At 74.5% G+C, this 57,671-nt stretch carries 43 protein-coding genes, 1 tRNA gene and 2 pseudogenes (1 of these 46 running past the window's edge); 28 read left to right on the forward strand and 18 right to left on the reverse strand.

Annotation, left to right across the window (positions count from 1 at the left end):
- Nucleotides 1–246 (forward strand): annotated as a pseudogene (locus AB0N04_RS12250) (acetyl-coenzyme A synthetase); the annotation flags it as partial.
- Between the two features lie 8 nt (nucleotides 247–254).
- Here AB0N04_RS12250 and AB0N04_RS12255 read toward each other — a convergent pair.
- Nucleotides 255–1,275: pseudogene (locus AB0N04_RS12255) on the reverse strand (ISL3 family transposase); the annotation flags it as partial.
- 184 nt (nucleotides 1,276–1,459) lie between these two features.
- On the reverse strand, nucleotides 1,460–2,263 hold the full coding sequence (locus AB0N04_RS12260) for an exodeoxyribonuclease III (protein WP_360219510.1): 804 nt from the start codon (nucleotides 2,261–2,263) through the stop codon (nucleotides 1,460–1,462).
- A gap of 276 nt (nucleotides 2,264–2,539) precedes the next feature.
- On the opposite strand from AB0N04_RS12260, the gene AB0N04_RS12265 reads away from it, so the two are divergent.
- Entirely contained in the window at nucleotides 2,540–3,313 is a 774-nt protein-coding gene (locus AB0N04_RS12265; protein WP_360219507.1) for a GntR family transcriptional regulator, read from the forward strand.
- 244 nt (nucleotides 3,314–3,557) lie between these two features.
- Here the strand turns inward: AB0N04_RS12265 and AB0N04_RS12270 are convergent, their stop codons facing one another.
- Nucleotides 3,558–4,736 (reverse strand): ROK family protein, encoded by a 1,179-nt coding sequence (locus AB0N04_RS12270; protein WP_360219504.1) that lies wholly within the window; start codon nucleotides 4,734–4,736, stop codon nucleotides 3,558–3,560.
- A 410-nt stretch (nucleotides 4,737–5,146) separates the two neighbouring features.
- Complete coding sequence (locus AB0N04_RS12275; protein ID WP_360219501.1) at nucleotides 5,147–6,712, reverse strand: hypothetical protein; 1,566 nt, start codon at nucleotides 6,710–6,712, stop codon at nucleotides 5,147–5,149.
- Between the two features lie 271 nt (nucleotides 6,713–6,983).
- On the opposite strand from AB0N04_RS12275, the gene paaK reads away from it, so the two are divergent.
- A complete protein-coding gene (gene paaK / locus AB0N04_RS12280; protein ID WP_360219498.1) occupies nucleotides 6,984–8,318 on the forward strand; it encodes a phenylacetate--CoA ligase PaaK in 1,335 nt (444 codons plus the stop codon).
- A gap of 390 nt (nucleotides 8,319–8,708) precedes the next feature.
- On the opposite strand, the gene AB0N04_RS12285 is transcribed toward paaK, so the two are convergent.
- Nucleotides 8,709–9,398 (reverse strand): hypothetical protein, encoded by a 690-nt coding sequence (locus tag AB0N04_RS12285; RefSeq protein WP_360219495.1) that lies wholly within the window; start codon nucleotides 9,396–9,398, stop codon nucleotides 8,709–8,711.
- Nucleotides 9,399–9,580: 182 nt separating this feature from the next.
- Between AB0N04_RS12285 and AB0N04_RS12290 the strand changes: the two genes are divergently transcribed.
- The 8 genes from AB0N04_RS12290 to AB0N04_RS12325 all read left to right on the forward strand — a co-directional run bounded on the left by AB0N04_RS12290 (nucleotide 9,581) and on the right by AB0N04_RS12325 (nucleotide 17,110).
- Entirely contained in the window at nucleotides 9,581–10,258 is a 678-nt protein-coding gene (locus AB0N04_RS12290; protein WP_360219492.1) for a response regulator transcription factor, read from the forward strand.
- A gap of 94 nt (nucleotides 10,259–10,352) precedes the next feature.
- Nucleotides 10,353–11,693 (forward strand): HAMP domain-containing sensor histidine kinase, encoded by a 1,341-nt coding sequence (locus tag AB0N04_RS12295; protein WP_360219489.1) that lies wholly within the window; start codon nucleotides 10,353–10,355, stop codon nucleotides 11,691–11,693.
- A gap of 323 nt (nucleotides 11,694–12,016) precedes the next feature.
- On the forward strand, nucleotides 12,017–13,144 hold the full coding sequence (locus AB0N04_RS12300) for a substrate-binding domain-containing protein (protein WP_360219486.1): 1,128 nt from the start codon (nucleotides 12,017–12,019) through the stop codon (nucleotides 13,142–13,144).
- Nucleotides 13,145–13,202: 58 nt separating this feature from the next.
- The gene (locus tag AB0N04_RS12305; RefSeq protein WP_360219483.1) at nucleotides 13,203–13,991 is read left to right on the forward strand and encodes an ATP-binding cassette domain-containing protein; all 789 of its coding nucleotides are present in this window, start codon (nucleotides 13,203–13,205) and stop codon (nucleotides 13,989–13,991) included.
- 71 nt (nucleotides 13,992–14,062) lie between these two features.
- On the forward strand, nucleotides 14,063–15,331 hold the full coding sequence (locus AB0N04_RS12310) for a sugar ABC transporter permease (RefSeq protein ID WP_360219513.1): 1,269 nt from the start codon (nucleotides 14,063–14,065) through the stop codon (nucleotides 15,329–15,331).
- Nucleotides 15,332–15,361: 30 nt separating this feature from the next.
- Entirely contained in the window at nucleotides 15,362–16,033 is a 672-nt protein-coding gene (locus tag AB0N04_RS12315; RefSeq protein ID WP_360219480.1) for a 50S ribosomal protein L11 methyltransferase, read from the forward strand.
- A 217-nt stretch (nucleotides 16,034–16,250) separates the two neighbouring features.
- Nucleotides 16,251–16,535 (forward strand): hypothetical protein, encoded by a 285-nt coding sequence (locus AB0N04_RS12320; protein WP_360219477.1) that lies wholly within the window; start codon nucleotides 16,251–16,253, stop codon nucleotides 16,533–16,535.
- A 137-nt stretch (nucleotides 16,536–16,672) separates the two neighbouring features.
- Entirely contained in the window at nucleotides 16,673–17,110 is a 438-nt protein-coding gene (locus tag AB0N04_RS12325; RefSeq protein WP_360219474.1) for a GNAT family N-acetyltransferase, read from the forward strand.
- A gap of 77 nt (nucleotides 17,111–17,187) precedes the next feature.
- On the opposite strand, the gene AB0N04_RS12330 is transcribed toward AB0N04_RS12325, so the two are convergent.
- On the reverse strand, nucleotides 17,188–18,624 hold the full coding sequence (locus tag AB0N04_RS12330) for an aminopeptidase P family protein (RefSeq protein WP_360219471.1): 1,437 nt from the start codon (nucleotides 18,622–18,624) through the stop codon (nucleotides 17,188–17,190).
- Nucleotides 18,625–18,736: 112 nt separating this feature from the next.
- Between AB0N04_RS12330 and AB0N04_RS12335 the strand changes: the two genes are divergently transcribed.
- Together AB0N04_RS12335 and AB0N04_RS12340 are read left to right on the forward strand one after the other, a co-directional pair.
- Entirely contained in the window at nucleotides 18,737–19,411 is a 675-nt protein-coding gene (locus AB0N04_RS12335; protein ID WP_360219468.1) for an XRE family transcriptional regulator, read from the forward strand.
- Nucleotides 19,412–19,637: 226 nt separating this feature from the next.
- Complete coding sequence (locus AB0N04_RS12340; protein ID WP_360219465.1) at nucleotides 19,638–20,633, forward strand: helix-turn-helix domain-containing protein; 996 nt, start codon at nucleotides 19,638–19,640, stop codon at nucleotides 20,631–20,633.
- A 68-nt stretch (nucleotides 20,634–20,701) separates the two neighbouring features.
- Here the strand turns inward: AB0N04_RS12340 and AB0N04_RS12345 are convergent, their stop codons facing one another.
- From AB0N04_RS12345 to bioB, 4 genes are read right to left on the reverse strand one after another with little or no spacing between them, the layout of a single operon-like run.
- Nucleotides 20,702–21,148: a hypothetical protein gene (locus tag AB0N04_RS12345; RefSeq protein WP_360219462.1), complete on the reverse strand. Its 447-nt coding sequence runs from the start codon at nucleotides 21,146–21,148 to the stop codon at nucleotides 20,702–20,704.
- Nucleotides 21,149–21,201: 53 nt separating this feature from the next.
- Complete coding sequence (gene bioD, locus AB0N04_RS12350) at nucleotides 21,202–21,990, reverse strand: dethiobiotin synthase (protein ID WP_360219460.1); 789 nt, start codon at nucleotides 21,988–21,990, stop codon at nucleotides 21,202–21,204.
- Nucleotides 21,987–23,291 carry an adenosylmethionine--8-amino-7-oxononanoate transaminase gene (locus tag AB0N04_RS12355; RefSeq protein WP_360219457.1) on the reverse strand — a complete coding sequence of 435 codons (1,305 nt, stop codon included), beginning with the start codon at nucleotides 23,289–23,291 and terminating at the stop codon, nucleotides 21,987–21,989. The genes bioD and AB0N04_RS12355 overlap by 4 nt, the downstream gene beginning before the upstream one ends.
- A gap of 28 nt (nucleotides 23,292–23,319) precedes the next feature.
- The gene (bioB, locus tag AB0N04_RS12360; RefSeq protein WP_360219454.1) at nucleotides 23,320–24,549 is read right to left on the reverse strand and encodes a biotin synthase BioB; all 1,230 of its coding nucleotides are present in this window, start codon (nucleotides 24,547–24,549) and stop codon (nucleotides 23,320–23,322) included.
- Nucleotides 24,550–24,819: 270 nt separating this feature from the next.
- Here bioB and AB0N04_RS12365 point away from each other — a divergent pair, with 270 nt between their 5' ends.
- Nucleotides 24,820–25,728 carry a hypothetical protein gene (locus AB0N04_RS12365; protein WP_360219451.1) on the forward strand — a complete coding sequence of 303 codons (909 nt, stop codon included), beginning with the start codon at nucleotides 24,820–24,822 and terminating at the stop codon, nucleotides 25,726–25,728.
- A gap of 114 nt (nucleotides 25,729–25,842) precedes the next feature.
- Here the strand turns inward: AB0N04_RS12365 and AB0N04_RS12370 are convergent, their stop codons facing one another.
- Nucleotides 25,843–28,353, reverse strand: coding sequence for a DUF3516 domain-containing protein (locus AB0N04_RS12370; protein WP_360219448.1), 2,511 nt, complete (start codon nucleotides 28,351–28,353; stop codon nucleotides 25,843–25,845).
- Nucleotides 28,354–28,536: 183 nt separating this feature from the next.
- Here AB0N04_RS12370 and AB0N04_RS12375 point away from each other — a divergent pair, with 183 nt between their 5' ends.
- Nucleotides 28,537–29,736, forward strand: a complete 1,200-nt coding sequence (locus AB0N04_RS12375) for an 8-amino-7-oxononanoate synthase (protein ID WP_360219445.1) — start codon at nucleotides 28,537–28,539, stop codon at nucleotides 29,734–29,736.
- An 83-nt stretch (nucleotides 29,737–29,819) separates the two neighbouring features.
- On the opposite strand, the gene AB0N04_RS12380 is transcribed toward AB0N04_RS12375, so the two are convergent.
- A tRNA-Met gene (locus tag AB0N04_RS12380) sits at nucleotides 29,820–29,896 on the reverse strand.
- Between the two features lie 228 nt (nucleotides 29,897–30,124).
- Between AB0N04_RS12380 and AB0N04_RS12385 the strand changes: the two genes are divergently transcribed.
- From AB0N04_RS12385 to AB0N04_RS12395, 3 genes are all read left to right on the forward strand, one after another.
- Nucleotides 30,125–30,610 carry a rhodanese-like domain-containing protein gene (locus tag AB0N04_RS12385; RefSeq protein ID WP_360219442.1) on the forward strand — a complete coding sequence of 162 codons (486 nt, stop codon included), beginning with the start codon at nucleotides 30,125–30,127 and terminating at the stop codon, nucleotides 30,608–30,610.
- Nucleotides 30,604–31,089, forward strand: coding sequence for a GNAT family N-acetyltransferase (locus AB0N04_RS12390; protein WP_360219439.1), 486 nt, complete (start codon nucleotides 30,604–30,606; stop codon nucleotides 31,087–31,089). The genes AB0N04_RS12385 and AB0N04_RS12390 overlap by 7 nt, the downstream gene beginning before the upstream one ends.
- A 120-nt stretch (nucleotides 31,090–31,209) precedes the next feature.
- Nucleotides 31,210–31,731, forward strand: a complete 522-nt coding sequence (locus AB0N04_RS12395; RefSeq protein WP_360219436.1) for a hypothetical protein — start codon at nucleotides 31,210–31,212, stop codon at nucleotides 31,729–31,731.
- 49 nt (nucleotides 31,732–31,780) lie between these two features.
- Here AB0N04_RS12395 and AB0N04_RS12400 read toward each other — a convergent pair whose 3' ends face one another.
- Nucleotides 31,781–32,428: a GNAT family N-acetyltransferase gene (locus AB0N04_RS12400; protein ID WP_360219433.1), complete on the reverse strand. Its 648-nt coding sequence runs from the start codon at nucleotides 32,426–32,428 to the stop codon at nucleotides 31,781–31,783.
- A gap of 98 nt (nucleotides 32,429–32,526) precedes the next feature.
- Nucleotides 32,527–33,534, reverse strand: a complete 1,008-nt coding sequence (gene ligD, locus AB0N04_RS12405) for a non-homologous end-joining DNA ligase (protein ID WP_360219430.1) — start codon at nucleotides 33,532–33,534, stop codon at nucleotides 32,527–32,529.
- Between the two features lie 130 nt (nucleotides 33,535–33,664).
- Between ligD and AB0N04_RS12410 the strand changes: the two genes are divergently transcribed.
- Nucleotides 33,665–34,726 (forward strand): ATP-dependent DNA ligase, encoded by a 1,062-nt coding sequence (locus AB0N04_RS12410; RefSeq protein WP_360219427.1) that lies wholly within the window; start codon nucleotides 33,665–33,667, stop codon nucleotides 34,724–34,726.
- Nucleotides 34,727–34,789: 63 nt separating this feature from the next.
- On the opposite strand, the gene AB0N04_RS12415 is transcribed toward AB0N04_RS12410, so the two are convergent.
- The gene (locus AB0N04_RS12415; RefSeq protein WP_360219424.1) at nucleotides 34,790–36,160 is read right to left on the reverse strand and encodes a serine hydrolase domain-containing protein; all 1,371 of its coding nucleotides are present in this window, start codon (nucleotides 36,158–36,160) and stop codon (nucleotides 34,790–34,792) included.
- Nucleotides 36,161–36,627: 467 nt separating this feature from the next.
- On the opposite strand from AB0N04_RS12415, the gene tdh reads away from it, so the two are divergent.
- Both tdh and AB0N04_RS12425 read left to right on the forward strand, forming a co-directional pair.
- Nucleotides 36,628–37,656 carry an L-threonine 3-dehydrogenase gene (tdh, locus tag AB0N04_RS12420; protein WP_360219421.1) on the forward strand — a complete coding sequence of 343 codons (1,029 nt, stop codon included), beginning with the start codon at nucleotides 36,628–36,630 and terminating at the stop codon, nucleotides 37,654–37,656.
- 30 nt (nucleotides 37,657–37,686) lie between these two features.
- Nucleotides 37,687–38,880, forward strand: coding sequence for a glycine C-acetyltransferase (locus AB0N04_RS12425; RefSeq protein ID WP_360219418.1), 1,194 nt, complete (start codon nucleotides 37,687–37,689; stop codon nucleotides 38,878–38,880).
- Between the two features lie 233 nt (nucleotides 38,881–39,113).
- Here AB0N04_RS12425 and AB0N04_RS12430 read toward each other — a convergent pair whose 3' ends face one another.
- Together AB0N04_RS12430 and AB0N04_RS12435 are read right to left on the reverse strand one after the other, a co-directional pair.
- Nucleotides 39,114–40,670, reverse strand: coding sequence for a hypothetical protein (locus tag AB0N04_RS12430; protein ID WP_360210216.1), 1,557 nt, complete (start codon nucleotides 40,668–40,670; stop codon nucleotides 39,114–39,116).
- Nucleotides 40,671–40,855: 185 nt separating this feature from the next.
- Nucleotides 40,856–42,280: a hypothetical protein gene (locus tag AB0N04_RS12435; RefSeq protein ID WP_360210218.1), complete on the reverse strand. Its 1,425-nt coding sequence runs from the start codon at nucleotides 42,278–42,280 to the stop codon at nucleotides 40,856–40,858.
- A 220-nt stretch (nucleotides 42,281–42,500) separates the two neighbouring features.
- Here AB0N04_RS12435 and AB0N04_RS12440 point away from each other — a divergent pair, with 220 nt between their 5' ends.
- Entirely contained in the window at nucleotides 42,501–43,412 is a 912-nt protein-coding gene (locus tag AB0N04_RS12440) for a LysR family transcriptional regulator (RefSeq protein ID WP_360210220.1), read from the forward strand.
- Between the two features lie 49 nt (nucleotides 43,413–43,461).
- Here the strand turns inward: AB0N04_RS12440 and AB0N04_RS12445 are convergent, their stop codons facing one another.
- Nucleotides 43,462–44,037 (reverse strand): N-acetyltransferase, encoded by a 576-nt coding sequence (locus AB0N04_RS12445; RefSeq protein WP_360210222.1) that lies wholly within the window; start codon nucleotides 44,035–44,037, stop codon nucleotides 43,462–43,464.
- A gap of 462 nt (nucleotides 44,038–44,499) precedes the next feature.
- Here AB0N04_RS12445 and sbnA point away from each other — a divergent pair, with 462 nt between their 5' ends.
- From sbnA to AB0N04_RS12475, 6 genes are all read left to right on the forward strand, one after another.
- Nucleotides 44,500–45,522: a 2,3-diaminopropionate biosynthesis protein SbnA gene (gene sbnA / locus AB0N04_RS12450; protein WP_360210224.1), complete on the forward strand. Its 1,023-nt coding sequence runs from the start codon at nucleotides 44,500–44,502 to the stop codon at nucleotides 45,520–45,522.
- Nucleotides 45,523–45,544: 22 nt separating this feature from the next.
- Complete coding sequence (locus AB0N04_RS12455) at nucleotides 45,545–48,661, forward strand: amino acid adenylation domain-containing protein (RefSeq protein WP_360210226.1); 3,117 nt, start codon at nucleotides 45,545–45,547, stop codon at nucleotides 48,659–48,661.
- A gap of 15 nt (nucleotides 48,662–48,676) precedes the next feature.
- Complete coding sequence (locus tag AB0N04_RS12460) at nucleotides 48,677–48,994, forward strand: AzlD domain-containing protein (protein ID WP_360210228.1); 318 nt, start codon at nucleotides 48,677–48,679, stop codon at nucleotides 48,992–48,994.
- A 37-nt stretch (nucleotides 48,995–49,031) separates the two neighbouring features.
- Complete coding sequence (locus AB0N04_RS12465) at nucleotides 49,032–49,838, forward strand: AzlC family ABC transporter permease (RefSeq protein WP_363364152.1); 807 nt, start codon at nucleotides 49,032–49,034, stop codon at nucleotides 49,836–49,838.
- A gap of 156 nt (nucleotides 49,839–49,994) precedes the next feature.
- Nucleotides 49,995–56,537: an amino acid adenylation domain-containing protein gene (locus tag AB0N04_RS12470; RefSeq protein ID WP_360210232.1), complete on the forward strand. Its 6,543-nt coding sequence runs from the start codon at nucleotides 49,995–49,997 to the stop codon at nucleotides 56,535–56,537.
- Nucleotides 56,538–56,684: 147 nt separating this feature from the next.
- Nucleotides 56,685–57,671, forward strand: partial view of a lyase family protein gene (locus tag AB0N04_RS12475; RefSeq protein WP_360210234.1) — the 5' portion only. 549 nt of this gene lie beyond the right edge of the window; the window shows 987 of its 1,536 coding nt (coding positions 1–987); the start codon lies at nucleotides 56,685–56,687; its stop codon lies off the right edge, out of view.

Raw genomic sequence — 57,671 nt, forward strand, 5'->3', positions numbered from 1 at the left:
ACCGACACCCCCGAACTCGTCGAGGAACTGCGCGCCCACGTCGGCCGCACCCTGGGCCCGATCGCCAAGCCCAAGCAGATCAAGGTCGTCGGCGAACTCCCCAAGACCCGCTCCGGCAAGATCATGCGCCGCCTCCTGCGCGACATCGCCGAAGGCCGCGAAGTCGGCGACACCACCACCCTGACCGATGCCACCGTGATGACGTCGATCCGGGCCCAGCTGTCCGGCGGAACCGGCAAGGACTGAGTACCCTCGGCCCTGCATCGGCGCAGGTGATCGCGATAGGGATCGACCAGCGTGGGTTCGTAGCGGGGCGTGCGGCGCTCTGCGGTGGGCTCCTTCATGCGGGAGTCCCGCTTGACGGTGTTCAGGGCGACGTCGAGACGGCGGGCGCACCCGAGTAGCCCGACGCCCTGGCCGAGCAGCCTGTGGACCGGGCGCCACCGTTCGCGGGTGGTCTGCTCGCGTACGTCTCCGGGCCGGGCGGGGTTCACGGCGGTGGCCCAGCAGGCGGCGTGGGAACGGACCTCGGCCAGGGCCTTGCCGCACGGGTTGGGCCACAGGTGCCACCTGTCGTTGACCTGCACCGCTTCGGGGAGCGCCTGGCGGATCGCCTCGCCAGGGGAGCCGGAGCTGTCGCGGCAGACATACTCGGCCCCCGGGTGCTCGCGTAGCCACGTGACCAGGGTCTGGGTGGTGCGGTCGGGCAGGACGTCGATCCGCTCGCCGGTCTCGGCGTCGATGAGCGTGGTGGCATAACGCTGACGCTGGCGCAGGGCGAAGTCGTCGACGCCGAGCACGCGCGGGACGCGCAGCCGCGGCGCCGACTGGCGCATGAGCATGCGCATGGCGGTCGAGCGGGAGACTGCGCAGGCCAGTGCGCCGGAGAGGCGGGAGCCCGCCCGGCCCGCTAACTCCTCGACGATCTTGCCGAGGTGGTCGGCGAGGCGGCGCGTGCGCCGCTGGTAGCGTTCGATCAGACCGGGGACCTGTTCGCGGATCGTCTGCCGCGGGCAGCCCCGGACCGGGCAGACCATCCGCCGGACCCGCACCGATGCCACGACCCGTCGCCCGTCCACCGGCACATCCGCCAGCACTCGCCCGTGGAAGGCATGCACCTGTCCCGTCAGCTGCCCGCACGTCGGGCACGGCACCGGTTTCGTCCCGGGTCCGTGCGGACACCCGGATGACCTCGCCCTCATCCACCGCACCCTCGACGACGAGGGCGGACAGCCCTGAAAAGACCGCACTCACAAGCTCGTTGACATCACGCATGCCGTGCCAACGAAAACAGTCACCCTCTGTTACCGCCGATTACGGGGCAGAGCCGTTGATTTGACACTCCTGCAGTGGGTTGGTCTCGTCCGCGCGCCCAGAGGCCCCCCTCGCAAAGGCCGTGACGGTCGAGATGTCTGGGCGGAGCTCCCCGCTCCTGAGGAGCCCTGCCCATGGAGAGCTGTCAGAACTGGTGGTCGAATACCGCGGTCACGGGCGCGTGGTCGCTCCATCGTTCGGTGTGGGAAGCGGCGCGTTCGACGTAGGCCTCGACGGCTTTGTCGGCCAGGGCTTTTGTGGAAACAATTAGGTCGATGCGCCAGCCGGAGTCGTTGTCGAAGGCGCGGCCGCGGTAGGACCACCAGGTGTAGGGGCCGGTGCGGTCGGGGTGGAGGGCGCGGACGACGTCGACGTAGCCGGCCTCGTCGTAGACGCGGGAGAGCCAGGCGCGCTCCTCGGGGAGGAAGCCGGCGGCCTTCTGGTTGGCCTTCCAGTTCTTGAGGTCCTCGGGGCGGTGGGCGATGTTCCAGTCGCCGCAGACCACGACCTCGCGGCCCTCGGCGGCGGCGCGGGTGCGGAGGGAGGTGAGGTGGTCGAGGAATTCCGCCATGAAGCGTTCCTTCTCGTCCTGGCGCTCGGTGCCGACTTCTCCGGAGGGGAGGTAGAGGCTGGCGACGGTCAGGCCCGGGAGGTCGATTTCCACGTACCTGCCCGAATTGTCGAATTCCTCGGACGCGAATCCGATGACGCTCCGCAGAGGCTCCTGCCGGGACAGGACGGCGACGCCGGCCCGGCCCTTGGCGGCGGAGGGGGCCCAGGCCGCGTGCCAGCCGTCCAGGTCGCGCAGTTCGACGGGCAGTTGCCCGGGCTCGGAGCGCACCTCCTGCAGGCAGATGACGTCCGCCTCGGTGGCGGCCAGCCACTCGATGAAGCCCTTCTTGGCCGCCGCCCGGATTCCGTTCACGTTCACACTCGTCACCACGATCACCCGGGCAGCCTACCGAGCGTCCGGGCCGCGGCCGAAGCGTGACGCGCGAGGTCGCGGTATGACGTGAACGCGGCATAAATATGTGCGACAGTCACACCAAGGCCTGCCATTGGTCTTGACCATCTCCGGACGAAGCCCCTAGGGTCGCTTACTGCAAAGACCTTTAATAAAGAAGGACGGATAAAAGCCCGCTCTCCCACCTGCCGCAACAGCGGACAGCGGGCCCGGCATCCGCCCTCCTCGGTGCAGGGCGGACAGAACCAGGTGGAGGACACGGTGGGGACGACAGGACAGCTTTCGGCGGTGCCGGAACCGAAGTACTGGCACCTGCGCACGGTGCTGCTGCGGGCCATCGACTCGGAGTTCTCCACCGGCCAGGTCCTGCCCAACGAGCGCGAGCTGTCCGCCCGCTTCGGCGTCGCCCGCGCGACCCTGCGGCAGGCCCTCGACCAGCTGGAGCTGGAGGGCCGTCTGGTCCGCCGCCGGGGCATCGGCACCCTGGTCGCCGCCCCGCGCGTCGGCGTCCCGGTCAACCGGCAGGAGGAGGGCTGGCCCGGCGCCGCCCGCAGCCACGCCTGGCGGACGGTCGACTGCACCACCGCCCCCGCCTCCGCGCAGCTGGCCAAGAACCTGGGCATCCCCGAGGGCGCCACCGTGCACACCGTCCGCCGGGTCCGCCTGGTGGAGGGCCGGGCGGTGGCCAGCGAGTCGCTGCACGTCCCGGCCGCCGCGCTGCCGCACCTGCCCGGCTTCCGGGCCGAGAGCGACCGCGCCCGCTCGGTGCTGCGCCAGCTGGAGCGCCTGGAGGTGGACGGCGAGTCCCGCTCGGTCGAGCTGGGCGTCGCCGAGGCCAGCGAGGCCGTCCTGCTGGAGCGCCCGCCGGGCTCGCCGGTGCTGGTGATGACCACCCAGTACGCCGCGGCCGGCCGTCTGGTGGCACTGGCCGTCTCCACCTACCGGGCCGACACCTGCAAGCTGACCTTCGGTGAGACCGGTCTGGTGGAGGTCACCCCGGTCGCCGCCGGCTCCGAGGTGCGCACCGCCTCCTGATCCACCCTCCGAAAACCCTCAGGGCGAGGCCCGGACACCCGCGCGGTGTCCGGGCCTCGCCCGTGTCGGAAGCCGGTGCCCGAAGCCCGGGCCCGCCCTCCCGTGCCCGAAGGCTGCCCGGGCCCGAAGCCCGGGCCCGCCTCCGGTGCCCGAAGGCTGCCCGGGCCCGAAGCCCGGGCCCGCCTCCGGTGCCCGAAGGCTGCCCGGGCCCGCCTCCCGTGCCCGAAGCCCGGCCCGGCACGCGTCAGGCGCGCCCGTTGCCGGTGGTCGGCGGGTCGACGGCGAAGAGCTGGTCCTCGACCTGGTCGAGGGCGACGCGCAGCGCGCCCATGGCCACGACCTCGGAGCCGAGCGCGGCGAGCGCGACCTCGGGGGCGCGCAGGGTGAACTGGGCCAGGCGTTCGCGCAGCGGTTCCAGGACGCCGTCCAGGCCGGCGGCCCAGCCGCCGATCACCACCAGCCGGGGGTCGATGGCCAGGACGAGCGCGGCGACGCCCTGCACCAGCCGGGTGAGGAAGCGGTCCATGGCGACCTTGGCCACCTCGTCGCCCTCCCGGGCGAGCCGCAGGACGCGGGCCACGGCGGCCTCGTCGAGCGGGTTGAGCGGCTTCCCGGTGGTGGAGAGCAGGCGCTCCGGGGTGACCTCCTGGCCGAGCAGGTGGAGGGCGCCGATCTCGCCGGCCGCGCCGCCGAAGCCGCGGTGCAGCCGACCGTCGATCAGGGAGCCGGCGCCGGGGCTGAGGCCGGCCATGACGAAGACGACGTCGCCGGCGCCGACGGCGGCGCCCTGCCAGTGTTCGGCGATGGCGGCGAGGTTGGCGTCGTTCTCGATCAGGACGGGGCAGCGGAAGGAGCGGCGCAGCCGGGCGCCGAGGTCGAGTCCGGTCCAGCCGGGCATGGCGGTGCCGAGCTGGACGGTGCCCTCGCGGTCGACGATGCCGGGGGTGCCGACGCCGACGGCCCACAGGTTGTCGCGGGAGATGCCGGCCTTGCGCAGCACCTCGGCGACGGCGGTGCGGACGGCGGCGAGCCGGTCCTCGGCCTCCAGGGTCTCGTCCACCGGCTTGAAGTGACTTCCCACCACCTCGCCGGTGAGGTCGGCGAGGACGACCCGGATGTCGTGCACCCCGATCTCGATGCCGAGGATGTGCCCGGCCTCGGCGCGGAACCGGAACCAGCGGGCCGGGCGGCCGCGGCGGCCGGCGCCGCTCTGCCCGTCGTCCTTGGGCTGCTCGACCTCGGCCACCAGGCCGGTCTCCACCAGGCCCTCGATGACGCCCTCGACGGTGGGGCGGGAGAGTCCGGTCTCGCCGACGAGCTGGGTGAGGGTCACGGAGTGGCCGGTCCGCAGCGCCCGAAGCGTGACCGCCGCGTTGATCCGCCGCAGCAGTGAGGAGTCTCCTCCGGTGAGCCGATCCGCCAATGCGATGCCCTTCGCCGTTCGCGCGACTGCCCTGGCGCGCGGTGTCGAGTGCGCGGTGCCCACCGAATGGCCCGCGGGGGTGTGCCGTCCGGTCACGGCGCGCCGGCAGGGGGCCGCCCGCGCCAGGGCCGGAGGACATGCGGGAGCCTACCCGGGGGCGGGCCCGGCGGGCGAGAATCCCCGCAGCTCATCCAGGCTTCGGTATCGAAATGGTACGCATCGGGTGGCGGTGCGTGACCCGGGCTTCACCGCTCGACCACGGACGGCCCGTACCGGGGCCCCCGGAGCGGCCCGGAGGCGGGTACGGGCGGGGCGGCGCCCCGGCGCCGGGTACGGGCGGAGCCGCGGTGCCACCGGGAGCTGCGGGAGCCGCGGTGCCGCCGGGATCGGTCGGCGGTGGTGCTGCCGGGTCAGGGGGTCACGGCGGCGAACAGCCGCTGCCCGAGCAGGCCCATCGGGTGGCCGTCCTCGGGCAGCACCAGGACGGTCGGGCAGCCGGCGGCGGTGAGCGCGGCCCGCCAGTGCTCCGCGGGGCGGGCGGGGTCGACCCTGGCCCGGCCGGTGATCAGCAGGTCCAGTTGTTCGTCGGTCGGGGCGAGGAGCAGCAGCAGGCCGCCGGGCACCAGCAGGTCGGTCAGTTCGGCGAGGCCGGGGCCGGCGGGGCCCGCGAGGCCACCGGCCCCGGCCGGGTCGCCGGTGTCGCCGACGGTGGCCACGAGGACGTCGTAGCGGTCGCCGTCGGGCTGCTGGTGGTGGTCGGCGGTGCGCCGGGGGCGGGCGGCGAGGGCCCGGGCGACGGCGGAGTCGGCTCCGTCCGGGCCGAGTTCGAGCACGCGCAGCGGGGCCGGCCCGTCGTGGGCCTCGGCGAGGCCGCGGACGAGTGCGCCGAGGGCGGCGCCGAGGTAGCCGCGTGAGGCGGCCCAGCGGACCGGGGTGGCGGCGGCCCGGGGTTCGTCCTGCCCGGTGATCAGGCGGGGGAGCCGCAGGGCGCCGCGCCGGACCCGGTCCAGGGCGGTGACCGGGCCGAGGCCGTCGGTCCAGGTCTCGACGGCGGGCCGCCAGGACTCCCGGGCCTCGGCCGGGGTGGGGGCGGAGCGGCCGTGCAGGGCGTCGCCGTGGCGGGCTATCAGGCCGTGCCGGTGGAGGGCGTCGAGCCAGCGGGTGACCCGGGGACGTTCGGCGGGGGTGGTGCCGGTGGCGGCGAGGATCTCGTCCTCGGTGTGTCCCCGCGCGGGGTCGGTGAGGACGTCGCTCTGCTGGAGGGTCAGCAGCAGGGCGGTGAGCACGGCGTGGTCGAGCTGGGCGCCGAAGGCCCGGACCTGTTCGGGGGTGATGCCGATGGTGTGCTTCCAGGCGGCGGCCGAGGCGGTGGCGACGGCGCCGCGCAGGCGCCGGTCGGCGGCCTCGGCGGGGCTGTGCGGGGCGCGGACGTGGGCGAGGACGGCGCCGAGCGCGTCGACGGCGGCGTACACGTCGTCCTGCCGGGGTTCGGGGCCGACGTGCAGGACGAGCCGCAGCGCGCCGAGGTCGTGGCCGGGGAGGCCGGGGTCGCGGCTGAGGCGCCAGAGCAGGGTGGAGGGCAGGCTGAGGTGGGTGGTGGCGCTGTCGGCGAGGGCGGTGAGCTGCTGGTGGGGCTCCTGGTCGAGGTCGCCGCAGTAGACGGTGCCGCCGGCGAGGAGGGTGGCCAGGGCGAGTTCGACGGCGAGGTCGGTGGCGGGGTGGAGGACGGTGTGCCGGATGGGTGGGGCCCCGAGGACGCCGGCCCAGTGCCGCAGCCGTTGTTCGGCGGTGCGGGCGGCGGAGGGGGCCAGCGCGGCGTGGGCGGCGACCCGCTCGGCGAGGGCCCGGGGCAGGCCGCCGGGCGGGGAGACTCCGAGCAGCAGGCCGATGCCGCTGATCGCGCGCCCGCCGGCGACGACGGCGGGCCGGTCGCCGAGTTCGCGCAGCGCGCTGACCAGGGCAGGGGTCGGGGGCACGGTGATCACTCCGGGGTGTGGGGGGAAGCCGCACTACTGAACCATGCGGCCGGGTCGGGCGCTGCCGTGCACGGGTCAAGATTCCGTAATGATTTTCATATCGGCCAGCCAAAGTGGTCGGACGATCTCCGCCCGAAGCGGATGGAACTCCGCATTCCGGAAGGGTGATCGACTCCTTGACAGGCGCTCCGGGCGCTGGGTTACTTGGCCGTGGGAGCCTGACCGAACGATCGGTAGGCACCCGGATCGGCCGACCCGTGGAGGAGCGACGATGACCGGCACCCCGCCCGACCCGCACCGACGGCTCGGGGAGCCGATCCCGCCCGCCCTGCTGGACGACGGCGAACGGCTGGGCCTCGACGAACTGCGCGCCCTCCAGCTCGAGCGGCTCCGGGCCACCCTGCGCCACGCGTACGGGGAGGTCGAACTGTACCGCCGGAAGTTCGACGCGGCCGGCGTCCGCCCCGAGGACTGCCGCACCCTGGCCGACCTCGCCCGCTTCCCCTTCACCACCAAGGCCGACCTGCGCGAGGGCTACCCGTTCGGGATGTTCGCCGTCCCGATGGAGCGGGTCCGCCGGATCCACGCCTCCAGCGGCACGACCGGGCGCCCGACCGTCGTGGGCTACACCGAGGCCGACCTGTCGATGTGGGCCGACGTCGTCGCCCGCTCGATCCGCGCCGCCGGCGGCAGGCCCGGTCACAAGGTCCACATCGCCTACGGCTACGGGCTGTTCACCGGCGGCCTGGGCGCGCACTACGGCGCCGAGCGGGCCGGCTGCACCGTCATCCCGGCCTCCGGCGGCATGACGGCCCGGCAGGTGCAGATCATCCAGGACTTCCGCCCCGAGATCATCATGGTCACCCCCTCCTACCTGCTGACGCTCCTCGACGAGTTCGAGCGGCAGGGCGCCGACCCGCGCGACACCTCGCTGCGCATCGGCATCTTCGGGGCCGAGCCGTGGACCGAGGAGATGCGCCGGGAGATCGAGGACCGGCTCGACCTGCACGCCGTCGACATCTACGGCCTCTCCGAGGTGGTCGGTCCGGGCATCGCGCAGGAGTGCGTGGAGACCAAGGACGGGCTGCACATCTGGGAGGACCACTTCTACCCGGAGGTCGTCGACCCGTTCACCGACCGGGTGCTGCCCGGGGGCGAGGGCGGCGAGCTGGTCTTCACGTCGCTCACCAAGGAGGCGCTGCCCGTCGTCCGCTACCGCACCCGCGACCTCAGCCGGCTGCTGCCCGGCACCGCGCGGCCGGCCTTCCGGCGGATGGAGAAGGTGACCGGGCGCAGCGACGACATGATCATCCTGCGCGGCGTGAACCTCTTCCCGACCCAGGTCGAGGAGATCCTGCTGCGCACCCCGGGCGTCGCGCCGCACTTCCAGCTGCGGCTCTCCCGGCAGGGGCGGCTGGACGCGATGACCGTCCGGGTCGAGGCGCGTCCGGACGCGCCGGCCGAACGACGGGCGGCCGCGCGGGAGGAGATCGCCCGGGCGGTGAAGGACGGGGTGGGCGTCACCGTCGAGGTGGAGGTGGTGGACCCGTACACGCTGGAGCGGTCGGTGGGGAAGATCAAGCGGGTGGTCGACGAGCGCGGCTGACGGTGCGGGGCCGGGGCGCCGTTCGCGCCGCTCGCGGCGGTGCGGTGCGGTGCGGCGTGGTGTCGGCGGTGGGCGCGGCGCACGGTGCGCGGGGTGCGCGGGGTGCGCGAGGAGGTCGGAGGCGCACGGCTGTCCGGGGGGTGATGCCGTACGCCTCCGACGTCTACAGAAATGTAGACGGCTGGTCCGGGTGCCGTCCAGCCACCGCGCGCCGTTCGTCCGCCGAGCGTCCGCCGCCACCGCGCGCCGGCCGGGGGCTCACCGGTCCCGTCCGTCCCGGAGTCGGGCCGTCCCGCAGCCGGTCCCGTCCCGGAGCCGGTCCCGGCTCACTCTCCCCGGGCACCCCGACCGTTCCCTCCCCGGCCGGGGCGTCCGGCGTGCCGGGTCGCCTCAGCGCCCGGAGCCGTCGACGACGGTGTTCCCGGTCAGCTCGCCGCTGGTGCCGTCCACCGTCACCCGGTGGCGCACGCCGTCCGGGCCCACGACCACGACGGCCCAGGCCGCCGAGCCGCCCTGCGCGGTGACCCGGTTCAGCGACTCGGCCCGCCCGCCGGGCACGGCGGCCTGCGCCTTGTCCAGCGCGGCGGAGGCGCCCAGCGACGGCAGCGGTGCCGGGGCCGGGCGGCCGGCGTCGGCGCCCGGCCGGTCGCCGCGCCCCTCGCCCTGCCCGCCGCCGTGGTGCCGGCCGGCACCGGCCCGGTGCTCGTCGCCGCCGCGGCCGCCCAGGTCGCCGTGGTCGTGCGAGCCGCCCTCGTCGCCCCGGCCGTTCTCGCCCCGGCCGTTCTCGCCCCGGCCGTTCCCGTCCTGGCCGCCGTGCGACCAGGGGCCCTTCCCGACCGGACCGTCCCCGGCCCGGTCGAGCGCGCCGTGGTGCCCGCGCGCCATCCCCTCGTGCGCGACGGAGACCACCACCGCGCCCGCGCCGACCAGCGCGACCGCGGCGACCCCGGCGGCTATCCGCTTCTCCTGACCGCTCGCCCAGCCGCGCAGCCGGGCCGCCCGGGAGCGCTTCGGCGCCGGTTCGGGCTGCCACTCCGGGCCCTCGGGCAGCGGGGTGGTGGAGGACGTGGCGTCGCTCATCGGGCGTTCTCCTTGCCTGGGCTGTTCATCGCGCCCGGAACCCCCGGGTCGCGCCCGGCGATCATGGCGGACCCTTCCTGAACCCCCGCTTAAGACCGGCCCGCCCCCCCGTTGGGACCCGCCCCCCCCGGTGGGACCCGCCCGGCGGCGGGGCGCGCGGGGCCACCTGGCACCCTGAGCGGATGCACATACTCGTCGTCGAGGACGAACACCGGATGGCCACGGCGCTGCGCCGGGGCCTGGAGGCGGACGGCCACACCGTCGACACCGCCGCCAACGGGCCCGACGGCCTCGTCCTCGCCGGCCGCCACCCCTACGACGTGATCGTCCTCGACATCATGCTGCCCGGCCTGGACGGCTACCGGGTCTGCGCCAGGCTGCGCGCCGACGGCTGCCGGGCCGGGATCCTGATGCTCACCGCCAAGGACGGCGAGTGGGACGAGGCGGAGGCGCTGGACACCGGCGCCGACGACTACCTCTCCAAGCCGTTCTCCTTCGTCGTGCTGCTCGCCCGCCTGCGCGCCCTGCATCGCCGGGTCGACCTGCGGCGCCCGCGCCTGCACACCCTCGGCGACCTCGTCCTGGACGCCAACGCCCTCACCTGCACCCGGGCCGGCACGCCCGTCCACCTGACCGCCCGGGAGTTCGCGATCCTGGAGTGCCTGGCGGCGCGCGCCGGGACGGTGGTCTCCAAGCGGGAGATCCTCGACCAGGTCTGGGACGCCGACCACGACGCCGACCCGAGCGTCGTCGAGGTCCACGTCCACGCGCTGCGCCGCAAGATCGACGCCCCGTTCGGCCGGACCGCGCTGCAGACCATGCGCGGCGCCGGCTACCGGCTCGCCCCGGACGGCGGCTGAGGTGCACCCGCGCGTCCCCCGGCTCCGGAGCGCCCTCCGTGCCCCGCGGCTCCCGCGGCTCCCGCGCCGGCTGCACCGGTTCGTCCCCCGGTCGGTGCGAGCCCGGGCCACCGCCGCCGCCGGGACGGTGCTCGCCGCGGCCCTCGCCCTGGCCGGCGCCGGACTGCTCGCCACCGTGCGCGCGGACCTGGTCGCCTCCGCCGCCTCGGCTACCCGCCAGCAGGCCGAGACCGTCGCCCAACTCGCCGCCCAGGGGCGGCTCACGCCCGTGCTGCACGCCGGACACGGCACCGACTTCCTGCAGGCCGTCGACGCGCACGGCACCGTGCTCGCCGCCAGCCCGGACCTGAGCGGCCGGCCGGCCCTCACCGCCGCCCGCCGGGCCGGCTCGCACACCACCCACGACGTCGATCCGCTGCACGACCACCACCGCCAGCGGCTCACCGCCGTCACCACCGACACCCCGGACGGGCCGGTCACCGTCTACGCGGGCACCTCGCTGCGGGCGGCCGACGAGGCCCTCGACACCACCCGGGCCGCGCTCGCCGTCGGCTGCCCGCTGCTGCTGCTCACCGGGGTCGTCGTGACCTGGCGGGTGACCGGGCACGCGCTGCGGCCGGTGGAGGCGATCCGGGCCGAGGTCGACGCGATCACCGGGCAGGACCTGCACCGCCGGGTGCCCGAACCCGGCACCGCCGACGAGATCGCCCGGCTCGCCGCCACCATGAACGCCATGCTCGACCGGCTGGAGGACACCGGACGGCGCCAGCGCCGGTTCATCGCCGACGCCTCGCACGAACTGCGGAGCCCGCTGGCGGTGCTGCGCACGCAGCTGGAGGTCGCCGACACCCACCCCGACCCGGCGGTGCGGGCCGAGCTGGTGCACGGCGCGCTCCAGGACACCGACCGGCTGCAGGGCCTCGCCACCGACCTGCTGCTGCTCGCCCGGCTCGACGCGGGCGGCGGGGCCGAGGAGCGGCCCCGGCAGCGGACCGACCTCACCGGGCTGGTCGCCGCGACCGTGCTCGGCCGCCCGGCCGGGGCGCACCGGCGCACCACCGACCTCGCCCCGGGGGTGGCCGTCGACGGTGTCCCGCTCTGGCTCGGGCGGCTGCTCACCAACCTGCTCGACAACGCCGACCGGCACGCGGCCGGCGCCGTCCACGTGCGGCTGGCCGCCGACCCCGGCCGGGGCGTGGCCGTCCTGGACGTGGAGGACGACGGCCCGGGCATCCCGCCGGCCGACCACGAGCGGGTCTTCGAACGTTTCACCAGGCTGGACGACGCCCGTAGCCGGGACGAGGGCGGCAGCGGACTCGGCCTCTCGATCGCCCGGGACATCGCCCGCCACCACGGCGGCACCCTGGCCGTCGTACCGGCGCCGTCCGGCACCCGGCTGAGGGCGGAGCTCCCGATGGCGGCCCCGCACCGGTGACCGCGGGACGGTGACCGGGGGACCGGTGACCGCGGGACGGCGATCGCGGGACGGCGATCGCGGGACGGTGACCGCAGCGCGGTGAGCGCGGAGCGAATGCTGACGGTCGGACACCGGACGCGCCGCCGGCCCCGCCCGGCCCCGCCCGGCATCGTCGACGGCCGTCGACGGCCCTCGGCGGGCGCCGACGGGTGCGCGGCTCCCTCCGACGGCCGAGCCCGGACGCTCCCGGTGACCCGTTCGGCCCAGCCGGGATCGTGGTGACGGCCGGAGGTTCCCAGACTCGGAGGAGCGGGGGCGAACTCAACCGGAGAGGCTTCCTCATGAGCATCGGGCTTCGCCGCGTCCTCGCGGTGACCGCAGTGGTTTCCCTCGGCCTGGGCGCGGCGTCCTGCGGCAGTGCCAAGCAGTCCACCACCAGCAGTGGCGGCTCCTCGGGCAGCTCGGGCGGCGCGAGTGTGAGCGGCAGGGGAGCCGTGCGGATCGGCCTGCTGCTGCCGGAGAGCAAGACCACCCGCTACGAGCAGTTCGACCGGCCGCTGATCGAGCAGAAGATCAAGGAACTGGCCCCGGACGCGCAGATCGACTACTACAACGCCAACCAGGACGCGACGCTCCAGCAGACCCAGGTGGACACCGCCCTGACCAAGGGCGACCAGGTGCTGATCCTGGACGCGGTGGACTCCAAGTCGATCCAGTCCTCCGTCCAGAAGGCCCACGACGCGGGCGTGAAGGTGGTCGCCTACGACCGCCTCGCCCAGGGCCCGGCGGACGCCTACGTGTCCTTCGACAACCACAAGGTCGGCCAACTCCAGGGCCAGGCCCTGGTGGCGGCGGTCGGGGACAAGGCGAACAGCGGCCAGATCATCATGATCAACGGCTCGCCCACCGACCCCAACGCGGCCGACTTCAAGGCCGGCGCGCACAGCGCCATCGACGGCAAGCTGAAGATCGGCAAGGAGTACGACACCCCGCAGTGGGACCCGAACACGGCCAACCAGGAGGCCGCCGCCGGCATCACCGCGATCGGCCCGAACAACGTGGTCGGCATCTACTCCGCCAACGACGGCATGGCCGCCGGTATCGCCACCGCGCAGAAGGCCGCCGGGATCAACACCCCGCTCACCGGGCAGGACGCCCAGCTCGACGCCATCCAGCGGATCCTGGTCGGCACCCAGACCATGACGATCTACAAGCCGTTCAAGCCGGAGACCGACGCCGCCGCGCAGATGGCCGTCACGCTGGCCCAGGGCCAGTCGCTGCCCTCCACCGTGGTGCCCACCTCGTCGACCAGCGGCAGCGGCAACAAGGTGCCGTCCAACCTCATCACGCCGATCGTGGTCAACAAGGACAACGTCAAGACCACCGTGGTCCAGGACGGCCTGTACACCGTCGCCCAGATCTGCACCCCGGAGTACGCCGCCGCCTGCACCGCGGCCGGCCTCCAGTAGTCCGCGGCGTCCCGTAACGAGCAGGCCCCGCCTCCACACCGGAGGCGGGGCAAGGGAGTTGGTCACTGTGGCAGGTGAGACCGTACTGGCCCTGCGCGGGGTCTCCAAACGGTTCGGCGCCGTCCAGGCGCTCACCGACATCGAACTGGAGGTGCACGCCGGAGAGGTGCTGGCCCTGGTCGGCGACAACGGCGCCGGCAAGTCCACCCTGGTGAAGTCGATCGCCGGCGTGCACCAGCCGGACGACGGGTCGATCGAGTGGCAGGGCCGCCGGGTGTCCATCCACCGGCCGCAGGACGCCCAGCACCTGGGCATCGCGACGGTCTACCAGGACCTCGCGCTCTGCGACAACCTCGACGTGGTCGGGAACCTCTTCCTCGGCCGCGAGATCCGGCGCTTCAGCATCCTCGACGAGGTCGCGATGGAGAAGCGCTCCCGGACGCTGCTGGACACCCTCTCCATCCGCATCCCGAGCGTGCGCATCCCCGTCGCCTCGCTCTCCGGCGGCCAGCGCCAGGTGGTCGCGATCGCCCGCGCGCTGATCGGCTCGCCCAAGGTCGTCATGCTGGACGAACCCACCGCCGCCCTCGGCGTCGAGCAGACCGCCCAGGTGCTCGACCTGGTCGAGCGGCTGCGCGAGCAGGGCCTCGGGGTGATCCTGATCAGCCACAACATGGCGGACGTGATGGCCGTCGCGGACACCGTCGCGGTGCTGCGCCTCGGCCGCAACAACGGCGTCTTCGACAAGCGCTACACCAACCAGGAACAGATCATCTCGGCCATCACCGGCGCCACGGACAACGCCGTGACCCGCCGGCAGGCCCGCGGCACGGAGGGCTCCCAGTGACCGAGAACTTCCCCGGGGGCGCCCCCGGCGGCGAGCCCGAGCGCCAGCACGTCCCGCTGCCCGAGGACAGCATGCCCAAGGGCGGCGTCAACGCGCCCGTCCCGGTCGCCCCCGAGGCGACCCCGGCCGTCGACCCGCGGCTGATCGTCCGCCAGGAGGGCGTCAAGGGCTACGTCGGCGAGTTCCGCCGCCGCCTCAGCAGCGGCGAACTCGGCTCGCTGCCGGTGGTGCTGGCCCTGATCGTGATCTGGGCCGTGTTCGGCAGCCTGAACAGCAGCTTCCTGTCCGCGCAGAACCTCTCCAACCTGTCCCAGCAGATCGTCGGGACCGGCATGATCGCGATCGGCGTGGTCTTCGTGCTGCTGCTTGGCGAGATCGACCTCTCGGTCGGCTCGGTCAGCGGCCTGTGCGCGGCGATCTACGCCGTCCTGCTGGTCACCCACGGCGTCAACCAGTGGGTGGCGCTGCTGGTCGCCCTCGCGGGCGGTGCCGTCGTCGGCCTCATCCAGGGCGTCTTCTTCGCCAAGGTCGGCGTCCCGGCGTTCGTCGTCACCCTCGCCGGCAACCTGGGCTGGAACGGCCTGATGCTCCAGGTGCTCGGTGCGACCGGCACCGTCAACCTCCCCGGCACCGACATCGTCTCCCGGCTCTACAGCACCATCTACGGGCAGCAGGCCGCCGCCTACGGGGCGGCGGTGGTGGGCGTCGCGCTGTTCGTCCTCGCCTCGCTGCTGGACGCCCGGCGGCGCCGCGCCGCCGGGGTGCCGTACCGGCCGGTGGCCGACGTCGTGCTGCGCACCGTCCTGTTGGCGATCATCGCGTTCCTGGCCGCCTACACGCTCAACCAGTACAAGGGGCTGCCGCTGGCCCTGCTGATCTTCCTGGTCTTCATCGTGGTGCTGGACTTCGTGCTGCGCCGCACCGCCTACGGCCGCCAGGTGTTCGCGCTCGGCGGCAACATCGAGGGCGCCCGCCGGGCCGGCATCAACGTGTCCTGGATCCGGATCAGCGTCTTCACCATCTGCTCCACCATGGCGGCGGTCGGCGGCCTCTTCCTCGCCGCGCAGATCCAGTCCGCCAGCCAGACCTCCGGCGGCGGGAACCTGCTGATGAACGCCATCGCGGCGGCCGTCATCGGCGGCACCAGCCTGTTCGGCGGCCGCGGCAAGACCTGGTCGGCGCTGCTCGGTGCCCTGGTGATCGGCTCGATCCAGTCCGGCATGAACATCCAGGGCCTGAGCAACGCCATCCAGTTCATGATCACCGGTCTGGTGCTGCTGGCCGCCGTCGTGGTCGACTCGCTGGCCCGGCGCACCCAGAAGGCGGCCGGCCGGGCGTGAGCACCCCGGCGCGGGCCCTATGCTGCCGACATGCCGAGTGAGCTGCGCACTCTTCAGCCGGAGACCGACCTCGCCTTCGTGCGGAGCGCGACCGAGCTGAAGCCCGTCCCGTTCGTCCCCGAGGTCCGGCTGCACATGGCCGAGGACGCCATCGCCCTGTGGGAGACCACCGAGCGGGCCCGTGGCGAGGTGGGGCTGCCGCCGCCGTTCTGGGCCTTCGCCTGGGCCGGCGGGGTGGCCGTCAGCCGCCACCTGCTGGACCACCCCGAGCTCGTCGCCGGGCGGACGGTGCTCGACGTGGCGGCCGGGTCCGGGGTGGTCGGGGTCGCCGCCGCCCTGTGCGGGGCGCGGTCGGTGTACGCCGCCGAGATCGACGCCTACGCGGTGGCCGCGATCGGTCTGAACGCGCGGGCCAACGGCGTGCGGGTGGAGGCCGCCCTGGTGGACCTGGTCGACGGCGACGGCGCCCCGGCCGACGTGGTCCTCGCGGGGGACGTCTTCTACGAGCGGGAGATGGCCGCCCGCTTCCTGCCCTTCCTGGAGCGGGCCGCCGCCCGCGGCGCGACCGTCGTCGTCGGCGACCCCGGGCGGGCCTACCTGCCCCGGGACCGGTTCACCGCGCTCGCCGACTACCGGGTGCCGGTGGTCGCCGACCTGGAGGACACCGCCGTCAAGACCACCACGGTGTGGCGGCTCGGCTGACGGGTGCTCACCCGGTGCCGGAGCGACGGGCTTTCGGAGCGACGGGCTTTCGGCGCGAGGGGTTTCGGAGCGATGGGGTTTCGGTGCGGGTGTGGTGCGGGTGTGGTGCCCGGGCACCGGTGGTGCCATCGGTGACGCACGGTCATGCCACCATGGTTACCGGCCGGTAATCAGATGGTTCCCGGCCAGTGAAACCGCACCACCGTAAGGAGTCACCATGCGTCGACGCATCTCGGCCCTCGTCCTGACCGCAGCCCTGGCCGGGGGTGCCCTGGCGACGGTCGCCCAGGTCGCCGCCGCCCAGCCCGCGGCGGCCGCCTCCGTCACCGTTGACCTCAACAAGATGCGCCAGCAGGTCCAGGACCTCCGCCAGAAGGCCAACCGCCTGGACCACGAGGGCGAGCGGGACGCCGCCCGCAAGGCCCGTGCCCAGGCCGACCAGCTGCAGCGCCGGATCGACCAGATCGAGAAGTCCGAGCGGGAGTCCGGCCGCCACTTCTGACGGTCGTCGCGTTCGCGCCGCCGCCCGCCCCGCCCGTCGACCGGGCCGGGGCGGGCGGCGCCGTCGTCCCCGCCGAGGGCCGTCCGCGGAGCGGAATTCCCGGTGGCGGCCCGGGGCCTGCTGCTAGACAGGCCCGCATGACCGAACAGATCGCCCTGCGCACCGCCACCCCCGACGAGATCCCCGCCCTGTTGGCCCTCTGGGCCAGGGCGGCCAAGGGCGCCAGCATCACGGACGACCCGGCGGGCGTGGCCGCGCTGCTCGCCCGTGACCCCGAGTGCCTGATCGTCGCCACCCCGGCCGGCGACCCGGCGACCCTCCTCGGCACCGTCATCGCCGGGTGGGACGGCTGGCGCTGCCACCTCTACCGGCTCGCCGTCGACCCCGACCACCGCCGGCGCGGCATCGGCGCCGCCCTGCTGGCCGCCGCGGAGCGGCGCTTCGCCGCGCTGGGCGGCCGCCGTGCCGACGCCATGGTGCTCGACGACAACGCCCCGGGCCACCGCACCTGGCAGGCCGCCGGGTACCGGCCGGAGCCGCAGTGGAGCCGCTGGGTCAAGCCACTGCCGGCCTGATCCGCCCCCGGCCCGGTCCGCCCCGGCCGCCGCCCGCCCCCGCCCGTCGACCGGGCCGGGGGCGGGCGGCGCCTCCGTCAGCCGCGCAGGGCGGCCAGCCAGGCCTCGACCTCGTCGGAGCGGCGGGGGAGGGCTGCGGAGAGGTTCTCGTTGCCGTCCTCGGTGACCAGGATGTCGTCCTCGATCCGGACGCCGATGCCGCGGTACTCGGCCGGCACCGTCAGGTCGTCCTGCTGGAAGTAGATCCCCGGCTCCACGGTGAGCACCATGCCCGGGCGCAGCGGGCCGTCGACGTGGATCTCGGTGCGGGAGTGGGCGCAGTCGTGGACGTCGATGCCGAGCATGTGGCCGGTGCCGGCCAGCGTGAACCGGCGGTGCAGGCCCAGCTCGTAGACCTTGTCGGCGGTGAGGTCGCCGAACAGGCCCCAGGAGGTGAGGTGTTCGGCGAGCTCGCGCTGCGCGGCGCGGTGGAAGTCGCGGAAGTCGGCGCCGGGCCGCACCGCGGCGATGCCCGCCTCCTGCGCCGCGTACACGGCGTCGTAGACCTTGCGCTGGAGGTCGCTGAACCGGCCGTCGACGGGCAGCGTGCGGGTGATGTCGGCGGTGTAGAGGTGGTGCGTCTCCACGCCCGCGTCGAGCAGCAGCAGCTCGCCCGGCTTCGCGCGGCCGTCGTTGCGGACCCAGTGCATGGTGGTGGCGTGCGCGCCGGCCGCCGCGATCGTGCCGTAGCCGACGTCGTTGCCCTCGACCCGGGCGCGGACGAAGAAGGTGCCCTCGATCAGCCGCTCCGCCGTCTCGGTGTCGGCGCCGAGCACCCGCACGACGTCCTCGAAGCCGCGGGCGGTGGCCTCGCAGGCGAAGCGCAGCTCGGCGATCTCGAACGCGTCCTTGACCAGGCGCTGGCCGGACAGGAAGACCCGGAACTCCTCGTCCCGCTCGGCGGTGGCCCGCTCGCGCAGGGTCTCGTCGACGCCCGCGTCGTGGCCGCGCAGCACCCGCACCGGCGCGGTGGCGGCCTGCAGGTCCGCCCGGACGCCGCGGACGTCCCGGCAGGGCAGGCCGAGCAGGCGCTCGTTCTCGGTCAGGCTGTTGCGGCGGCCGTCCCACAGCTCGCCGTGGGTGTCGAGCCAGAACTCGCCGTTCTCCCGGTCGGAGCGGTTGCGCAGGTAGACGGCGGCGCGGTGGCCGGTGTCGCCGGTGGGCTCCAGGACCAGCACCGCGTCCTCGGAGCGGTCGCCGGTGAGGTAGGCGTAGTCGGAGGTCGGGCGGAACGGGTAGTCGGTGTCGTTGGCCCGCACCTTGGGGTTGCCGGCCGGGACCACCAGGAGCTCGCCGGGGAAGGCGGCGGACAGCTCGGCGCGGCGGCGGGCGGTGTGCCCGGCCTGCGGAAGCGGCGCGAGGTCCGACCGCTCGGTGTCGGCCCAGCCGTGCTTCATGCTCTCGGCGAGCTCCTCGGTCACCCCGCGGGTCAGGCCGTTCTTCCGGTACGTGATGGTGTCGGCGGACTCGGTCACTGCGGTCTCCTGGTGAGGGTGGTGGACGTGGGGTGTCTCGCTACGCTGACCCGTCCGTCGGCATGCGTCCCGTACGGTATATCGAACAGAGTCCGAAGAGAAGAGGTCGAGCGTGAGCGACTCCGAGGGATCCGTCCGGGGCGTCCTCGCCGCCAACCTGAAGCGTGTCCGGGCCCAGCAGGGGCTGTCGCTCTCCGAGGTGTCCCGGCGGGCCGGGATCGGCAAGGCGACCCTCTCCCAGCTGGAGTCCGGCACCGGCAACCCGACCCTGGAGACGGTGTTCGGGCTCTCCCGGGTGCTCGGCGTGCCGATCTCCGACCTCGTGGAGGGGCGGCCCGCCGAGGAGGTCACCGTGGTGCGGGCGGCCGACGCCGAGGTGCTGAGCGGGCGCGGCGTCGACCTGCGCCCGCTGCGCCGGATCGAGGCGGAGGGCGTGGTGTTCGAGGTCTACGACCAGCAGGTGCGCACCGACGGCACGCAGATCTCCGCCGGCCACACCGGCACCGAGCACACCGTCGTGCAGTCCGGCCGACTGCGGGTCAGGGCGGGCCGCCGCGAGTTGGAGCTGGGCCCCGGCGACTACGTCGGCTTCGACGCCTCCCTGCCGCACTCCTACACCGCCGTCGGCGGCGAGCCGGTCCGTTCGGTGCTGCTGCTGCAGTACCGGGCGGAGCAGCGGCTGCACGTCACGGACGGCGGAGCGGCGCCGGACGGGGCGGCCGGGCGGGCGGCGCTGGAGCCCGCGGCCCGACCGGCCCTGGGGTCGTCGCCGGGGAGCGCGCACTGAACCGGTGCGGTTCGCCAGGGCCGCCGTTCGTTCGCTGAACCGAACGGGCGGCCGGGGATGCTCCGGCCCCCACTCCCCTCGCGGTGGGGGCCGGAGCGGGTCCCCGTCGCGCCGACGGGACGAGCATGCCAAGGGCGGCCGCCGGACGGCCATGCATTAGCCTCTGGGCCTAATAGTCAAGATCGCGCCAGGTCAGGGGTGGCTGCGGGGAGCCGGAGGAAGGTTCGTGATCGCACTGAGGTTCGGGGTCGCGGACCTCGCGAGGACCCGTTTCGTCATATCGCCGCTCGACCACCTGATGGCCGGCTCGGCCCGGCAGGGCGTGCACCAGGGCACCGGCTCGCGCAGCGAACGCTGGTGGCGGGACGCCCGCCGCCACGTGCCCGACCGGGCCCGGCGCTTCCTCGACGTGGTCAACGCGAGTGCGATCGGAGTCCCCGACTTCATGGTGGCGGACCTCGACGCCGTCCGCCGGCAGCTGGACGACGAACTCGACGCCCTCCTCGCCGTCCCCCAACAGGCCGTCGAGGAGGGCGTCGCGATGTTCGGCAGCGGGGCCGGCCTCCCGACCGCCCTCGCCCGGCTGCGCGACGACGGCGCCCGGGGCCTGCGCGAGGTCGGCGACGGCGCCTGGGCGCTGTTCCGCTCCTGCCTCGCCCCGGACTGGCCCGACATCCGCCGCGCCCTGGAGGCCGACATCGCGGTGCGGGCCCGCACCGCAGCCCGCTCCGGGATCGGCGCGATGCTCGACTCGCTCCACCCCAACGCGGTCTGGCGGGACGAGGGCGTGCTGGAGTGCACCCTCGGCGAGCTGGAGGGCTCCTTCGACCTGGCCGGCCGGGGCCTGGAGCTGCGGCCCAACTACTTCGTCCAGCAGAGCATCGGCCTCCTGGCCGGACCGGACCGCCAGAGCCTGCTGCTGCACCCGCTCGGCGCCCAGGCCGCCGAGCCCGCGCCCCGGCCGCAGGCCGCCGACGGACTCGCCGCGGCCCTCGGCCCCGCCCGGGCCCGGGTCCTGCGCGCCGTCGCCGGGGGCTGCTCCACCACCGAACTCGCCCGGCGCCTCGGCGTCACCCCGCCCTCGGCCTCCGCCCACGCCGCCGCGCTGCGCGCGGCCGGCCTGATCGGCACCCGGCGTGAGGGCAAGCAGGTCCGCCACACCGTCACCGAGGTCGGCCACGACCTCCTGCGCGACAACCCGCCGCCCCGGGTGTCGGCCTGACCGCAGGAAGGGCAGGCAGGACAGGCGGGGCGGGGCAGGCCTGTGGCGCCGACCCATCCGGCCGGTGCTCAGGGGTTGGCGAGGGCGTAGCTGCGGAAGGTGGCGAGCAGCGGCAGGACCTCGGTCCGGCTCGGGTCCTCCGTGACGGCGCGCATGGCGTCGATCACGGCGTGGGCGATGGCCCTGGTCGCCGTGAGGTCGTCCCGGTCGGCGAGCTCGCCCCAGGTCTTGAGGGCCCGGGTGAGCAGGGTGCTCATCCGGGCGCCGATGGTGGAGCCGACGGCGTCGGAGAGCTCCGCGATCTCCTCGTCGCTCATGCCGGAGCGCAACCCGAGCGCCAGCGCCATCAGGGTGTCCATCGCGTGCTCGCCGTACGCGGCGACCAGCGCCGGGAGCGCGCGCTCGTCGGCGCCGCCCGCGGCCAGGGCGGCCAGCGCCTCGTCGTCGTCCTTCCACGCCGCCTCCAGGGCGGCCAGCGCCCGCAGCGACTCGTCCACCGTCATCCCGTCCGTCATGCGAGCACGGTAGTGATCCGCCGCCCGTCCGGTCCCCGGTTCGGGGCGGGGCGTCACCCCTTCGAGCGAAGCGGCGGCGGTTCGGGCCGGTGGGCGTCGGCGAACTGCTGGGCGTCCCAGGTGCCGCCCAGTCCGGGGGCCAGCGAGGCGAGCGCGAGGGCCGGGAAGTCGGCGGCGGCGCCGGCCCGTTCGGGCAGTGCGCCGAGCAGCGGGGCGCCGGCCGAGCGCGGCAGGTCGGCGAGGTTGCACCGCTCGGCGAGGCCCGGCCGCTCCGGCCAGGAGCCGACCAGGACGCCCGCGAGCGGGAGCCGGCGGGCGGCCAGGGCCTCGGCCGTGAGCGAGACGATGTTCAGCGTGCCCAATGCGGCGGCGGCCACCAGCAGCACCTCGGCCGGCAGTCCGGCGTCCAGGACGGCCCGGGCCTGGTCGGCGAGGGTGCGGCCGTCGTCGTCGTAGCGGACCAGCAGCCCGCCGGCGCCCTCGACCAGGACCAGGTCGTGGGTGGCGGCCAGCTCGGCGACGGCCCCGGCCACGTCGGCGGGGGAGAGGAAGGGCAGCCCGGCCCGCCGGGCGGCGGTGTCCGGCGCCAACGGCTCCGGGTAGCGGGCCAGTTCGGTGGTGGTCAGCGCACCGGTCGCCGGCTCGCCGGTCGTCGGTGCGCCGGCCAGCCGCCGGACCTCGGCGGCGTCGCCGGGCTCGTCCGGGGTGACGCCGGTCTGCCCGGGCTTGAGGACGGCGACCCGCAGGCCGCCCTGCAGCGCCGCCGAGGCGACGGCGGCGGTCGCGACGGTCTTGCCGACGTCCGTGTTGGTGCCCGTGACGAACAGGACGCGCGCGCTCACCCCGCCACCGCCGCGGCGGTCACGGCGGCCGCGATGCGGGCCACGTCCTCGTCCTGCGACACGTAGGGGGGCATGGTGTAGATCAGGTCCCGGAAGGGGCGCAGCCACACGCCCTCGCGGGCGGCGGCCCCGGTGGCGGCGGCGACGTCCACCGGGTGGTCCAGCTGCACCACGCCGATGGCCCCGCGGACCCGCACGTCCCGCACGCCCGGCAGTCCGGCCGCCCCGGCGAGGCCGGCCCGCAGCCCGGTCTCGATCCGCTTCACCTCGACGGCCCAGTCCTGGCCCAGCAGGAGGTCCAGCGAGGCGTTGGCGGCCGCGCAGGCCAGCGGGTTGCCCATGAACGTCGGGCCGTGCGCGAGCACCGGCACCTCGCCGCGGCTGATGCCGTCGGCGATCTCGCCGGTGCACAGGGTGGCGGCCAGCGTCAGGTACCCGCCGGTGAGCGCCTTGCCCAGGCACATCACGTCCGGGGAGACGCCCGCGTGGTCGGCGGCGAACAGCGCGCCGCTGCGGCCGAAACCGGTGGCGATCTCGTCGAAGACGAGCAGCACCCCGTAGCGGTCGCAGAGTTCGCGCAGCATCCGCAGGTAGGCGGGGGAGTGGAACTGCATCCCGCCGGCGCCCTGGACGACCGGCTCGACGATCACGGCGGCCAGCTCGTCCGCGTGGCGCGCCATCAGCTCCTCGAAGGACGCGGCGTACCCGGCGTCGAACGGCGCGTCGAAGCCGGCCGGCGGCTGCGGCGCGAAGAGCTGCCCGGGCAGCACCCCGCCCCACAGGTGGTGCATGCCGCCGTCCGGGTCGCAGACGGACATCGGGTGGAAGGTGTCGCCGTGGTAGCCGCCGCGCCAGGTGAGCAGCCGGTGCTTCTGCGGGCGCCCGGTGGACCGCCAGTACTGCAGGCACATCTTCATCGCGACCTCGACGGACACCGAGCCCGAGTCGGCGAGGAAGACGTGCTGCAGCGGCTCCGGGGTGATCTCGACGAGCCTCGCCGCGAGCCGCACGGCGGGCTCGTGGGTGAGCCCGCCGAACATCACGTGGCTCATCCGCCCCAGCTGCTCGCGCACGGCCTCGTCCAGCACCGGGTGCCGGTAGCCGTGGATGGCCGCCCACCAGGACGACATCCCGTCGACGAGCTCGCGGTGCCCGCCCGCGACCGGCTCGGCCAGGCGCAGCCGGACGCCGGACGCGGACTCGACCACGTACGGGGTGGCGGTGCCGGGCATCGGTCCGTACGGGTGCCAGACGTGGGCGCGGTCGAGGGCGAGCAGCGAGTCCGCGGGGAGCGGGGGCATGGTGGGCGACTCCAGGGTGGTGGAACGGTCAGGCGTTGGGCGCGAGTTCGGTGCCGGCGCCGCGACGGCGGACCTTGACGAGGTCGTCGCGCAGCTCGTCGACCGGCTCCGCGGCCGGGGCGTCCGCGGCCGGCTCGGCGTGGCCGTGGCCGCCGCACGGCCCGCAGCCGCCGCCGCTGCCGCAGGCGGACGCGGCGGTGCCGCAGGGGGAGGAGGCGGTCGTCCCGCAGCCGGAGGCCGCCGCCGCGACGTCGGCGCGGTGGCGCGGCAGGGTGGCCTCGCCGGCGCCCTCGACCTCGAAGCCGGCGTCCTTGATCATGTCGAGGTCGGCCTGCCCGGCCTGGCCCTCGCTGGTCAGGTAGTCGCCGAGGAAGATCGAGTTGGCGACGTGCAGGCCGAGCGGCTGCATCGAGCGCAGGTGCACCTCGCGCCCGCCGGCGATCCGCACCTCGGTGTCCGGGTTGACGAAGCGGACCATCGCCAGGATGCGCAGGCAGCGCTGCGGGGTGAGGTTCCACTCCTTGGCGAGCGGGGTGCCCTCGAAGGGGATGAGGAAGTTGACGGGGACGGAGTCCGAGCCGAGCTCGCGCAGCGCGAACACCACGTCGACCAGGTCCTCGTCGCTCTCGCCCATGCCCGCGATCAGGCCGGAGCAGGCCGACAGGCCGGCGCCGTGCGCCTTCTGCACGGTGTCCACCCGGTCCGCGTAGGTGTGGGTGGTGGTGATGTCGCCGTAGGTGGCCTCGGAGGTGTTGAGGTTGTGGTTGTAGGCGTCCGCGCCGGCCGCCTTCAGCCGCTCCGCCTGGTTGTCGGAGAGCAGGCCCAGGCAGACGCAGATCTCGACCGCCGGGTCGGCCTCCTTGATGGCGGCCATGGTGTCGGTGACCCGGTCGATGTCACGGTCCGTCGGGCCGCGGCCGCTGGCGACCAGGCAGACCCGCTTGGCGCCGCCGGCCACACCGGCGCGGGCGGCGTCGGCGGCCTGGTCCGGCTTGAGCCAGGTGTACTTGAGGATCTCGGCCTTGGAGCCCAGCCGCTGCGAGCAGTAGTTGCAGTCCTCCGGACAGAGCCCGCTCTTCAGGTTCACCAGGTAGTTGAGCTTGACGCGGCGGCCGAACCAGCGGCGGCGCACCTTGCCGGCCGCGGCGACCACGTCCAGCAGCTCGTCGTCGGTGGTGGCGAGGACGGCCAGCGCCTCCTCGCGGGTCGGGACTTCGCCGCGCAGGCCCTTGGCGGTGAGGGTATCGAGCAGATCCATGGGGCGATCCTGCCTGGTGCCGCTCGAATGACGCCAGAGGAAACCCGCCAGAAGATCCGTGGAAGGATGTGCCACTTGCCACAGTGTCGAAGCTCACGGCGTCGCCCCTGGTCACGCGCTTGACGCCGGCGCGGAGCCGGGGCTACCGACGGGTAGTCCGCGCGGGCCGGCAGTGACGGCGGGCGGCCCGGCCCGGGGCTCCGCCGACGATGATCGACAACCGCCCACCCCGTGACCTGGGCCACCCGGCGGTTGCTTAGAATCTGCGCCATGACCACGCAGGGGGAGCGCACCCCGACTCCGGGAGAGGGCCTGAACGGCCAGGCAGGGCGGCGGACCGGCGGGGCCGCCGGCGCGGGCGCGGAGGTTGCGGGCGGGGATGCCGCCGGCACGGAGCAGGACCTCACCGGCGGCCGGTCACCCGGCCGGACCGGCGGCCGCAACCGGCGCCTGACGGCCCGCCGGGCGGTCGGCTGGGTCGTGGTGGTCGGCGTGGTCGCCGCCGGCGGATGGATCATCACCCGCCCGATGCCCGGTGACTACATACCCGGGCTCGGCCCCTCCAGCAAGGACGCGTCCAGGACCCCGCCGGTGGTCGGCGCCCCGCCGCCGCGCACCGACCCGGAGGGCCTCGTCGCGGACGCCTACTTCCCGCCCCAGCGCCCGATCGAGGCGGGCGCGTACAAGGCCCGGCGCAACGGCATCCGGCAGGGCGAGAACTGCACCGAGGTGCTGCAGGACCGCACCCAGGAGCTGCTCAGGGACAGCGGCTGCCAGGCCTACCTGACCCTCAGCTTCACCGGCCAGGACCGCCCGGTGCTCAGCAGCGTGACCGTGCTGCGCTTCGGCGACCAGGCCGCCGCCGTCAAGGCGGCGGAGACCCTGCGGGGCAAGCCCGGGGCGCTCGCCTTCATCCTCCCCGACGCCTCCGCCGCTCCCGTGGCGCCGTCCGGTGCGCCCAAGGCGGCCGTGGAGCCGCGGGTCGCGGCCGTCGGGCACTACGTGACGGTGACCAACTCGCGGCTGAGCGACGCCCGGACGCCCGGCGCCGGCGCCTCGCCCGTCCCGAGCGCTCCGGTCCCGGTGCCGTCGGGGCCGGCGCCCAGCAACGAGCAGATCCTGGACGAGGCCAACCGGGCGCTCTCCTACGCCGCGGGCGCGCCGTTCGTCTGGATGTGACGGCGGGCCGGGCGGGACGAGAGCCCGGACGTGACGAACGGCCGGGGCCCGGAGGGGGTGCGTCCCCTCCGGGCCCCGGCCGTTCCACGAGCGGTCGGCCGGGGCGGCGGCCGGTCAGCCGCCGAGCCGGTCCACCGCGGTGACCCGCAGCACCGCGCGGCCCTCCTCGTCCGAGCCGAACAGGTCGACCTCGGCGCTGATGCCCCAGTCGTGGTCGCCCTCCGGGTCGTCGAAGATCTGCCGGACCCGCCAGGCGGAGTCCTCCTCCTCGATGAGCAGCATCTTCGGGCCGCGCGCGTCCGGGCCGGTGCCCAGGTCGTCGTACTCGTCCCAGTAGCCGTCCATGGCGTCCGCCCAGCGGTCCGCGTCCCAGCCGTAGGAGCCGTCCAGCTCGGCGAGCTCCTCGTAGTGCTCCAGCGCGCACAGCTCCACGCGGCGGAACATCTCGTTGCGCACCAGCACCCGGAACGCCCGCGCGTTGGCGGTGACCGGCGCCGGCCGGTCGTCCAGGGTCACCTCGGGGGCCTGCGGATCGGTCGGGTTGGCCAGCTGCTCCCACTCGTCCAGCAGGCTGGAGTCGACCTGGCGGACCAGCTCGCCGAGCCAGGCGATGACGTCCTTCAGGTCGTCGGTCTTCACGTCCTCGGGGACGGTCTGCTCCAGCGCCTTGTAGGCGCCCGCCAGGTAGCGGAGCACGATGCCCTCGGTGCGCGCCAGCTCGTAGAAGCCGACGTAGTCCGAGAAGGTCATCGCCCGCTCGTACAGGTCGCGGACCACGGACTTGGGCGCCAGCTGGTGGTCGCCGATCCACGGGTGCGCCCGGCGGTACACCTCGTAGGCGTGGGTGAGCAGTTCCTCCAGCGGCTTCGGGTAGGTGATCTCCTGCAGCCGCTCCATCCGCTCCTCGTACTCGACGCCGTCGCGCTTCATCTCGCCGACGGCCTCGCCGCGGGCCTTGTTCTGCTGCGAGGCGAGGATCTGCCGCGGGTCGTCGAGGGTGGCCTCGACCACCGAGACGACGTCCATCGCGTACGAGGGCGAGGTCGGGTCGAGGAGCTCGAAGGAGGCCAGCGCGAAGGTGGAGAGCGGCTGGTTGAGCGCGAAGTTCTCCTGCAGGTCCAGGGTGAGGCGGACGATCCGGCCCTCGGGGTCCGGCTCCGGCAGCCGCTCGACCACGCCGCCGACCAGCAGGGAGCGGTAGATCGCGATCGCGGTGCGGATGTGCCGGCGCTGCGCCGGCCGGTCCTCGTGGTTGTCGGTGAGGAGCTTGCGCATCGCCTCGAAGGCGTTGCCCGGGCGGCCGATCACCGACAGCAGCATCGCGTGGCTCACCTTGAACCGGGAGACCAGCGGCTCCGGGTCGGCCGCGATGAGCCGGTCGAAGGTCTCCTCCGTCCAGCCGACGAAGCCCTCCGGGGCCTTCTTCCGCACCACCTTGCGCTTCTTCTTCGGGTCGTCGCCGGCCTTCGCGATCGCCTTGTCGTTCTCGATCACGTGCTCCGGCGCCTGAGCCACCACCTGGCCGACGGTGTCGAAGCCGGCCCGGCCGGCCCGGCCGGCGATCTGGTGGAACTCGCGGGCGCGCAGGATCCGCACCCGGTTGCCGTCGTACTTGGACAGCGCCGTGAACAGCACCGTGCGGATCGGCACGTTCACGCCGACGCCCAGGGTGTCCGTCCCGCAGATCACCTTCAGCAGGCCGGCCTGGGCGAGGCGCTCGACCAGCCGGCGGTACTTCGGCAGCATGCCCGCGTGGTGCACGCCGATGCCGTGCCGCACGTAACGGGACAGGTTGCGGCCGAACTTGGTGGTGAAGCGGAAGTTGCCGATCAGGTCGGCGATGGCCTCCTTCTCCGCCTTCGAGCACATGTTGATGCTCATCAGCGACTGCGCCCGCTCCACCGCCTCCTTCTGCGTGAAGTGCACGACGTAGACCGGCGCCTGGCCGGTCTGCAGCAGCTCCTCCAGGGTGTCGTGCAGGGTGGTGCGGCGGTACTCGTAGAACAGCGGCACCGGACGGGTCGCGTTGCGCACCACCGTCGTCGGCCGGCCGGTGCGGCGCGTCAGGTCCTCCTCGAACCGGCGGACGTCGCCCAGCGTCGCGGACATCAGCAGGAACTGCGCCTGCGGCAGCTCCAGCAGCGGGATCTGCCAGGCCCAGCCGCGGTCCGGCTCGGCGTAGAAGTGGAACTCGTCCATCACGACCTGGCCGATGTCCGCCCGGGAGCCGTCCCGCAGCGCGATCTGCGCCAGCACCTCGGCCGTGCAGCAGATGATCGGCGCGGTCGGGTTCACGCTCGCGTCGCCGGTCATCATGCCGACCTGCTCGGTGCCGAAGATCTTGACCAGGTCGAAGAACTTCTCCGACACCAGCGCCTTGATCGGCGCCGTGTAGAAGGTCCGCTGGCCCTCCGCCAGGGCCGCGAAGTGCGCCCCCGCCGCCACCAGGCTCTTCCCCGACCCGGTCGGCGTGGCCAGGATGACGTTGTTCCCCGACACCAGCTCGATCAGCGCCTCCTCCTGCGCCGGGTAGAGCGTGATCCCGCGCTCCTCCGTCCACGCGGCGAACGTCTCGTACAGCGCATCGGGCGTGGCGGGCTTCGGCATCAGATCAAGGAGGGTCACCCGGCTATCTTGCCTGCTGGCCGCCACCGCGGGCAAAGCCCGGCCCGGGCGCGACCGGGCCGCGACCGGGCCGCGACCGGGCCGCGGGCCGGGGCGGGCGCCGCGCGGCCCCGGACGGGCGGTGCGCGGGCTGTGCGGAGGCGCACATTGATCGGGGGTGCCGGGCGTGCCAGAGTGCCGGGCATGGTCCACCCGCTCGCGTCCCCGACGCACACCACTGACCTGGCCCCGGAGGCCGTGTTCGACTGGCTGGACGAGGCCGCCGGGCTGCGCGCCGACGCCGGGCTGACGCGCACCCTGCGCAGCCGGTCGGCCGAGGACGCGGTGCTCGACCTGGCGGGCAACGACTACCTGGGGCTGACCCGGCACCCGGCGGTCACGGCCGCGGCGGCCGAGGCGGCCCTGCGCTGGGGCGGCGGGTCGACCGGATCGCGGCTGGTGACCGGCACGACGGCCCTGCACACCGAACTGGAGCAGGAGCTGGCGGACTTCTGCGGGGTGGAGGCCGCGCTGGTGTTCTCCTCCGGGTACACCGCCAACCTCGCCGCGCTGACCGCGCTCACCGACCCGGACACCCTGATCGTGTCGGACGCCTACAACCACGCCTCGCTGATCGACGGCTGCCGGCTCGCCCGCGCGGACGTCCACCGGGCCCCGCACAGCGACCCGGACGCCGTCCGGGAGGTGCTCGCCGGCCGCACCCGGCGGCGGGCGCTGGTGGTCAGCGACTCGGTGTTCTCGGTGGACGGCGACGCCGCGCCGCTGGCCGGGCTGTCCGCCGCGGTCCGCGCGCACGGCGCGGCGCTGCTGGTCGACGACGCGCACGGGCTGGGCGTCCTCGGCCCCGGCGGCAGCGGGGCCCTGGCGGCCGCCGGGCTCGCCGGGCAGCCGGACACCGTCGCCACCGTCACCCTCTCCAAGTCGCTCGGCTCGCAGGGCGGCGCCGTGCTCGGGCCGCACCGGGTGATCCGCCACCTCACCGAGACCGCCCGCACCTTCATCTTCGACACCGGCCTCGCCCCGGCCGCCGCCGGCGCCGCGCTCGCCGCGCTGCGCCTGCTGCGCGCCGAGCCGCACCGGGCCGAGCGCACCCGCGAAGTGGCGCGCGCCCTGGCCGCCCGGCTCACCGCCGCCGGGCTGCGGGCCTGCGAGCCGGACGCGGCCGTGGTGTCGGTCCGGGCCCCGGGGCCGGAGGCCGCCGTGGCCTGGGCCGCCGACTGCCGCCGGGCCGGCCTGGCCGTGGGCTGCTTCCGCCCGCCGTCCGTCCCGGACGGGGTGTCCCGGCTGCGGCTGACGGCGCGCGGCGACCTGACGGACGCCCAGGTCGCCGACGCGGTGCGGATCATCGCGGAGCTTGCCCCGGCGGGCGCCCGCGAGCACTGACCGGGGGCGGCCCCGGCGCCCCGCGGGGTGCCGGAACGCCGAAGGGGCGGACACGCGTTGCGTGTCCGCCCCTTCGGGCTACGTGGTAGCGGGGACAGGATTTGAACCTGCGACCTCTGGGTTATGAGCCCAGCGAGCTACCGAGCTGCTCCACCCCGCGTCGGTGAGACCGACTGTACGGCACCGGGCGGAGATCACCAACCCGGTTCCCGGCCGGCGCCCCCGGCGGCACGCCGGGCCCGGGGCTGGCGGGATCTTCGCGACCTCAGGCGTTCACGCCACTCGTGGGGGCGGGGCCCGGGGTCGGAGGATGGAGCCGTCGCCGACCGGGAAACCCGGAACGGCCCGGCGAAACCCGCCCTGACCAGCGAGAACACGAGGTGCCCGGATGTCTTCGACCGCTTCCGCCGAGATCGCCAGTGCCGTCCTGAGCGTGCCCGCCGCCGCCCCGGCCGAGGCCGCCGCCCACTACGCCGCCCGGCTCGCCTTCGAGGCCGACGTCTCCGACGTGCACGCCGACCTGCTGGCCGGCGTGCCCGGGGTCGTGGTGGTCGACACCCGCAGCGAGGCCGGCTGGAACCAGGGCCGCATCCCCGGCGCCCTGCACATCCCCACCGCCCGGATCGCCGAACTCGCGCCGCAGCTGATCGACCCGGCCCGGACCGTGGTCACCTACTGCTGGGGCCCCGGCTGCAACGGCGCGACCCGCGCGGCGCTGGCCTTCGCCCGCCTCGGCTACCAGGTCAAGGAGATGCTCGGGGGCTTCGAGTACTGGGTGCGCGAGGGCTTCGCCTACGACAGCGCCGCCGGGGCGGAGCAGCGCCCCGTCGACGACCTGACCGCCCCGCGCTCGGGCATCTCCTGCGCATGCTGACGGACACCGCGCGGCCGGGCGGTGTGATCCGCCCGGCCACCGCCGCCGACCTGCCCGCCCTGGCCCGCCTGTGCGCCGCCCACGCCGCCCACGAGCAGGCCGGACCGGTGCCCGCCGACCTCGCCGACCGCCTGGCGCCCGCCCTGTTCGCGGCGCGCCCGAGAGCCTGGTGCCTCGTCGTCGACCACGGCGGCGAACCGGTCGGCTACGCCACCTGGTCCCTGGAGTTCTCCACCTGGCAGGCGGCCGACCACGCCCACCTGGACTGCCTGTTCGTCACCGAGCCGTACCGGGGAGCGGGCTGGGGCCGCGCCCTGCTCGACGCCGTGCGGGACGCGGCGGCCGCCCGCGGCGCCGGGGAGCTGCAGTGGCAGACACCCGACTGGAACGCCGACGCCATCCGCTTCTACCGCCGCGCGGGGGCCCTGGCCCGGCCCAAGGTCAGGTTCTCGCTGCCCCTCCGCCCGGCGGGCGGCTGATCCCGACGCCGGCGGGCGGTCACCCCGTCGGCTCGGCGGTGCCGTTCCCGCCCCGCCGGTGCAACCGTCCGGGCGTCCGCGGCGTCACACGCACGGGGTGGGCGGACCGGGGGGTGGCGGATGGCGGTGACGGCTCGGCGCTGGGGGCCGGTGGTGGCCGGGGTGGCGCTGGTGTGGCTGGCCGTGTGGCTCGCGGGCGGCCCGGTGCGCCAGTTCGGGCAGGCGGCCGGCTGGGTCGGCGTGCCCGGGGTGTTCCGGGCGGAGCGGTGCCTGATCCCGGCCTACGAGGACGGGCCGCCGCCCTCGGACTGCCGGGGGGTGTTCCACCCGGACGACGGCGGACCGGCGCTGGAGCAGGCACGGGTGTTCGCCGGGGCGACGGTCGGCTCGGACGTCCGGGTGGGCTGCCGGGGCGACGACTGCCACGTGGTCTCGGACGCCGAGGTGGCCCGCACGCTGACGCTGCTGGCGCTGGCCCTGGTGCCCGCCGTGGCCGGGGTGCTCGCCGCCGGCGCCGGGCTGTACGCGTGGCCGGTCGGGCGGGGGCTGGTGCTGTCCGGGGTGGTGGCGGGCGTCCTGCTGGCGACCCTGGTGGCGCTGGGGGGCGTCTTCTGGTTCGCGCTGACCATGACCGGTCAGTGAGGCCCGCCGGGCCGGGCCGGGGCGGCGCCGGGGTCGGCGGCCGGGTGCGTCACGGGTCCACCACCAGCAGCGTCTCGGCGCCGACGGGCCGGTAGCCGGCGGCCTGGAAGGCCCGGACACTGGTGGCGTTGCCGGGCGCCTGCTGCGCCCAGACGACGTCGCCCTCGGGCAGCAGGTGCCGGGCGCCGGTGGCCAGGGCCCGGCCGAGGCCGCGCCCGCGCGCCTGCGGGTCGACCTCGACCGCGCACTCCCAGCGCCCGGCGACGCCGCGGCCCAGGACCAGCACGCCGCCGTCGGCGGTGTACACCCGGACGTCGTCGCGGTAGCGCAGCGCCCGGACGACGCGCGGGTGCTCCCGGTCCTCGACCGGGGTCAGCGGCAGCGGCGGTGGGCCGGGCAGCCGGGGGGCCACGGTCAGCAGGTCGATGTTGTTGACGACCCGGCCGGTGCGCCGGGCGAGGGCGGTGAGGAACGGCGGGCAGAGCGGCGCCGCCAGGCGGTCGCCGGGGGTGGCCGCGAGGGCCCGGTGCACCCAGGCCGGGTCCTCGTCGGTGAAGACGACGGCGTGGGCGGAGAGCGACAGCACCCCGGCCTCGCGCGGGGACGGCTGCGGCACCACCGTCACGGTCCCGTCCGGGGGCGGGAACACGCCGCCCGCCGCGTCCGCCAGGATCCCCGCCAGCCCCCGCGCGCCCATCCGCACCCCTCCGTCGACCCGTCACCCGGTCGTCCCGACGCCCGGCCGTCCCCCCCGGGCGGCGTCAGCCTAGTCGACCACTCGGTGGGCGCGGCCGGTCACTGCTTCCTGGCGCGGCTGGGCTGGACCCTGGTCGGTTCGCCGGCGGCCTTGGGGTGGTCGGGCGGGTAGGGCAGCTCGCCGAGGCCCTCGTCGTGGAGCTGCTTGTCGTAGAGCTCCAGCAGACCCTCCAGCCGGAACGCCTGGCCGTCCATCTCCGCGTTCAGGTCGCCGAGTTCGGCGAATCGGGCGGGGACGGTGCGCAGGTCGAAGTCCTCGGGGGAGGCGTCGTCGAGCTCCTCCCAGCGCAGCGGGGTGGAGGCCGTGGCCCGGGGGCGGGCGCGCAGCGAGTAGGCGGAGGCGATGGTGCGGTCGCGGGCCATCTGGTTGTAGTCGACGAAGATCCGCTCGCCGCGCTCCTCCTTCCACCAGGCGGTGGTGACCCGGCCGGGCATCCGCTGTTCCAGGACGCGGCCGAGCGCGATCACGGCGTGCCGCCCGTCGGTGAAGGTCCATTCGGGTGCGAGCGGCACGTAGACGTGCAGGCCGCGGCCGCCGGACGACTTGGGCCAGCCACGCAGTCCGAACTCGCCGAGCAGGGAGCGCAGTTCGTGGGCGGCGCGGACGGCGTCACGGAAGTCGGTGCCGGGCTGCGGGTCGAGGTCGACGCGCAGTTCGTCGATGTGCTCGGTGTCGGTGCGGCGGACCGGCCAGGGGTGGAAGGTGAGGCAGCCGAGGTTGGCGGCCCACAGGACGGCGGCCGGTTCGGTCGGGCAGATCTCGTCGGCGGAGCGTCCGCTGGGGAAGCTGATCCGGGCGGTGGGCAGCCACTCCGGCAGGCCCTTGGGGGCGCGCTTCTGGTAGAAGAACTCGCCCTCCACGCCGTCCGGGAAGCGCTGCAGCGTGGTGGGCCGGTCGCGCAGCCCGCGCAGGACCCCGTCGGCGACGGCCAGGTAGTACTGCGCGACGTCCAGCTTGGTGAAGCCGCGCTCCGGGTAGTACACCTTGTCCGGGTTCGACAGCCGGACGGTGCGCCCGGCGACATCCAGTTCGACGGCTGAGCCCATGCCTCTCACGCTAAGGGCGCCGCGCCCGGCGCGCGCCTTTTCGCCCGCCGCCCGCCGCCGCCAGGTGCCCACCGCTCGCCGGCTGCCGCCCGGCGCGCGGCTTCGCACCGGGCGCGCGAGGATCGGAGCCATGGACCTGCCCGTGATGCCGCCGGTGGCACCGATGCTCGCCAAGTCGGTGGCCAGGATCCCGCCCGGGATGCAGTACGAGGCCAAGTGGGACGGCTTCCGCACGATCGTGTTCCGCGACGGCGACGAGGTGGAGCTCGGCAGCCGCACCGGCAAGCCGTTGACCAGGTACTTCCCCGAACTGGTCGAGGCGCTGAAGCGCGAGCTGCCGCCCCGCTGCGTGCTGGACGGCGAGGTGGTGATCGCCCGGGACGGCCGGCTGCGCTTCGAGGAGCTGCTGGAGCGGATCCACCCGGCGGCGAGCCGGGTGCGGCTGCTGGCGGAGCGGACACCGGCCTCCTTCGTCGCCTTCGACCTGCTCGCGCTCGGGGACGTCCCGTTCCTGGACGAGCCGCTGTCGGTGCGCCGGGAGGCGCTGGAGGCGTCGCTCGGCGGGGCGGCGGACCCGGTGTTCACCGCCCCGGCCTCCACCGACCGCGACGTGGCGCAGACCTGGTTCGCCGAGTACGAGGGCGCCGGGCTGGACGGCGTGGTGGCCAAGCCGCTGGACCAGCCCTACCGGCCGGGCGAGCGGACCATGTTCAAGATCAAGCACGAGCGCACCGCCGACTGCGTGGTGGCCGGCTACCGCGAGCACAAGAGCGGCCCGGTGGTCGGCTCGCTGCTGCTCGGCATCAACGACGACGGGGGGCGGCTGCAGCACGTCGGCGTCTGCGCGGCCTTCTCGATGGCCCGGCGCCGCGAACTGGCCGAGGAGCTGGCCCCGTTGCGGATGGCCGAGCTCTCCGGGCACCCCTGGGGGGCCTGGGCGGACGAGGCCGCCCACGCCGAGGGGCGGCTGCCCGGCGCGGTCAGCCGGTGGACCGGCGGCAAGGACCTCTCGTGGATCGCGCTGCGCCCCGAGCGGGTGGTCGAGGTGGCCTACGACCACCTGGAGGGCACCCGCTTCCGGCACACCGCGCAGTTCCGCCGCTGGCGGCCGGACCGCACGCCGGAGAGCTGCACCTACGCGCAGCTGGAGGAGCCGGTCTCGTACGACCTGGCGCGCGTGCTGGGGATCTGACGCCGCGGCGCCCGGCCCCTCCACCGGGAGGGGCCGGGCGCCGCGCCGACTGCCGCCGGGCCGTCAGGTCCGCACGGTGGAGGGGGATCCGGTGCCGGTCGGCGTGCCGGAGCCGGAGCCCGACCCGGAGGCCGGCGGGGACGGGGCGGCGGTCGCCGGCGGGATCGAGTAGGGGTTCCTCGGCGAGATGATCTTCGTGATCTCGTTCGCGAACAGCGAGGACGGCTCCGAACCCTGGTACAGCACGTCGGTGTTGAGCAGGATCGTCAGCGTGCTCTGCGCCTGCGGCAGGTAGACCGCCACGCTCTCGTAGCCGGGCAGCGAGCCGTTGTGCCCGATCCACCCGTTGTTGTCGAAGATCCCGAAGCCGTAGCCGACCCCGGGGTCGCCGGTCGGCAGGGTCTTCAGCCGTTCGGCCTGGGTGGCCGGCTTGAGGAGGGTCCCGGTGGCCGCGGTCTTCGCCCAGCTCTGCAGGTCGGCGAGGGTGGAGATGATCGCCCCGGCGGTCCAGGCCCACGACGGGTCCCAGTCGGTGGCGTCCTGGATCGACCCGTCGGGCGTCTGGTCGGTGTAGCCGTGGGCGTGCGGGTCGGGGAACTCCGCGCCCACCGGGAAGAGCGTCTGGCCGAGCCCGGCGGGGGTGATCGCCTGGTCCTTGATGAACGGCCCGGCCGGCTGCCCGCCGACCTTCTCCAGCAGCTTGCCGAGGATGATGTAGTTGCTGTTGTTGTACTGGAACTGCGCGCCGGGCGGGAACACGGCCGGGTGCTTGTACCCGTACGCGAGCAGCTGGTCCGGTGTGAACACCCGGTTCGGGTCGCTGATCAGGGTGTTCACGAAGTCCGGGTCGGAGGAGTACGGGAACAGCCCGCTGCGCATCTCGCCGAGCTGGCGCACGGTGATGCCGTCGCCGCCGGGCACGCCGTCCACGTACTTCGCGATCGGGTCGTCCAGGCGGACCTTGCCCTGGTCCACCAGCCGTAGGACGGCCGTCGCCGTGAAGGTCTTGGTCTCGCTGCCGATCCGCATCCGCAGCCCCGGGTCCATCGGCGTCTCGGAGACCTTGTCGGCGACGCCGAAGGACTTCACGTAGGTGCCGGTGGGCGTGGTGATCCCGACGCTGACGCCGGGGACGGCGGCCTGGCTCATCACCCGGGTGATCGCGGCGTCCAGCTGCTTGGTGACGTCGGCCGTCAGCGGCACCACGGCGCCGGAGGAGCCCGCGGCGGACGGGGCCTGCGAGCCGGGGGTGCCGGCGGACGGGCTGACCGCGACGGGCTCGGCGGTCACGGCCGGCTCGCCGGACTGCCGGGCGGTGGTCGACCCGCCGGAGCAGGCCGCGGCGGCGAGCAGCCCGGTCAGGGCCAGCGCGGCGGCGCTCACGCGGCCGGTGGTGCGGGGTGCGGCCGGACGCGGCCGTCGGGTGTCGGTCATCTGCGCGGGCGCCTCTCTGCGGCCGGGAGCCCCGGAGCGCTGCGCCACGGGGCCGTGGGGGAGCCCCGCCACGGTAAGCACCGCCGGCGGGCGCCCGCGCGCCGGCGGCGGCGGCGCTGGCCCGAACGGCTGCCCCGGTCAGCCGGGTGTCCCAACCGGGCGGCCGGCCGGGCCGGCCGCCCGGGTGCCGGGCACCGGGGCCCGCCGGGCGGTCGGTGTCGCGGCTGGCGCCCCGCGCTCGGCCGGACGGGTGAGCACCGGCACGCCGCACCGGCCCCCGTCCCCAGCTCGGGCACGATCGTTTAGCCCAGCTGTGGCCGCCCTTAAGAATTCCTCGATGGACCGCACCCCCTCCCACCAGGCAGATTGCTGCCTGCCCGGAGGACGTCCGCGAGGACGGCCGCACCGGCGCCCTCCGGCCTGCCCACCCCGAAGGCCGTCCACTCGCACGTCAGGAGCCGTCGCCCGTGAAGGCACTCGTCAAGCAGCAGGCCGAGCCCGGCCTCTGGCTGGTGGACGTCCCGAAGCCCGAGATCGGTCCCGGCGAGGTGCTGATCAAGGTGCTGCGAACCGGCATCTGCGGCACCGACCTGCACATCCGCAAGTGGGACGGCTGGGCGCAGCAGACCATCAGGACCCCGCTCGTCCTCGGCCACGAGTTCGTCGGCGAGGTCGCCGAGCTCGGCGCCGGCGTCGCGGACATCTCGGTCGGCGACCTGGTCAGCGGCGAGGGCCACCTGGTCTGCGGCAAGTGCCGCAACTGCCTGGCCGGCCGCCGCCACCTGTGCCGCAACACGGTCGGTCTGGGCGTCAACCGCGACGGCGCCTTCGCCGAGTACGTGGCGCTGCCCGCGTCCAACGTCTGGGTGCACCGGGTGCCGGTCGACCTGGACGTCGCCGCGATCTTCGACCCCTTCGGCAACGCCGTGCACACCGCGCTGTCCTTCCCGCTGGTCGGCGAGGACGTGCTGGTGACCGGCGCCGGTCCGATCGGCATCATGGCCGCCGCCGTCGCCAAGCACGCCGGTGCCCGAAACGTGATGATCACCGACGTCTCCCCGTACCGCCTGGACCTGGCCCGCGAGGTCGGCGTCACGCTGGCGCTGAACGTCGCGGAGCACACCATCGAGGAGGGCCAGCAGAAGCTCGGCCTGCGCGAGGGCTTCGACGTCGGCCTGGAGATGTCCGGCCGCCCCGAGGCGATGCAGTCGATGATCGCCAACATGACGCACGGCGGCAAGATCGCCATGCTGGGCCTGCCCGCCGAGCAGTTCCCGGTCGACTGGGCCTCGATCGTCACGTCGATGATCACCATCAAGGGCATCTACGGCCGCGAGATGTTCGAGACCTGGTACGCGATGTCGGTGCTGCTGGAGGGCGGCCTGGACCTCAGCCCGGTGATCACCGGCCGGTACGCCGCCACCGACTTCGAGGCCGCGTTCGACGACGCCGCCAGTGGCAACTGCGGCAAGATCATCCTCGACTGGACCGCCTGAGCCACCCCGCCGACTTGTGAGGAGTCCGCAGTGTTCGACAACGTGCGCGCCGACATCGCCACCACCATCGACGAGATCCGCGAGGCGGGCCTCTTCAAGCCCGAGCGCGTCATCGGCACCCCGCAGAGCGCCGCGGTCACCGTCACCGGCGGCGGCCGCCCCGGCGAGGTGCTGAACTTCTGCGCCAACAACTACCTCGGCCTGGCCGACCACCCCGAGGTGCTGGCCGCGGCCAAGGACGCGCTGGACCGCTGGGGCTACGGCATGGCCTCGGTGCGCTTCATCTGCGGCACCCAGGACGTCCACAAGGAGCTCGAGGACCGCCTGTCGGCCTTCCTCGGCCAGGAGGACACCATCCTGTACTCCTCCTGCTTCGACGCCAACGGCGGTGTCTTCGAGACCCTGCTCGACGACCGCGACGCCGTCATCTCCGACGCGCTCAACCACGCCAGCATCATCGACGGCATCCGCCTCAGCAAGGCCCGCCGCCACCGCTACGCCAACCGCGACATGGCCGACCTGGAGAAGCAGCTCCAGGACAGCCAGGACGCCCGCCGCCGCCTGATCGTCACCGACGGCGTCTTCTCGATGGACGGCTACGTCGCCCCGCTGCAGGAGATCTGCGACCTCGCCGACCGCTACGACGCGATGGTCATGGTCGACGACTCGCACGCCGTCGGCTTCGTCGGCGCGGGCGGCCGCGGCACCCCCGAACTGCACGGCGTGATGGACCGTGTGGACATCATCACCGGCACCCTCGGCAAGGCGCTCGGCGGCGCCTCCGGCGGCTACGTGGCCGCCCGCCGGGAGATCGTCGCCCTGCTGCGCCAGCGCTCCCGCCCGTACCTGTTCTCCAACTCGCTCGCCCCGGTGATCGCGGCGGCCTCGCTGAAGGTGCTCGACCTGGTCGAGAACTCCAACGAGCTGCGCGAGCGGCTGGCGGCCAACACCGCGCTGTTCCGCTCGAAGATGACCGAGGCCGGCTTCGAGATCCTCCCGGGCGACCACCCGATCGCCCCGGTGATGATCGGCGACGCGGCCCGCGCCGGCCGGCTCGCCGAACTGCTCCTGGAGCGCGGGGTGTACGTGATCGGGTTCTCCTACCCGGTCGTCCCGCACGGCCAGGCCCGGATCCGGGTGCAGCTGTCCGCCGCGCACTCCACCGAGGACGTCGAGCGCGCCGTCGCCGCCTTCGTGGACGCGCGCGCCGCACTGGGCGAGTAACGCCCCACCGGGCCCGGCAGGGGCCCGCACGGACGCCCGCGGGCCGGTCCGCTCGGAACCGGACCGGCCCGCGGGCCCACCACCACGAACCACCTGCCCCACCCTCCCGCCGCGGGGGCGGGACGCCGGCCCGGCCGACGTCCCGCCCCCGTCGCGGTTCCCCGGGAGTCGTTCCCCGGGGCCGTCCGCCCGGCGCGGTCCGCGCGGAGGGCGCCGCCGCGGGGCGGGGCCGGTCAGTCGTCCTCGTCCTGGCCCTGGTCGTCGCCGTCGCCGTGCTGCCCGGCGGTGCGGGCGAAGACCTGGTAGCCGGTGCTCTCCGGGCCGCCCGCGCCGGCGGTCAGGTTCCCGCTGGTCGAGCCGAAGACCACGGTGTCCCCGTCGGCGTCCACGAAGGGGTCGACCGAGGAGCCGTTGCCCAGGGAGCCGTCCGGGGCGGTGGAGACCCGCTCGGTGCGGCCGGTGCGCAGGTCGTGGCGGTACACGTCCCACCCCGCGTGCTGCGGGCCGGCCACCAGGTTGTCGGCGGCGGAGGAGAAGTACACCCAGCGGTTGTCGGCGGTGATCCGGCCGTGGTCGGAGGTGCCGACCGAGCTGGTGCCGGGCAGCCCGCCGCTGACCTTCGTCACGGTGCCCGTCCTGAGGTCCCGGACGTACAGCACGAGGTGGTACCGGTGGCCGTTGGTCGACCCGCCGGGCTCGGGGAGGGCGTAGACCGCGCGCCGCCCGTCCGGGCTGATCGTCGCGTCGAAGCTCGCGAAGCCGAGCTTGCCGTCCTGGTCGAGGCTGGCGGCGGAGATCCGGCCGGAGGCCACGTCGTAGGTGTAGTAGGCGCCGGTCGTCGGCCGGGCGAGGTTCGGCCGCGCCACGCCCTCGCGGGCGCCGCGGGGCAGGGCGGGGGCGGTGCCCGGGGCCGGCTCGACGTCGGCGGCGCCGCCGGCCGCGGCGCCCGCGGCGGCCGGGGCGGCGAGGGCCGGGGTCTGCCCGGCCGGCAGCAGGTTGCCGGCGAACGAGGTGAAGCCGACGGTGCGGCCGTCCGCGCTGATCGTCGGGTTGAGGGACATGCCGTCGCCCGGCTTGCCGTCCGTGCCGAGGGTGACCAGGCGGGTCCGCCCCGTCCAGCGGTCGGTGACGTAGACGTTGTAGTCCCAGGTGTACGGCCGGGCGAGCGAGGGGTCGCCGCCCCCGGGCTCGGGCACGAGGTCGGTCCGGCTGGACACGAAGGCCACGTAGCGGCCGTTCGCGCTGATCGACGGCGCGTACGAGGCGTGGAACCTGTCGCCGTCGGTGCTGGTGAGCCCGCCGCTGACCAGCTCGGTGCGGCCGGTCCTGCGGTCGCGGACGTACACCTCGGAGCGGCCCTGCAGCTGCATGCCGGGCAGGACGTTCTGGGCGTCGCTCGCGAAGGCGACGTAGCGGCCGTCGGCGTTGATCGCGACGTAGTCGGTGAAGCCGTCCAGCGCCGAGCCGTCGTCGGCCAGGTTGACCCGCTCGGTGCGGCCGGTGCGAAGGTCCCGGACGTAGGCGTCCCGCCCGCTCTTGGCCGGCTGGGACACCAGGTTCTTGGCCCAGGAGGTGAACAGGGCGTAGTGGCCGTCGGCGCTGACGCCCCGGCCCCACGACTGGTCGTCGGGCGCGGTGCCGTTCACGCCGACACTGACCTGGACGGTGCCGTGCGGCGCCGGGGCGGCCTGGGCGGGGGCGGCGGTCGCGGCGAGCACGGCGACGGCCGCCAGGACGCTTCCGCCGCCGGCCAGCCACCGGTTGCGGGTGGTACGGGTGCTGCGTGCCATGTGGTCGGTCCTCCCCTTCGATCGCCCGGCCGGGCTCCCTCCCGGCGGCGGGCTCGGGGAGAGCCAATCGCCGGGAGGCGCGGGTGGTCAACGGCTATCGGTGATCCCGGCGGAAAATACGTCAACAAACGTATTCCGCCGGGGAGTCGGGCCGGGGACCGGGCCGGGGCGGGGCGGCCGGGCGGTCAGAGGCGGCGCCGGAAGACGTCCGTGACGTTGTTGGTGTCGCCCGGGACGAGGTCGCCGTCGGTGGCGTCGAAGACCACGGTGTCGCCCAGCGCGTCCACGTACGGGGTGAACGACGAGGCGGTGCTCTGCGCGCCGTCCCGGGTGAGGCTCACCCGCTCGGTGCGGCCGGTCCACAGGTCGCGGCGGAAGACGTCCGACTGCTGGTTGGTGTCGTCGGGCACGAGCGTCTCGACGTCGGAGGTGAAGTACACCCAGCGGCTGTCCAGGGTCATGACGCCCTCGTAGGAGGACAGGTCGGTGCTGGTGCCGGGCAGCGGGGTGCTGACCTGGGTGACCTTGCCGGTCGCCAGCTCGCGGGCGTAGACGACCAGGTGGATCCCGTGCGAGCCGGGCCGCCCGCCGGGCTGCGGGACGCTGTAGACCGCGAAGCGGCCGTCGGGGCTGATCCGGCCGTCCTGGCCGGTGGCCCGGAACGCCCCGGTCTCGTCGTAGCTCGCGCCGCTGATCCTGCCGGTGCCGGCGTTCCAGACGTAGAACGGGCAGAACCGGGGCACCGCCAGCCGGGGTCCGGCGCCGGGGGCGGGCGCGGGCGGCGCGGCGTCGTCCGCGCCGCCCGGGGCGGGGTCGGCGGGGTCGGCGGGGGTCTCCTCGGGCGGGCGCAGGTTGCTCGCCCGCGAGGTGAAGCCGACGGTGCGGCCGTCCGCGCTCAGGGTCGGTTCGAAGGAGTTCTGGTCGGCCGGCGAGCCGTCGGCGCCCACCGTGACCAGCCGGGTGGTGCCGGTCCAGCGGTCGGTGACGTACACGTTCTGCCGGCCGCGCCGGACGTTCCCCCCGAGGTCGGTGCGGTCGGAGGCGAAGGCGACGTAGCGGCCGTCCCAGCTCAGGCTCGGGTTGACGGCCATCCGGATGCTCTGGTCGTCGGTCGTCGCGCCGGTACCGGCGGAGACCAGCTCGGTGCGCCCGGTCCACAGGTCGCGGACGAAGACGTCGTAGGCGTGCTTCTGCTGCCCGGGCAGCACGTTGGTGGCGGCGGTGCTGAACGCGACGTAGTGGCCGTCGGCGCTGATCGTGGCGTCGTAGACGTCCGCGTTCAGCCGGGACCCGTCGCCGGCCAGGCCGACCTCGGCGACGTGGCCGTTGCGGAGGTCCTTGACGTAGAGGCCCTCGCTGCCGTCGGCGTGGCTCGGGGCGAGGCCGGTCGCGGTGGAGCGGAACAGCACCGTGCGGCCGTCCGCGGTCACCCCGAGCGGGTACGAGTCGCCGTTCAGCTGCTCGCCCTTCGGGCCCTCGCTCACCCGGGCGGTGTCGCCCTTGGGCGGGCGGGCCTGGGCCGCGGGCAGCGCGGCGCCGGCCGCGACGGCGGCCGTGACCAGGACGCAGGCGGTGCGCGCCAGCCGGCGGCGGGAACGTGCGGTGGTCATGGATCATCCTCCCCTGATGACGGCGCCGGGCCGCCGGATCCCCCGGGCCCGGCTCGGGAACGAGCCAATCGCCGCCCGGCCGGAGCGGTCAACCGGGCGAAGGGATCTCGTCCGGAAATACGCCAGGGGTCGTACCGCCGGTGGCGTCCGGGCACCACCCGGGCCGCCGCCCGCGCCCGCACCCGCCCGGACGGCCCCCGCACGCTGGCAGAATTGGCCTGTGATCGACGCAAGACGGCTGCGGACCCTGCGGGCCGTGGCGGACCACCGCACCGTGACCGCCGCGGCGGCCGCCCTCTACCTGACCCCGTCCGCGGTCTCCCAGCAGCTGGCCGCCCTGGAACAGGAGACCGGCCACCACCTGCTCGCCCGCGAGGGCCGAGGGGTGCGGCTGACCGCCGCCGGGGAGATCCTGCTCGGCCACGCCGACGTGGTGCTCGCCCAGCTGGAGCGCGCCGAGGCCGACCTCGCCGCCTACAGCGCGGGCGTCTCCGGAGAGGTCACCGTGGCCTCCTTCGCCACCGGCATCGCGCTCGTCCTCGCCCCGGCGATCGGCCTGCTGGCCGGGCGGGCGCCCGGCGTCCGGCTCAAGGTGCTGGACGCGGAGGGCGACGCCAGCCTGCCGATGGTCCTGGACGGCCGGGCCGACCTCGCCGTGGCCGTCGAGTACCGGGGCGCCCCGCGGGCCGACGACGCCCGGCTCACCCGCGTCCCGCTGTACGCCGAGCCGTTCGAGGCGGTGCTGCCGCTCGGCCACCCGCTGGCGGCCGAGGAGGGCGCGCTCGCCGTCGCCGCCCTCGCCGACGAACCGTGGATCGGGCCCTACCCGGGCAACCCGTGCCACGACGTGGTGCTGCTGGCCTGCGAGCACGCCGGGTTCCAGCCGCGCCTGGTGCACTCCTCCGACGACTTCCGGGCCGTGGTCGCCCTCGCCTCGGCCGGTGCCGGGGTCGCCCTGGTGCCGAGCTCGGCGCTGCGCGGCGTCGAGCTCGGGCAGGTCGCCGTCCGGCGGGTGGACAGCGAGCTCGCCACCCGCCGGGTGTTCGCGGCCGTCCGGGCCGGGGCCGACGGCCACCCGCTGATCCGGCCGGTGCTGGACGCGCTCGCCGAGGCCGCGGTGGCGGAGGCCTGACGGCGCCCCGGCCGGTGCGGGGGGAGGGGCGTCGCCGCCTGACGGCCGGTCAACTCCGGCGCAGGTCCAGCATGGCGAACACCTTGTCGTAGCGGCGTTCGCCGACGGCGACGTAGTCCCGCAGCCGCCCGTACTCGGTGAAGCCGAGGGAGGCGTAGAGGTGCAGGGCGTCGGCGTTGTCGCCGCGGGCGTCCAGGGTGAGCACCTCGATGCCGGCCGCCCGTGCGTCCGCGATCAGCGCCGCGGTGAGCGCCCGCCCGATGCCGCGCCCCTGGGCGGCGGAGGAGACCGCGAGCTTCTCCAGGTCCGCGTGCGGGCGGTGGGTCGGGCGCCGGTGGCGCAGCCAGTAGCCGAATCCGGCCGGCCGCCCGCCCAGGTAGGCCGCCCGCAGGGCGCCGTCCCCGGCCCGGGAGCGGGTCAGCACCTCCTCGACCAGGTCCGCGACCTCCGCCGCCGACGGCGGCTCCAGCCACCCCAGCGCGGCGCCCGCCGCCACCAGCTCCGCCAGGATCCGGTGCGCGCCGGCCGCGAACTCGCCGTCCGCCCCGGCCCGTTCGGCCACCTCCGCGGTGTCGAGGATGACGAGGTCCGCTGGGGTCGCCGCAGGCGTCGTGTTCCGGCTCATGCCCGGCAGCCTAACGGCGCGGGCCCCGCCCGCCGGCCGGTCCCCGGCGGCGGGCGGTGTGCCGGGGTGCGGCGTGCCGTGCGGCAGCGGGCGGGGCGGATCCCGGAGTGCTAAATTCCGGTCGGCCGGTTTTCCGTGGCAGTCCGTTCCGAATCACTTCCGCGGGTCGCGAAAGGCCCGGTCGGGGATTTGGTCAACAATTCGTTGAGCCGTCCGCCGGCCATCTCAAATTCAGCTGTGATGCCCGTCACTCTACGCGAGTCGCGACAGTTTGCATGTACGGATCAGTCGGCATGTACGGCGCAAACCGGACAAAGCTCACCTTGATCAACCGTCATCACATGCGGAAGGATGCGTTCAGGCGTTGCGCCGGTATTCCAACAGGAAACACATTCTGCGACCCATCACGGGACCACCGTCCACGGATGTCGCGGCGGCCGATTTTGGGGAGGAATTAGCCGCATGGCTTCGCATGGGCCTAGTGAAACGATCAGGGTCGGGGCGCCGCACGACGTCGTCTTCGACCAGGTCTTCGTCGACCTCTCTCCGATGCTCGGGCAGGCCCTCTCGCTGAAGTGCGAGGGCTTCAACTTCGCCGGATCCGTCAAGGTCAAGGCCGCCGCCGGAATGGTGCGGGCGGCCGAGGAGGCGGGGCGCCTCCACCCGGGGTCGACGATCATCGAGTCGTCGTCGGGGAGCCTCGGGATCGCCCTGGCGTCGATCGCCGCGCACAGCGGCTACCGGTTCGTGTGCGTCACGGACGTGCGCTGCAACGAGCGGAACATCCTCCTCATGGAGTCCCTGGGCGCCGAGGTGGTGGTCATCTCGGAGCCCGACGAGAACGGCGGGTTCCTCGGGAGCCGGATCCGCCACGTCAAGGAGGCGTGCGCGGCCGACCCGTCGCTGCTCTGGCTGAACCAGTACGCCAACGAGGGCAACTGGCGGGCCCACTACCAGGCCACCGCGCCGTCGATCGTCCGGAGCTTCCCCGATCTCGAATTCCTCTTCGTCGGCGCCGGGACGACCGGCACGCTGACCGGCTGCGGGCGATTCCTGAAGGAGATCGGCCACCCGGCCAAGGTGGTGGCCGTGGACGCCGTCGGATCCATCACCTTCGGCGGCCCGTCCGGCCGGCGGCTCATTCCCGGGCTCGGGTCCAGCCACCGCCCGGACATCGTCGACGAAAGCGTGGTCGACGAGATCGTGCTGGTCGAGGAAATAGACACCATTCGTACGTGCAGATATCTCGCCGGGCGCGGATTCCTTTTCGGCGGATCGACCGGCACGGTGGTTTCCGGGGCTTTCCGGAGATTGCGCGAGGAGCGCCCCGGGGCCTGCGCCGTGGCGATTTCCCCGGATTTCGGGGAGCGTTATCTCGACACCGTCTACAGTGACCACTGGGTCCGGGAGCACTTCGGCGACATCGGCCGGTTCGACCCGTTCGAGGAGCCGATCACCCCGGCCGTCGAGCTCGCCCGCGGATAAGAAGCTGATCAGGAAAGCGACCATGTCCCACACCCAGCCCACCACCGCCCGGCTCGACGACCTCTTCGCGGCCCAGGCCCGGCGCACGCCGGACGCCCTCGCCCTGGTGCACGGGGACGAGCGCCTGACGTACCGTCAGCTGCACGAGCGCGCCGCCGCCGTCGCCGAGCGGCTCACCGCGCTCGGCGCGCGCGACGAAACGCTCGTCACGCTGGCGTTCCACCGCTCCGCCGAGGCCGTCGTCGCCATCCTCGGCACGGTGCTCGCCGGCGCCGCCTACCTGCCGGTCAGCCCCGCCTACCCGGCCGAACGCATCGCCGGCATCCTGGACGACTCGCGCTCGCCGCTGGTGCTGTGCGGAAGCGGACTGAAGGACGCCGTCGCCGACGCCGTGCCGGCCGGCGTCGAGCTGCTCGAACTCGGCGCCCTGCTCGCCGCGGAGCCGCACCTGCCGCCGCGCCCGGCCCTGGCCGCGGGGCCGGCCGACGAGGCCCCCGCCTCGCCGCTGGCGTACGTGATGTACACCTCCGGCAGCACCGGCCGCCCCAAGGGCGTGATGGTCGAGCACGCGGGCGTGGTCCGACTCGTCCGGGACGCCGACTACTTCGACTTCTCCGCCGACGAGCGCTTCCTGCAGACCGGCGCCCTGGAGTTCGACGCCGCGACCTTCGAGATCTGGGGGGCGCTGCTCAACGGCGCCACCCTGCACCTCGTCGACCAGGAGACGCTGCTCACCCCGGCCCTGCTGAAGCGGGCGCTGCACACCGCCGACGTCACCGTGCTCTGGCTGACCTCGCCGCTGTTCAACCAGCTGGCCGACGAGGACGTCAGCCTCTTCGCGGGGCTGCGCACCCTCATCGTCGGTGGGGACGTGCTGTCCTGCCGGCACGTCAACACCGTCCGCGAGGCCTGCCCCGGCCTGCGGGTGCTCAACGGCTACGGCCCGACCGAGAACACCACCTTCACCACGATCTTCCCGATCGAGCGGCGCCACGAGTCCGCCGTCCCGATCGGCCGGCCGATCCGCGGCACCTCCGTCGCGGTGCTCGACGCCGAGCAGCGGCCCGTCCCGGTCGGCGGGATCGGCGAGCTGTACACCAGCGGGGCGGGCCTGGCCCGCGGCTACCTGAACAACCCGGCCCTGACGGCCGAGAAGTTCGTCCTGGTCGACGGCGTGCGCCACTACCGGACGGGCGACCTGGTCAGCAGCGACGCGGACGGGCTGCTCGCCTTCCACGGCCGGGCCGACAACCAGGTGAAGATCCGCGGTCACCGGATCGAGCTCGGCGAGATCGACAACGCCCTGCTGGAGATCCCCGGCACGGTCGACAGCCACACCCACGCGCGCGGCGGGCCCGGCGGCGTCAAGCAGCTGGTCACCCACGCGGTGCTCGGAGCGGGCCTGACCGTCGAGGACGTCCTGGCGGAGCTCCGGCGCCGGCTGCCCGCCTACATGTGCCCCGACGTGCTGGTCCCGGTGGACCGGCTGCCGCTGAACGCCAACGGCAAGGTGGACCGGGCCCGGCTGCCCGAGCCCGCCCCGCGCCGCGGTGCCGGCGGGGCGCCGGCCACCCCGGCGGAGCTGCGGCTGGCCGCCCTGTGGGCCGACGTCCTGCACGTGGACGCCGAGGGCCTGGGGCTGGACGACGACTTCTTCCTGCTCGGCGGCAGCTCCATCACCGCCGGGGTGCTGATCGGCCGGCTCGCCCGCGACGCCGGCGCCGCCCTCGGGTTCGGCGAGCTCTTCGCGGCGCGCACCCTCGGCGCGATGGCCAAGGCCGTCGAGACCGCGCCGACCGCCCCGCTGGCACCCGTCCCGGAGCCGACCGGCAGCGGTGTCCTGCACCCGCAGCAGCGGGCGCTGTTCGCGCTCTGGCAGATGGACCCGAACAGCCTCGTCTACAACATCCCGGTGCGTCTGGAGGTGAGCGGCCCCCTCGACCCGGAGCGGCTGCGCGCGGCCCTCGCGGCGATGACCGCCCGGCACGACGCGCTGCGGACGCGCTTCGTCACCACGGACGGCGAGGTGCGCCGGGTGGTCGACCGGGTGGCGTCCGTCGAGCTGCGGGTGCTGGAGGCCGACGACGGACCGCGGGACGGGCGCCCGCTCGCCCTCGCCCCGTTCGACCTGGCGGCGGCTCCGCTGATGCGCGCCGTGCTGGTCCGCCGGGGGCCCGGCGGGGACGTCCTGCACCTGGACTTCCACCACATCGTCTTCGACGGCATCTCGCTGCGCGTCTTCGTCGACGAGCTGTTCGAGTACTACGCCGGTCAGGAGCCCCGGACGGCGCCGGTCGGCTACGCGGCCGCCGCCGAGTGGGCGGACGGCCGGCTGACGGGTGCGGAGCAGGAGCGCTCCGAGCGGTACTGGCTGGCGAAGTTCGCCGAGCCCGCGCCCGCCCTCGCCCTGCCCACCGACCGGCCGCGGCCGGCCCTGCGGGGCACGGCCGGTGACGTCGCGGTCCGCGAGCTGTCCCCGGCGGACGCCGAGCTGGTCCGGGCGATCGCGGACCGGGAGGGCTCGACCCCCTTCGTGGTGCTGCTGACCGCCTGGACGGCGACGCTGGCCCGGCTCTGCGGCCAGTCGGACGTCACCGTCGGCAGCCCGATGGGCGGCCGCCCGCACCCCGACCTCGAGACCGTGGTGGGGATGTTCGTCAACACCGTGGTGCTGCGGGCCAGGCTGCGGCCGGAGGCGGACCTCGGGGAGCTGCTGGCGGCGCTCGGCGCGGAGCACCGCGACGCCCTCGACCACCAGGAGTACCCGTTCGCCTCGCTGGTCCAGCGGCTCGACGTGCCCCGGGACCTGAGCCGCAACGCGCTGTTCGACGCCTTCTTCGCCCTGCAGGACATCGACTTCCACAGCTTCCGCAAGGACGGCCGGCGGATCACCCTGACGCTCCCGCACGCGGGCACCTGCCGGTTCGACCTCAACCTGCAGGCCTTCCGGAAGCCGTCCGGGTACGCGCTGGAGCTGGAGTACTCGACCGCGCTGTTCGAGCGGGCCTCCGCGGACTTCCTGCTGGACCGCGTCGTCGAGACCCTGCACGAGCTGGACCGCGCTCCGGGGGGCAGGGTCCTGCCGGAGCCCGAGGACGAGCCCGGCGGGCCCGTCGAGGCCGCCGACTTCTCCTTCTGACCTGGGACGGGACCGATGACCACACTGACGATCATCCTGTGCGGGGCGGTGACCTTCGCGGTCCGCTACGCGCTGTTCGGGCCGATCGGGCCGGAGCACCTGCCCGCGCGGATCCGCAGCACCCTGCCGTACGTCATGCCCGCGGTGCTGATGGCGATCATCGTGCCCTCGGTGCTGCTGCCCGGTGACGGCGGCGGCGACCTGCGGACCCTCGCGCCGTACGTGGGCGGGGCCGTGTGCGGCTTCGCGATGGGTGCCGTCAAGCGGGACGCCTTCTTCCTCGTGTTCCTGGTCGCCATGGCCGGATACGTGCTCACCAAGTTCGCGCTCTGAGCGCCGCCCGCCCCTGCCCAGGAAAGAGGTTGGATTGATGTTGCCCCGACACAGCCGTGGCGCGGAGGCCGCGCGGGGTGTCCTGTCGGTCGTCCCGGTCGTGCTCGGCGCGGTGCCGTTCGGGCTGCTGTTCGGCGCGCTCGCCCAGGAGCGCGGCCTCGGGCTCGGCAAGGCCATGCTGATGAGCCTGCTGATCAACGCGGGCTCCGCCCAGATCGTCAGCCTCGGCATGATCACCGCCGGGGCGGCCTGGCCGCTGACCGTGGTGACCGTGCTGCTCATCAACCTGCGGCACGTCTTCTACTCGGCCGCGCTGGCGCCGTACGTCCGGCCGATGGGCTTCTGGTGGCGGTTCGGGATCGCCTGGGGGATGACCGACGCCGTGTACGCGCTGGCCGCCAAGCGCTTCGGCGAGCCGGCGCCCGAGGAGGACAACCGGCGCTGGTACGTCCTGAGCGGTTCGGCCGTGATCTACGCCGCCTGGGCGCTCAGCACGCTCTGCGGCTGGGTCTTCGGGGCCAGCCTGTCGGGGCTGGGCGAGTGGGGGCTCGACTTCGCCGTCTACGCCACCTACATCGGACTGGTCGTCTCCACCTTCACCTCGCGGCGCGCCCTGGCCGTCGGCCTGGTCGCCGGCGTGGGGGCCCTGCTGCTGCACCACCTGCCCTACCAGAGCGGCCTGTTCGTGGGCACGCTGGCGGGCACCGCGCTGGCCGCGTTCCTGGAGAGCCGCGAACGCGTGGCCGCCACGCCCGTGCCGGCGGAGGGGGAGGCCGCCGCGGCGGTCCCGGAGCGGCGCGCCGCGCCCGACCCGGCCGAGGCCCCGGCCGACACCGCCTCCTAGGCAGGCCCACGCCTCCCAGGCAGGCCCACGGCGGCCGGGCCCACCCCGGCCGCCGTCCACACGCACACACCGGACCCGCCGGTCCGCCCAGGGGGCGGCCGCCGGCCGATCGGTCCGTCCACGATCCGACTCACACGCACCGGGGGTGGCCTCGCCATGTCTCAAACCGCTAGCGGAACCTCGACGATCAGCACGCTCCAGCTCCAGCAAGCCCTCAACGCCCATCCGGCGCAGGCGCAGTTCTGGGACACCCGCAAGCCCTACTGGGCCGAGCCCACGGTGGTCACCCGCGACCACGTCCGCCAGCAGGAGCCCGCCGCCCGGGTCAGCGCGGCGCTGGCCGCGGGGACCGCGCCGGCCGTCCGCCGGATCTCCAACGGCGACTCCTTCCTGACCACCGTCGTCGGCGCGACGGCGCTCGCCCTGCTGGCGGCGCGCGCCGCCGACCTGGCCGCGGTCACCCTCTTCGTCCCCGCGCCGCGCGGCACCGACCGGGCCGTCCCGGTCACCGTCGAGCTCACCGGGCAGGAGTCCGGCCGCGAGCTGCTGACCGCCGTCCGGGCCGCCTGCCTGGAGGTCTCGGCCCACCTGGACGTGCCGGTCCGCGCCCTGCTCGACCGGCTCGGCGTCCGGCCCGGCGACCTGATGCTCTCCGTGGACGGCGCGCTGAGCGCCGAGGACGCCCGGGCCGCCGGGTGCCCCCTCCTGTTCGACCTGCACCTCGCGGGCGACGACACCAGGATCGAACTGGAGTACGACGCCGGCCTGTTCACCGCCGCCACCGCCGAGCGGCTGACGACCACCCTCGCCCGGCTGCTGGACACCCTGGTCGCGGACCCGGCGGCGGCCCTCGCCCCGCTGCTCGGCCCCGACGACCAGGAGGCGGCCCTGCTCACCGGCGCCTTCAACGACACGGCGGCGCCCTTCCCGCAGGAGCGCCTGCTGCACGGCTTCCTGGAGGAGCGGGCCGCAGCCGAGCCGGACCGGGTCGCCGTCGTCGACGACGGCACCACCTACGGCGAGCTGAACGCCGCCGCGAACCGGCTGGCCCGCACCCTGCGCGAGGCCGGCGTCACCCCCGGCGAGCCGGTCGCCGTCTGCGTGCCCCGCTCCGCCGACCTGCTGGTGGCCATCTACGGCGTGCTCAAGGCCGGCGGCGCCTACCTGCCGATCGACCCGACCCTGCCGCGAAACCGGATCGAGTACCTGCTCGACCACAGCCGCGCCCGCCTGGTGGTGGCCACCGCCGGCACCGCCGGCACCGCCGCCGTCGCCGACGGCCACCGGGTGCTGCTGCTCGACGACCCGGCCGTCGCCGCCCAGCCCGCCGGCGACCTGGCGCCGGTCACCGGCCCCGACGACCTCGCGTACGTCATCTACACCTCCGGCTCCACCGGCCGCCCCAAGGGCGTGATGATCGAGCACCGGGCCATCGTCAACCGGCTCTGGTGGATGCAGAGCGCCTACCCGCTCGGCGCCGACGACGTGATCCTGCACAAGACGCCGTTCACCTTCGACGTGTCCGTCTGGGAGATCTTCTGGTGGTCGATCGCCGGCGCCGCCGTCGCCACCCTGCCGAACGGTGACGAGCGCGACCCGGAGCGGATCATCGCCCGGATCGAGCAGAGCCGCGCCACCACGCTGCACTTCGTGCCGTCGATGCTGCACGCCTTCCTCGGCTTCGTCGAGGCCACCGGCGAGCGCGAGCGGCTCGGCTCGATCCGCCGGGTCTTCGCCAGCGGCGAGGCCCTCGCCGTCGACCAGGTGCGGCTGTTCGGGGAGCTCCTCGGCGACGCCCGCGAGCTGGTCAACCTGTACGGCCCGACCGAGGCCGCCGTCGACGTCACCCACCAGCCGTGCACCGCGGTGGACGTCACCCGGTCGGTGCCGATCGGCCGGCCCATCAGCAACATCCGGCTCAGCGTGCGGACCCGCTCCGGCGCGCTCGCCCCGATCGGCACCCCGGGCGAGCTCTGCATCGCCGGCACCGGCCTGGCCCGCGGCTACCTGCACGCGCCGGAGCTGACCGCGGAGCGCTTCGTCACCGGCGAGGACGGCGAACGCCGCTACCGCACCGGCGACCTGGCGCGCTGGCTGCCGGACGGCACCGTCGAGTACCTGGGCCGACTGGACACCCAGGTCAAGATCCGCGGCTACCGGATCGAGCTCGGCGAGATCGAGCACGTCGCGCAGCAGGTCGCCGGCGTGCGCCAGTGCGCCGTCGTGGCCCGGCCCGGCGAGTCCGGCGACAGCATGCTGGTCGCCTACCTGGTCGCCGGCGAGGGCTACCGGGAGACCGCCCTGCGCGCGGCCCTGGAGGGCGAACTGCCCTCCTACATGGTCCCGCAGCACTACGTCGAGGTCCCCGCCATCCCGACCAACCACAACGGCAAGCGCGACGTGTCGGGCCTGCCGCTGCCGCTCCAGGAGGCCCCGGCGGCCACCGCCGCCCACCGGGCCCCGAGCGGCCCCGTCGAGGAGCAGCTGGCCGCGATCTGGGCCGCGGTGCTCGGCGTCGAGCCGATCGGCGCGGACGACAACTTCTTCTCGCTCGGCGGCGACTCGATCAAGTTCATCACCGTGCTGGCCCGCGCCCGCGCCGCCGGCCTCGACTTCAGCTTCCAGGAGCTGTTCGGCCACCCGACCATCGCCGGGCTCGCCGGGTACCTCGCCGAACGCGAGCAGGGCCCGGCCGCACCGGCGGCCGAGGTCTCCACCGAGCCGTTCGCCCTGATCGGCGAGGAGGACCGGGCGCAGCTGCCGACCGGCCTCGTCGACGCCTACCCGATGTCCCAGCTGCAGATCGGCCTCATCTACGAGGCCCTGCGCGGCGGCACCGAGGGCATGTACCACGACATCCTCAGCTACCGCATCCACGGCACCGTCGACCCGGAACTGTTCGAGCGGGCGGTCGACTCGGTCGTGCGCCGGCACGCCCTGCTGCGCACCTCCTTCCACCTCAAGGGCTTCAGCGAGCCGCTCCAGCTGGTGCACGGGAGCGCGCCCTCCCCGCTGCGGGTGTTCGACCTGCGCGGCCGGTCGCCGCAGGAGCAGGAGGAGGACCTGCGCCAGTTCGCCGAGCTGGAGCTGCGCGGCGGCTTCCGGTACGGCAGCACCGACCTCGTCCGGGTCTACCTGCACCTGCTCGCCGACGACGAGTACCAGTACTCGCTGAGCTACCACGACGCGGCCCTGGACGGCTGGAGCGTCAACACGATCCACCGCGACGTGTTCTCCGCCTACTTCTCCGTCCTGGACGGCGAGGAACCGCACGGCGGCGCCGGGCTCGCCATGTCCCACCGGCAGTACGTGGAGCTGGAGCGCGCCGCCGTCGCCTCCGCCTCGCAGCGCGCCTTCTGGCTCGACGTCATGGACGGCGCGGAGAGCACCCGGGTCGTCCCCGACACCGATCCCGACCCGGAGTTCGCCGGCGTCGGCATCCACGACGTGCTCTTCCCCGCCGGCCTGTCGGCGGGCATCCTCGCGACCGCCCGCAAGCTCCAGGTGCCGGTCAAGGCCGTCCTGCTGGCCGCCCACGTCGCCGTGCTCGGCTTCGTCGCCGACACCACGGACGTCGTCACCGGCTACGAGCACTCCGGCCGCCCGGAGGTCGAGGGCGGCCAGGACATCGCCGGGCTCTTCCTCAACTCCCTGCCGTTCCGGGTCCGCGACCTGGGCCGCAGCTGGGAGGACACGGTCCGCGCGGTGTACGCCGCGGAGGCGCAGCTGCTGCCGCACCGGCGCTTCCCGATGGCGGAGATCAAGCGGGCCGTCGGCAGCCGGGACACCCTGTTCGAGACGGTCTTCAACTTCACCCACTTCCACGTGCTGAAGAGCCTGGCCGAGCGGGACGGCTTCGAGCTGGTCCGTTCGATCGTCAACGTGCAGAGCGAGTTCCCGCTGCGGGCCGAGTTCTCGCAGGACGCCGTCAGCGACGAGGTGATGCTCAGCCTGCACTTCCACCGCAACGTCTACTCCGAGGCGCAGACCGAGCGGGTCGGCGGCTACTACCTGCGGGCCCTGCAGGCGCTGGCCGAGGACCCGTCGGCCGACCGGTCCGCGGGCACGCTGATCGGCGAGCGGGAGCGGGCCGCGCTCCAGGCGATGTCCGCCGGCCCCGCGCACCCGCTGCCGGAGGGCACCTTCCTGGACCTCCTCGCCGAGCAGGTGCGCCGCACGCCGGAGGCCGTCGCGCTGGTCCACGGCGACGAGCGGCTCTCCTACGCGGCCCTCGACCGGGCCTCCGACCGCTACGCGGCGCAGCTGCTGGCGGCCGGCGTCACCCCCGGCGACGTGGTCACCACCGTGCTGCCGCGCGGCGTCCGCTGGGCGCTCACCATGCTCGCCCTGCTGAAGATCGGCGCCGTCTACCTGCCGCAGGACCGGGCCTTCCCGGTGGACCGGATCGCCTCCGTGCTGCGCCGCAGCGACTGCCGCCACCTGGTGGCCGAGGCGGCGGACGCGGAGCCGGTCGGCGGCGCGCTGCGCGAGCGGGTCCCCGGACTGTCCGTCCTGGTCCTCGACGACCCGGGCGCGGCCGACGCCGCGCAGGTCGAGCCGCCCGCGCGCCCCGCGCCGGCGGACACCGCGTACATCATCTTCACCTCCGGGTCCACCGGCGAGCCGAAGGGCGCCACCGTGCGCCACTCCGGGATGCTCAACCACCTGCTGTCCAAGGTCGTCGACCTGAAGCTGACCGAGGCCGACGCCGTCGCCCAGATCAGCACCCAGTGCTTCGACATCTCGGTCTGGCAGCTGCTGGTGGCCTGGCTGGCCGGCGGACGGACCGTCATCTACGACCACGACACCGTGGTGGACCTGCCGGCGTTCCTCACCGCGCTGGTCGACGACGGCATCACCATCCTGGAGACGGTGCCCTCCTACACCGACGCGCTGCTCACCGAGGTCGAGCAGCGGCCGCGCCCGCTGCCCGAGCTGCGCTACAACATCATCAACGGCGAGGCGCTGCCGCCGGCGCTGACCCGGCGCTGGTTCGCGACCTACGACATCCCGGCGGTCAACGCCTACGGGCCCACCGAGTGCTCCGACGACGTCACGCACTTCTTCATGACGGAGGGCCAGGACGTCAGCCGGGTGTCGATCGGCCGCCCGATCATCAACACCAGCCTCCACGTGGTCGGTTCCGACGGGCGGCCGCGCCCGATCGGCAGCTACGGCGAGATCTGCGTGACCGGCGCAGGCGTGGGCCTCGGCTACATCAACGACGCCGAGCGGACCGCGGCCGCCTTCGCGCCGAACACCCTCGACGACCGCTCCGAACTGCTCTACCGCACCGGCGACATCGGCCGCTGGCTGCCCGACGGCCTGCTCGACTGCGCCGGCCGCCGGGACGGCCAGGTCAAGATCCGCGGCTACCGGATCGAGCTGTCCGAGGTGGACGGTGCGCTGGACCGGCTGCCCGGCGTGGAGACCGCGGTGACGCTGGCGCGCGACGTGGCCGGCGAGAAGCGGCTGGTGACCTTCTACACCGGCGCCGCCGAGCCGGACCGCACCGAGTTCAAGCGCCGGCTCGCCGAGCTGATCCCGGACTACATGCACCCGGAGATCCTGGTCCGGCTGGAGGCCTTCCCGCTCAACTCCAACGGCAAGATCGACCGCAAGGTGCTGGCGGCCCGGCCGATCGGCCTGGACGCCGACACCCACCGGGAGCCGCCGGCCACCGCGGACGAGGAGTTCGTCCGTGACCTGTTCGCCTCGGTGCTCGGGGTGCCGCCGGTCGAGGTCGGCGTCACCGACAACTTCTTCGAGATCGGCGGCCACTCGATCGCCGCGATGAAGGTCGCGGCGACCTCGCAGGGCCGGATCGCCCTGCGCGACCTGCTGGTGCGGCCCACGGCCCGGCTGATCGCCGCGGCCTTCGGCGAGCGCGACGGCGCCCGCCGCGACCTGCTGGTCGACCTCACCGCCTCCTCCGGCGCACGGCTGGAGACGGCCGAGGCCGTCCTGGTCTGCATCCCCTTCGCGGGCGGCGGCGCGGTCAGCTACGTCCCGCTGGCCCGGCAGCTCGCCGACGCCGGCGCGACCGTCCGGGTCCTGGGGGCCGAGCTCCCGGGCCGCACCCTGGCCGACGACCGCCCGATGGTCGCGGTGGACGTGCTCGCCGAGCAGCTCGCCGACGAGGTGGTGCGGGAGGCCGGCGACCGTCCGGTGCTGGTGCTCGGCCACTGCGCCGGCTCCTCGCTGGGCCTGCACCTGGTCCGCACGCTCGAGCGGCGGGGCCGGGACGTGCGCCGCCTGCTGATCGTGGCCAAGCTGCTCCGGTCGGTGGACCCGGCCGACCACGCCGCCAACGAGGTGGTGCACATGAACGAGCAGCAGATCATGGACTGGATGGCCGACAACACCGGCCTGGAGGAGGTCCACGCGCTGTCCGCGGCCGAACGTGCCGACCTGGCACGGGCGTTCCGCTACGACACGGTCGAGGCCACGCACGGCTTCCACCTCGCGCTCGGCGACACCGGGCGGGCCGCCCTGCAGTGCCCGGCCACCGTGGTGTTCGCCGAGGACGACCTGCTGATGGCGGACCACGCGACGGCCCTGGCCAACTGGGAGCTGTTCGTCCCGGCGAGCCGCACGGTCGTCAGCCCCGACGGCGGGCACTACCTCAACACCACCCGGCCGGAGCTGCTGGCCGGGGTCGTCCTCGACGACCTCGGCTCCCCCTCGCACTCCGGCTGATCCCCGCGGTGGGGGGCCCCCGCCCCCCCCGGGCCCCCCCCCCCCCCCCCCCCCCCCCCCCCCCCCCGGCGGGGCCCCCCCCGCCCCCGGGCCCCCCCCCCCCCCGCCCCTCCCCGCCCCCGGCACCCCCGACCCACCGGAGCCAGCATGAGTGCCCCCCACGAACCCGAGCCCGGCCCGGCCGCCGCCCGACTGACCGGCAGAATCCGGAGCACGCCCAGCGCACTCCTCCACGAGGAGGTCCTGGAACCGCAGTTCACCTACGAGGCGGAGCACCTGCTGCCCTGGTACGCGGCGGTGGAGAAGGTCCTCGCGCTGGAGTACCGCCGCATGGGCCTGGTCTCGCCCGCCGAGGCCGCCGAGATCGGCCGCGTCCTTCACGGGCTGACCCGCGACGGGATCGCGGCCGACCCGGCCGGCAACATGTCGGACCTCGCCTTCGCCCTCGAACAGCACGTCGAGCGCGGCCTCGGCCACCCCGTCACCGCCTGGCACGTCGACCGCAGCCGCAACGACCTCCAGGCCACCGCCCAGCTGCTGTTCGGCCGCGGGCTGCTCCTCGACGCCGCCGCCGCCCTGCTGGACTTCGGCCTGGCCGTCCACCGGTTGGCCGAGCGCGGCACCGACCTGCCGATGGTCGGCCAGACCCACCTCCAGGCCGCCCAGACCATGACCCCGGGGTTCTACTTCGCGGCCGTCTCCGAGCAGGTCCAGCACACCCTGCGGAGGCTGCTGGCGACCTACGACGGGATCAACCTCAGCCCGCTCGGCTCCGGCGCCATGACCGGTCAGGAACTGGACTGGGACCGTGCCCTGATGGCCGAGCTGCTCGGATTCGCGGCCCCCGGCCGGCACGCGCTGGCCGGGGTGGCCTCCCGCGCCTGGGTGCTGGAACTGGCCGCCGAGGTCTCCCTGTTCGGCTCCGCGCTGAGCCGCTTCACCAGTGACCTGATGGACTGGGGCAGCGGCCCGTACGGTTTCATCGAGCTGCCCGACGAGCTGTCCGGCATCTCCTCGGCGATGCCGCAGAAGAAGAACTACCCGATCCTGGAACGCATCCGGGGCAAGTCGGCGCACCTGAGCGCCTACTACTTCGACATGCTGCTGGCCCAGCGGGCCACCCCGTTCAGCAAC

Source organism: Kitasatospora sp. NPDC051702 (assembly GCF_040681575.1).
Lineage (GTDB): Bacteria > Actinomycetota > Actinomycetes > Streptomycetales > Streptomycetaceae > Kitasatospora.

Bases quoted from the DNA above. Each gene is read 5' to 3' on its own strand.
- paaK (WP_360219498.1), top strand. From the start codon at position 6,984: ATGACCGGCACCCCGCCCGACCCGCACCGACGGCTCGGGGAGCCGATC.
- AB0N04_RS12285 (WP_360219495.1), bottom strand. From the start codon at position 9,398: ATGAGCGACGCCACGTCCTCCACCACCCCGCTGCCCGAGGGCCCGGAG.
- AB0N04_RS12290 (WP_360219492.1), top strand. From the start codon at position 9,581: ATGCACATACTCGTCGTCGAGGACGAACACCGGATGGCCACGGCGCTG.
- AB0N04_RS12300 (WP_360219486.1), top strand. From the start codon at position 12,017: ATGAGCATCGGGCTTCGCCGCGTCCTCGCGGTGACCGCAGTGGTTTCC.
- AB0N04_RS12310 (WP_360219513.1), top strand. From the start codon at position 14,063: ATGCCCAAGGGCGGCGTCAACGCGCCCGTCCCGGTCGCCCCCGAGGCG.
- AB0N04_RS12315 (WP_360219480.1), top strand. From the start codon at position 15,362: ATGCCGAGTGAGCTGCGCACTCTTCAGCCGGAGACCGACCTCGCCTTC.
- AB0N04_RS12320 (WP_360219477.1), top strand. From the start codon at position 16,251: ATGCGTCGACGCATCTCGGCCCTCGTCCTGACCGCAGCCCTGGCCGGG.
- AB0N04_RS12325 (WP_360219474.1), top strand. From the start codon at position 16,673: ATGACCGAACAGATCGCCCTGCGCACCGCCACCCCCGACGAGATCCCC.
- AB0N04_RS12345 (WP_360219462.1), bottom strand. From the start codon at position 21,148: ATGACGGACGGGATGACGGTGGACGAGTCGCTGCGGGCGCTGGCCGCC.
- AB0N04_RS12355 (WP_360219457.1), bottom strand. From the start codon at position 23,291: ATGCCCCCGCTCCCCGCGGACTCGCTGCTCGCCCTCGACCGCGCCCAC.
- bioB (WP_360219454.1), bottom strand. From the start codon at position 24,549: ATGGATCTGCTCGATACCCTCACCGCCAAGGGCCTGCGCGGCGAAGTC.
- AB0N04_RS12365 (WP_360219451.1), top strand. From the start codon at position 24,820: ATGACCACGCAGGGGGAGCGCACCCCGACTCCGGGAGAGGGCCTGAAC.
- AB0N04_RS12375 (WP_360219445.1), top strand. From the start codon at position 28,537: ATGGTCCACCCGCTCGCGTCCCCGACGCACACCACTGACCTGGCCCCG.
- AB0N04_RS12385 (WP_360219442.1), top strand. From the start codon at position 30,125: ATGTCTTCGACCGCTTCCGCCGAGATCGCCAGTGCCGTCCTGAGCGTG.
- AB0N04_RS12390 (WP_360219439.1), top strand. From the start codon at position 30,604: ATGCTGACGGACACCGCGCGGCCGGGCGGTGTGATCCGCCCGGCCACC.
- AB0N04_RS12395 (WP_360219436.1), top strand. From the start codon at position 31,210: ATGGCGGTGACGGCTCGGCGCTGGGGGCCGGTGGTGGCCGGGGTGGCG.
- AB0N04_RS12400 (WP_360219433.1), bottom strand. From the start codon at position 32,428: ATGGGCGCGCGGGGGCTGGCGGGGATCCTGGCGGACGCGGCGGGCGGC.
- ligD (WP_360219430.1), bottom strand. From the start codon at position 33,534: ATGGGCTCAGCCGTCGAACTGGATGTCGCCGGGCGCACCGTCCGGCTG.
- AB0N04_RS12410 (WP_360219427.1), top strand. From the start codon at position 33,665: ATGGACCTGCCCGTGATGCCGCCGGTGGCACCGATGCTCGCCAAGTCG.
- AB0N04_RS12415 (WP_360219424.1), bottom strand. From the start codon at position 36,160: ATGACCGACACCCGACGGCCGCGTCCGGCCGCACCCCGCACCACCGGC.
- AB0N04_RS12430 (WP_360210216.1), bottom strand. From the start codon at position 40,670: ATGGCACGCAGCACCCGTACCACCCGCAACCGGTGGCTGGCCGGCGGC.
- AB0N04_RS12435 (WP_360210218.1), bottom strand. From the start codon at position 42,280: ATGACCACCGCACGTTCCCGCCGCCGGCTGGCGCGCACCGCCTGCGTC.
- AB0N04_RS12445 (WP_360210222.1), bottom strand. From the start codon at position 44,037: ATGAGCCGGAACACGACGCCTGCGGCGACCCCAGCGGACCTCGTCATC.
- sbnA (WP_360210224.1), top strand. From the start codon at position 44,500: ATGGCTTCGCATGGGCCTAGTGAAACGATCAGGGTCGGGGCGCCGCAC.
- AB0N04_RS12455 (WP_360210226.1), top strand. From the start codon at position 45,545: ATGTCCCACACCCAGCCCACCACCGCCCGGCTCGACGACCTCTTCGCG.
- AB0N04_RS12460 (WP_360210228.1), top strand. From the start codon at position 48,677: ATGACCACACTGACGATCATCCTGTGCGGGGCGGTGACCTTCGCGGTC.
- AB0N04_RS12465 (WP_363364152.1), top strand. From the start codon at position 49,032: ATGTTGCCCCGACACAGCCGTGGCGCGGAGGCCGCGCGGGGTGTCCTG.
- AB0N04_RS12470 (WP_360210232.1), top strand. From the start codon at position 49,995: ATGTCTCAAACCGCTAGCGGAACCTCGACGATCAGCACGCTCCAGCTC.